Here is a 52,081-nt window from a genome sequence, read left to right as displayed (position 1 = left end):
ATTGACCTCCTTTCGCATTTGTATGTTATGGGAATCATTATACCGCGAATGGTGATTCAACAAAACCTTTTTGGTTCTGGCTTGTCCAGGTTAGGACTACAACGAACAATACGGGTTTTAAGAGCATTTAGCTCAAGCTCAAGCTTTTTAAGCCCTTTTTCCACACAAGCCATGGCAAAATCAGCGGCTTTTCTGGATGGAGTGAAAACCATGAAATCATCAGCAAAACGTACAAAAGGCAGGTTGTTGGATGTGAGGTAATTATCAAAAGCCGTAAGATAAATGTTGCATAATAATGGAGAAATCACACCCCCTTGGGGAATTCCTCTCCGTTTTGATAAAATACCGGTTCGGGGTGTTCCCACATCCAGCCATTTAGAAATAAGCTGTAGCAGCTCCTTATCCGGTATTACTTTTTTAAGACTTGTTTGTAATTTTTTATGGGGAATATTGTCAAAAAAAGATTTTATATCAGCATCCACAATCCAATAATAATCACATCGGATATGCTCTCTGACTCTGGACATGACCATGTCAATGGACCGGTTTGGCCGATAACCAAAACTGTCATGGTGGAACAGCGTTTCGGCAATGGGTGTAAGTACGGACAAAACCGCTCTTTGGGCAAGTTTGTCTCGAAGTGTCAGGGCGGAGATGATTCTTTTTTTGCCATTACCCTTTAATACTGGAAACATTCGTATGGGATCTGGGGTATAGATACCTTGGGACAGTTCCCGTGAGAGTTGCAAAATATGCTGGACAAGATTTTTTTCCATTTCCCGCCTGGATATCCCGTTGGCCCACACGGAATTGTCACTTCTTAATTTTTTCCATGCAAGATTTAATATTTCCGGGGATGCGGCAAGTTGTAATAAATCACCCATTTTAAGGTGTCCCTGTTTGCGGCCGGTTTAAGTTAAGAATCAATGATATTCAAATCATCAAGAGCCGGTTTTCCATGAAAAGAAGAAGTATTGCCCATAATTCTCATACAGGAATTGAATTTTTCTGTAAAGTAATCAATTTCATTTTTTATGTTTCATAAAGATATTTGTTTCTTTTAGTTTGAACCAAAAGCTTTGCTTGACATGGTAATTATGATATTGTATTTGACATTTATATGTAAAATATCATTGACTGAAAATACCAAATGGATAATAGATGGCAAGATCTCATCCCATCGTCGTTGCTTATGATATTTCTAAGAATAAAATCCGTGCCAGGGTTAGGAAAATATTGCGTGAATGGAATTTGGATAACCAGAAGTCCGTTTACGAGTGTCGTTTGACCCTTGAACAGGCTGAAGAACTGTTTTTACAATTGAGCGCTGAAATTGATACAGACACTGATAATCTGATTATGGCCTGGGTTGAAATGAGACGAAAAGTTTTAACAAAGGGCATGGGCAATAATACATCTGTGAATAAAAAAATGTTTTATTACGGTTGATTTCCTGGAGGAAAGATGGCAAGGCCTGGGTGGTATATGTTTTGTTATGATATTGCAGACCCAAAGAGATTGGTAAAAGTTCATCGCCTGATGAAGAAAAGCGGTCTTGCTGTCCAGAAATCTATATTTTTTATCCAGGGGACAGAATTACAAATGAAGGCATTGCTGGGTGATCTGGGGAAACTCATTAAACCCAAATACGATGATATCCGGGCTTATCCTGTGGAAAGTCCGGATAAGGTTTGGACAACCGGAGGTGTCCTGGAATCCTATCCCTTGATTGTTCTTGAGGATAAAAAGGAACATAACTCCCATGGAAAACCTTCCTCCTCCACAGCTTCGTCTGCCAAAGTATCGTTTTGGAGGCGTTTATGGAAAAAATGACGTTAATTGAGGATCGACGTGATACAACTGTGGTGCTGGATGGAAAAGCTTTGAAAATCAAGCATGCAGATGCCACCATGCAACGCATTCCTCTGGGAATGGTGGGGCAGGTTATTGTTTACGGAAGTCCCCAGGTTTCCTGTGATGTATGGAGGGTATTATCGGAACTTGGTGTGGCAGCCGTGCTCTTACCTTCCAGGGGGACAGGTGCTTCTGCCTGGCTTGGAGCGGGTATCTCAACATCCATTATGGTCCGCATAAAACAGTACCGGGCATGGAATGATTCTGATGTTAAACTCAGGGTGGTGTCCTGGCTGTTGCAGGGAAAGATCACAGGAGTGCGTACTTTATTGAACTCTTTGACCCATAACGGTTCAAATGGTTTTTTACGGCAGGCTATCCAAAGTGTCAAAATAACAAATAGAGTGACAAAAGCAGGGAAAAAATCCAATGGCGTATTAAAAGAGTGTCTGCACCAGTTAGGCGTTTCTAAAAGCATTGATTCGTCCCGGGGGGTAGAGGGGGCGGCAGCAAAGGAATGGTTTGGATTTCTGGCAGTTTTTCTCAGTAAAAAATGGAAGTTTAAAGGGAGAAACAGGCGCCCTCCAAAAGACCCGGTAAATGCCCTGTTGTCTCTTTCTTATACATTATTGATGTCAGAAATAAGAAAAGAGGTGAATATTCGTGGTCTTGACCCGGCCCTGGGGTTTCTTCATTCTCCTTATCCCGGTCGGGAATCTTTAATTCTTGACATTGCAGAACCATTGAGACCCGGTGTGGATGCTTTTGTTTTGAATATAATTGGAGAACTTAGCCCTGGCCATTTTACAACATCCGGAACAGATGGCTGCCGCATTTCAAAGGAAGGGCGGAAAATTTATTTTTTTGCATGGGAGGAATGGAAAAAAAAATGGCCAATATTGGATTTGACTTCTGAAGATGGGCTTGAAGTACAATCCTTAAAGTTTTATTGCACTAAGATGATTGAAGGTATGGTCGGATTGTGGTAATTCATTAGACATGATGATAATGAATTTGTTTTTATATAAAAGATACATAAAAAAACTAACTTTTTGCGAGTTTGAATGTCGTGAAAAATGTATTTTAACTTCTCAAAATAATACAATATATTTTGAGAGTGCACTCTGAATGGGGCACCGCTTATGAAGGTGATTAAGACGGAAATTACATTTAGTCTCAACTGCTGGTTGGTCTCTGAATGGGGCACCGCTTATGAAGGTGATTAAGACGGGATCAACTGCAACGCCGTACTTCTTGGCGTATCTCTGAATGGGGCACCGCTTATGAAGGTGATTAAGACTTGAAGCGGCTCGGCGATAATATACTTCACCGATCTCTGAATGGGGCACCGCTTATGAAGGTGATTAAGGAATGTTTAGAAGAAGCTAAATAATTGAAAATTTTATCTATGCTATAATAATGCGCCGGTCATTTATTCCACTTTGTTTTTGGGAGTTAAAAATGACAGATCAATTCAAGAAATTAGAAACGGTTTTGGATAATCCGGATTCGCTTACATCCATATCAATCAAGGAATTGAAACAATTAAGGCGGCTCTGCGCCAGTGCGGGTTTAATGGCTACGAATTCAGACCCGGGAATTTCCTCCACTTCCAAAAAAATATTTCCCTTTAACGGTATTGCCGTAGACCCTCAAAAAATTGAAATTCTTAAAGAGAGACTTAATCAACTGATCACAGATAAAATAAGTTTCTTACAATCAATGTGCTTCTCAGTTGCTCTTTTGCTGCATTTGTTTTTGCTTTTTTGGATTTTGACAGGTCATAAAATGGAAATATTGCCGTGGTATTTGATTGTTGGATCTTTGGGGATAATTCTGGCATTGAAAGTGCTGATCCCATCCAGCAAGGAGATACACGGAGTTCCTCTATATTATCGGTTGAGATCCAGGCATTTCATTTTTTTCTGTATTCCAATGTCGTCATTGGTTGTTGTGGGGCTATTGTTTGTTTCTCCAATGCATCTCAATTTGTTCAGTCATGAATTGGCAATTGTTACCCATGATCTGCCTTTATCAATTGGGTGTGGGAAAAATGTGTTTTTGAAAAAGACTTTGAAAAAAGGACAAACTGTTGTTGTGGAGGCAATCCATGGTGGCTGTGCCCGTGTTTTTTCAAATGAAGCAGGTATGGTTGGGTATCTTCCCTTGGAAAAAATAAAATTTACCCACAATAATACAATGGATCAGGCGAAGGGACAGGTAAAATATCTTTCCATGGCGGTATTATTAATCTGGCTCACAATTTTATTTTTTTTCAAGCTATATCACACAAAAATTGTTCCAGCACTGTTACGAAATTTGGCGCAAAAAAATAGACGATTGCTTAAAAATCAATTGGAGGCAACAAAACTGTTAAGTGATATTCATCAGGACAGTTTGGTATCAACGGCCCTTGATTTACAGGAAGCCAAAACTGATTTGATACTTAAAATTACCAAAAAATATCAAACCCATGCAGATGCTGTTCTTGATATGAAAAATATGTCGGAAGCCGATAAGAAAAAAGTTTTGGATAAGTTGTTTCGCTGGTATTCAAATTCGTTTGAATCTTAATCAGTTAAATTTGAAACTATAATAAAAGGAGTTGATATGGGGGATGAGCGTGGAAAACTTCCTGTTCGCGGTGGGCAGGAAAATAATAATGAAAAAGAGAGTGTTAATTGGGATGAATTTGATTTCAGTTTTTTAGACTCAGATGGGCAATCAGATAACACAAGTGGATATGGATCATCTAAGACCGATGGGAATTCGGAGGATGTCATGGGTATGTCATTTCCCCATTCCCCCGGAGATTTAAAAACGGTTATGCCGGAAAAACCCAGCATTATGGAAGCTCTCACCAATTTTCAGTCAGGAAAGATCAATAAATCACTTTATCTGGATCAATTGAAAATTTATGCTGATGGGCAGATTCAGATATTTGCGGACAGGGTGGAAAAAACAGTAGAGGCCCATCAAAACCTTTCCCAAGCTGCCTTGGACAATATTCGGGAGAAAATAAAATTGTGGGGAAAGGAGATTATGGCAGCCACGGATTTGAGCTTACAGAAGACGGTAAGCCAGGGGGTTCTTCGTGCCTCTGAAATTGCCAATAAAGCTCTGACGGAGTTGGCCGGAATGAATGCACCGGACATCATTGTAAAACCGGCAATGAAAGGAGTGATCGATCAGATGCAGAAAACCATTGCCAATGTTCAACATAGAGAAGTGGGCATTTCAGAAAACGGTAAAATGGAATGGGACAGACAATGAGCACCATGATGCGATTGAGGATAATTATTGCCGGGGCAGTCTGTATTGCAGCTCTGTTTTTTGGCGGGTGCGCCTCTCCTCATTTTAAAAAAGGGATGAGTGCATATCATCACAATCGCTGTGAAGTTGCTTACAACCATTTTAAGAGGGTTCCGGGAATAATAGAAACAGGATCAAAACTGGCGGACGCTTTGTCAAAAGTTGCGGTATGTATCGCCGATGGCAAGGTAAAGCAGGCTGTTGCATTAAAGACTGCCGCTGATCATTTGCAAATGCCCATGGCGGAAAAAGAATATTCACGATCATTGGAAGCCATCACAAATGCCATTTTCAAATATAAAGAAGCTGTGGAATATGCCAAGATATTTGCTCCATCATCCGGTGGGGCTTTACAAAACAAACTGGAATCCCTGGATCAGTTAAAGAAAGCCTATCTACAGCAACTGCAGAAACGAAAAATATTTTATCTTGTGTCCGTTGCAGCGAACCATGCGGAAGCCGGTGATTATGAGACAGCCGTATCTGATTTCCAAAAAGCCTTGTTAAAAGAAGGCGGAGTCCTTTCCGGCATGGAAAAAAACAAAATAAAAGAGCGATTGGTGGTTGCCGAATGTCAACATATTCGAAATCAGATAGCAATAAATGCGTGGGACAGGGTGCAGTATTCCCTGGCTTATCTGGATACCGGTGAATTTGAAGGTATTAAGCCGGATCTTGTGCAATGTGTTAAAACGGAATATGTTTCTGCATATTGTAGGGACATTTTGGAAAAGAGTGAAGGGTATTTTCGTTCAGGTAATTTGAAAAAGGCCCTTGGTGTATTGGAATCAATGGAGAATATAAATAATTTTTTGGTGCGAAAGAGGCGTTATCAGCTGCGATTTTACCAAAAAACCATTGAAAATGCCCTGGACAAAGCTGAGAAAATATATAAAAGAAAAAAACAGGAATATTTTCAATATTTAAGTCCGGAACAGGCCTGTGACATTGATGTTGTAGCCATTGAAAAAATTGATTTGATAATAAATGATGAGGTGTTGAAGAAATGTTTGGACCCAGAGGATATTGAAGACGCTTCTCTTTATTTTATTCTTAAAGATGGTTTAAAAAAAAGTTTTGTTGTCGGTGATAACTCAAAGGATACGGTTCGGACAAGATACCGCATCGCCTGCCCTGATGGAGAGCGTTGGCATGTTCAACTGGAAATATGGCTTGAAAAAGATGGTGTGACCATTTTAAAGAAAAACAATGAAGTAACCACAGACAGTTTTGAAATTTATCAAGGGTGGGGGCCATTTAAAAAGATCAGTCCCGGGCAGATAGCTGTGTTGAACTCAGTTTTGGAAACGCTTGTTCAACAAAATATTGTTTTTTTTATCCCTTTTGCCCATTGTAAAAAACAGGTTATTACTGCCGAGGCTAACGCATCCATTGAAAAGATAACATCCCCTGAAATCACAGCCGTGGATTTAGATGTTTTGAAAAAAATTATTGAAAAGAGTTCTATTTAGATGTTTGTTGGATCGTCGACATATGACAGAGTTGACAAGTGTGGAGGAATCTTTTAGGTTGCAGGACAGGAAGAATAGGATTTAACAATAAACCTCATCACTTGTGAAAGAAAGTAACATCCATGGACATCCCCCAGATCATAAGCCCGGACGGGCACATATTCAGTATTGAACCCCGGAAAGAGAAAGAAGAAAGCCGCAATGCCGTGTTTCATTTTCCCTCGGTGTCCGATTACATCCGAAGTGCCGTCAATGAAAAAAAGCCCTTTTGCTTCACCGGCAGGAGCGGTAATGCCCAGATTGGCCTTGACGCGGTACCCAAAAGCCCGGAAACCCTTCCCGTGGTGGACGGGCAAGATGTTTTTCTGGACGGCTGCATTCACAATCTCAACCCCCTGCTTGGCAATGTGCTGGATCAATTTCACAAGGGCGATGAAATCGGTCGGCTGGTGATCATGGACCCCGATTTGAGAATTCAGGATGTGCGCCACTATCTTCATAAGCGGCTTTTTGTGGGCCGGAAAATCCGTAAAGGGTATTATGACGGATTTGAAATTCATCAGGAGACAGATCCCCTCACCGGCAAGGCGTGTGATTATATCTCGGTGGCCCTGGAACCCTATCAATACCGATTTGAGCCCCATGCCATGAATCCCTCCAGCATCAATGCCGTCATTAAAAAAGGACGCATTGCCCTGAATCGCATTCGATCCAGAATTCCCTTGAACCTTAAGACAGCTCTGCTGCATCCGGGGGAGCTGTTTGTGGGGGCCATAAAAATTTCATTGGGGGATATCTATGCGGTGATTGATCCGGTGGTGGAGCTGGAAAAAGGGCAGATACGGCATTTATCAGCCATGGTGCTGGACCCTTTCAGAACCTTTCGGGATCGCCAGGTGGAGCTTTACAATTATGGTGACACCGACATGCATTTGAGCAGTGCCAGAATAAAAATCCGTTTTTTTCGCACCCGAAATCCCCTCACTGTTCCCCTGGAAAAAAACAAGGTAAAGGATGGATATCGCCTGTGCGATCTGCTCACCAATGCCGAGGTGAGTAATCTTTTACAGACCATCCAGCCTGATTCTCTGGGTATGATTTTAAACAAGGGAAATTTTGTACCCATTCCCATGGCCTTGAACCCCCATGGAGAGGCCCAGCTGGAGATGATCAAAAACTGTGTGGTACAAAGTACCCACCGCAAACCCCAACCGTTGTTTCCCGTTGATCAAAACGGAGAGTTCAAAAACACCCTGCAAAAATTGTCTGTGCTGGGGGGCATAAACAGCCGGGTGTTCATCGGCAGAAATTTTCCTGCCCCGGAGGTTCTGGATGCCCTGAAAAGAAGTGGTTTGAGAACATTTCTTATCAGTGCCGGCACCCCCGCCTTTGAGGATGATTATGTTAAAAAAATGATCAAGCTCACCCACACGGATCATTCGGATTGTGAATTTTTGCGTTATGACCCTGACATTGACAAGCTCTATACCTTTTACCATGGGTGCTTTATGGAGCCCGATGACAGGGAACGGTTTGATAGGGTTCGTTACTGGTTTGCCTTTTACGGCTCCCACAGCGAAGCCGCAGACAATCAGTTGACCATTGATCTGTTGAACCGCCTGGCAGCCCGGCTGGGGGACGAGATGGGCATTGTCCACGGCGGAGGCCCGGGATTGATGAAGGAGGCCAATGATCTGGCCCGGCAACACAATATTGTGAGTGTGGGGGTGGCCATTGATCTGGAAGGGGAAAACCAGGCATCCCTTACCACCTGTGATGGGTTAATGAAGTATAAAGAAGGATTGCGTCTGCCCCGGCAGGATCATATCCAGAAATTAAGTAATTTACCCATCATCAATACCGGTGGCTATGGCACTGCCGAGGAGTTGGCAATTTCCATTACTTCCATGAAACTCCATGAAAATCCCCTGGCCCCCATTGTTTTACTGGACCCGGATAATCTTTGGGAAAATGCCCGGAAACAGACCATTCAGATTGCAGAAAAAAAATACGGTCCTGCATTTGCCCCCCATTTAATTCATTCCTGCGCCACTGCTGTTGATGCCGTGCAGGTGCTGGTTCCATTTCTGGAAGATCCCGATACATGGTATAAGCAGAAAAAAATTCCCATGGAAGATGTTAACATGGCCCGTAAAAAATCCAGGAACATCAGAAAGCAGGACCTGGGGCTTGAGCCGGTTGAAGTGTTTGAAAAACCCAATTATCGGCTTAAATCGTAAATTTTATTTGTGGAAAATGGTATGATGCCGCCCCCGACGGGCAATGGGCCCGGGCCGGGACCGTAGACGGTCCAATTGTCCGGTTCCTATTGGCCCCCGGGGGGGCTTTGCTATGTCATCCTATGAGATTAAATCTTCCTTGACACCTTTATTGTGTCACGTTATTCTTAATACAGGTGTTTTTCTGAAAAAATCGCCGGACTTCTTTCTAATTTTCCTCTGATTTCGTTGTTGTAAACCTATCTTGGGCCACCATCACAAAAAGCACGTATCTTCTTTGTTGTTAAAATACCGGGCATCGAAAAATCTGCCTCCCTCCTGTGCGTTACGATTTCTGATTCTGTTTTGACGTTGAGACCTGGGATTCCAAGATGCCGGGTTTTGAGCCTTAAACGCTTAAATATATTTCAATATAACCGCCACGGGCGGACCGCATTCTGACCTCGCTCCGCCCACAACAAAGCTTGAAATACGCCTCTGATCTGCGAAGTATTTCCTATAAAAAAACGATCATCGGGTATTCACTTAAAAAAAGGAGGAATATTATGGTATCGCTTGAAATGATTGAGGATCTGAAAATTTTTGAAAATTTTGAAAAATCAGAGCTGGCAAAAATTCTTGAAATCTGTGTGGTGGAAAATTATCAACAGGGTGACAGGCTCTTTTGTGAAGGCGATGAAGCAAAAAACCTGTGGATAGTCAGAGACGGAGAGGTTCAACTGCGTTTTGAAATGCCTAATTCAAAACCCAGCACCGATGATACTGCCATCTCATCCCATGACAATGAAAACGCTGAATCCCAGGTCTTTGGATGGTCCTGTTTTATTCCTCCCTATCAAATGAGGTTGTCTGCTTATTGCGCCACACGAAGGTGTGAGGTTATTAAAATCAACGGTGTAAAAATTAAAACCCTGATGAGTTCAGATCCGGTGATTGGATATAAAGTCATGACTTATCTTGTTCAGGTGGTGGGGTTTAGATTTAAACAGATGCAGGAGGAAGTCGCTAAATTCATTGGCATTAATATGATGAACTCCTGGTGATCCCCAATGGCAGGTGTTGTTCATAATATGGAGCGTATATAGATGCTCAGGTGCTATAATTGATGCGTTTTTAACTCTGTTTCCCCAAAATTTACCTTAACAATAACCATCAAGAGAAAGGAGGGGAATATGAATATTCGTAAAATATTAAATCCGGTGGATGGATCAGCCCATGCCATTAATGCCACACGCTACGCAGCTGAACTTTCACATTTTTTTCATTCGGAAATGCTTCTCCTCCATTGCCATCGCAGTTTTCCCAAAATAACGGCTGAACCCTATTTTCAGAAAAGCATAGATCGAATCATCCAGGCTTCTGAAGAGTTGATCGCACCCTTTGTGGAAATTCTTGAAGAGAGTGGCGTTTTGTTTGAGACTCGGATTCTGGAGGGAGCAGCAGGGATGGTTATTCCCAATGTGGCAAAAATTAACAAGGTAGACATGATTGTCATGGGGTCCCGGGGATGTACGGATCTGGAAGGACTCATTGTGGGCAGCGTGGCTCATAAAGTGCTTCACTCTGCTGCATGCCCGGTGTTAATTGTAAAATGATCGTTTGGTGGTTTTCCATTGAAGAAAGGAGGACAAAATGACCATGAAAAAAATTCTCATCCCTTTGGGCTTGACCCTTAACGATAGAAAATCCATTAATTTTATCATTAATCGTTTTGCCCTGGATAGGACCGTGGATCTCACTCTTTTTTATATTTTTACTCCGGTACCGGAAATTGATGTGCGTAATAACCCCATCATGGAAAAAATGAACCAGAACCTGAGCTATCAAAGGAGTTTGTTAAATACCCGGGAGATGGCCCTTCACCAGGTAAAGCAGCGGCTTTTGAATAGAGGGTTCCGTGATGAACAGGTGCATTGTGTTTTTGCTCCGGTTAAAATTGATGTGCCCCGGGATATTATAAAGTTTGCCAGGTCAGAAGCGTTTGAAATGGTTATTTTCAGCAGAACCCCTGACCGGGTAATCCGTTTTTTTACCCGAAGTGTTTCAAAGAAAGTAGCAGCCGGTATTGGCAAGGGCATTGAAGTTATTATTTTGACCTGATTCAAAAGGAGGAACCCATGTCATCACATGATAAAATTGATTTGGATATCTATCGGTTTATTCTGGAAACCGTGACATCATCCAGCAGCCTGGATGTCATGAGTAACCAGGTCATACAGCTGCTAATCGGCAGTATGAAGATCAAAGGTGCCACATTTTTTGTGTTAAATGCTCTGGAAGGAGAATTGGAGATTGTGGCCACCCAAGGGCTCAGCGTTGATTATGTCAATAAAGGTCCCATACTGGTGGACAAGAGTATACAGCGGCCATCCAACCGGGAGACGGTGATCATCAGTGACACCCATGTTTCAGATCAGCTTCAGTACCCTGAAAAGGCAAAGCACGAAGGAATTCGGTCCATTGTTTCTTTGCCCATTAATGTAAAGGGTAAAACCATTGGGGCGTTGAGGTTATATCATTCCGAGGTATGGCAGATTACTCCGCTGGAAAAAAATCTATTGGAATCCCTGGCCTTAAACCTGGGTATGGCGTTGAAATATTTTCGTTTGCTCACCACCGTGGAAAGCATGAAAGATACCCTGGCAGAGGTACATCCGGTGTGGCTGTAATTTTTTATAACCGCCACGGGCAGACCTTATTTTGATCTGGATCTGCCCACAACGAAGCTTGAAATACGCCCCTGGTTTGCGGAGTATTTCATATAAACGGGCATTTTCTGTGGGACACAACAAATATAGGGTCATAGACGCGGAGCCACATGGTATTATACCGCCGCCCCCCCGACGGGCAATGGGCCGACCGGAACTGTAGACAGCTCAATTGTCCGGTTCCTATTGCCCGTCGGGGGGGGCTCTGCTGAGATTTCATGTTTCTTCCATGATTTTCATGATTCTTTTATCTTGACATGATCTCAGGAATTCATTCATCTGTTGTTGTTTGCCGTTGTCGTAAAATGCCAGCATTAACTGATTAAATTCCAGCTGTCTTTTTGCCGGAAGATTAATGGCCGGGTATCCATGGCTTAACAGATAGCCGTTCATGACAAAGCGTCCCATGCGTTTGTTGACATCATAAAAAAATTGACACCGGGCCATGGTCAGAAAAAAATGAATGGCTTTGTCCTGGATATCAGACAGTGCCTGGGCATCTTCAACCATTTTTTCAAACCGCATGGGTAACAGGGCCGGTGGGGGGGGCATATAGTCTGTCCCTGCAATGGTCACGTTGCCGCTTCTGAATTGCCCCCAATCCAGGGCCTCTTCCTTTGCCGCTATTTTGTGCAGGGCACATACTTTTTTCATGTTTACTTCAAATTGATTTTCTTCAACCCATTTGAAGAGCGTTTTCCAGGCATATGCCTGGTTTAATGTTATTTGCTGGTCTGTTATTCTGTGTCCACCAACGGTAACGCCGTCCAAAAGGGTTTGCACTTCCGGAAGGGTGTAGTTGATTCCCTCAAGATTGACGGCATCGCACACCAGTTCGGCCAGCTGACGCCTGGCAAGCATGATGGCTTTTTGCTTGTTGGGTTTGATTTGTTCCATTTTTGTCTGTTTTCCTTAAATAGATCATTGCCTCATTTGGGAAGACACTTCCGTGGATGCTCCGACAATTTCCATAAGCTTACCGTATTTGAAGCTGATGCTCTCATGGGCTACCCGTTGAAACAATTCAGCACAGCTTTAACCGCCTGTGTCTGCTACTCCTGTTTTTTAAACTTGAGCTTCACCGACGGTCTCCTTTTTTAACCGAGGTTTCTATCTGTTTCACCACCTTGTCAAAATCACTCAGCTTGTTTTTACTGTCCAAAAGACGTCCAGCATGAAATTTTTCATACTCTTTTTCTGCCAACTGTTTTGCCATTTCATGGGAAATTTTTCCGGCATGATTGAGGACATCCCTGTCATTTATGGACAAAAATGCATCCAGCTTTTTAATCCAGTCCTTCATATACATGGGCAGACGACGCATGGCCTGGCCCTGGGCAAAAACAAGATATTGTTCCACAAGGTTGTTCAGGGCCGCCAGTTCCTCTTCATAGAGATAATTCTTGGCAATGGCCACATCCTGCTTACGGACTTTGGCCCCCCGGTAACTGGTCAGCCCCATATTGGGTTTTGCCGCATCCACCCTGGAATGAATAATTTCTGCGGCGGTTTGTCCGGTAATGGCCCAGTGCATCTTGTTTTGAACGGTTTTGAAAAAATTGATGCTGATCTCCATGGTGGGATCATAATCAATGCTGGTGGCGTAAATGTCGGTGATTTTCTGATAAAAACGCCGTTCCGACGTTCGGATATCCTGTATACGGCGGGTCAGCTCTTCAAAGTAGTCAAAGGGCAGATCCGGGTTTTTAAGTCGATCATCATCCAGGGTAAACCCCTTGATAATATACTCTTTCAGTCGTTCTGTGGCCCAGATTCGGAACCGGGTGGCCACATGGCTTTTTACCCGGTAGCCCACGGAAATGATCATATCCAGATTATAATAATCAAGAAGGCGTTTTACCTGTCTTTTACCCTCTTTTCGAACTGACAAGTATTTCTTGTGAGTTGACTCGGGGGCTAACTCTTCTTCTTCATAAATGTTTAAAATATGCTGGCTGATATTTTGCTGGGATGTTTGAAACAGATTCGCCATCAAAGGCTGGGTCAGCCAAACGGTTTCATCCTCCAGCCGCACATCCAGTTTCAGGGTTCCGTCTTCTGCCCGATAAACCAGGAACTGGCCCTTTGCCTGCTCTATTTCGTATGTTTGATTTTTTTCTCGGTTGCTCATATCGTCTTCACCTCAGTGCCTGGACTCATGAGCTTGAATATCTGCTCCACGCGTCGGTTAAACTGTGTTTCTTTGTTTATTCGGATTTCCAGTCTACCTGCCTCCCGCTCTTTGGCTCGTACCTGATCCAGTCGTTGTACCAGATCATCCAGATGTTCATCTTTTCTTTTCGGGATGGGTATGAACGATTTGATCAAAAAATGATAAAGCGCCTCCATATCCAAAACAACCGGTAATTCCAATTTTTCCCCGGACTCATTCATCCACCGGGTTCCAAAATAACTGCTGACCATCCAACTGCTTTTATCAGCGTCATTTGGACGTTTATAAACGGCCACATAACGACATTTTCGGTTGTAAGTCAACATAAACAAGAGGGGGGACGGGATGGCCTTGTCCATGGTTTGCAAAACCTCAGGAGAAAGCTCGCCTGTTTTTAGGCCCACCGTAAAAACCTGAATTTCCTCTATTCCCCCATGGGCAGGTAAATTGACGGTTGCAGGCGAAAGCTTGTAAGCCCAGGTGATCTTCTGAACCTGGGAGACAAAAAGCTTTTTTACCTTTGCTGTTGGTGTGGCACGTTTATAAATTTTCTTTTTGGCAATCACATGACCAAACCTGGAAGCATCGGGAAATTTATAATTCACAATGGACTGTGAAGGCAATTTTGCCTGTAGCTGCATTATTGTTCCTCCTCCAGAATAACAAGAAAGGATATCAGTTCGAAATCATCCAGGCCTTTAATGGTGTCAACCAGTGCGGTGGTGTGGACCCCTGAAAACAGGCTGTCAATGTCCTTCTCTTCTTTTATCTCCACCATGGAGCGAATGGCCTGACCCAATAAATCGGAGTAAGGCTTCATATCCCGGCCATCATCTGTTTTGGCGTTGAACAACTGACAAACTGAGGGAATTGGACGGTTCACCCCTTTGCAGTTACCCCTGACCAGGTCCAGCAATGATTTTATCCGTGTATGATCAATGAGCACCTTTCCGTTGTTGCCCATATAAATCAGATAGTAGGGATGCAGCCGGTTATGCTGGTTGACATTAACATTTGAATTGCGGTTACGCAGGGAGAATATAACCCCGGGATGTAACCCAAGATTTACATTGGGCGGCACAACGGCATGAAGTCCATTGGGTAAATGGCCCAAGTCACCATGGGCTTTGATGTGGTTTAGAAGATCCATACGGAAATCATTTAAGCCAAGGTCCGTTATATTCACCCCGGTTTTTGGTAGCCCAGATCCACGGCTGTAAATCCGTGTAACGGCATATAAGCGGATTTTTCTTCAGCGGTATTCAGGCAGGCAAATTGCTGCATGGGGGCCTTTGTTGCGTTGGAACGGAAGACAGCTTTTCTGCGTATCCAGTCTGCGCATTCTTTGGCAATGGCTTTCTGGGTCAGCTTGTTTTTCAGCTCAATTTCAAATTCAGTGCCGTACAGATTTCGTTCCCGCTGCTGTTTGGGGATATAAAATTCCCTTCTTTTTTTGGGAACTTTGTCGGTAACCTCATTGGGTATAAAGGCCGGGGCAGTAAAAATAAATTCCAGGGAGTCTATTTTTTCCAGTTCTTTTTTTAGAGATTCATATGCATAAATGGAAAAACAGGAGGCCGCAATTTTCAACTTTGCACCGGGCTTGAGCGTTTTTTTAAGGTCATCCCCCCAGAGGGTGTTTATATTGTCCAGTATTTGCATATTTTTTTAGGCCTTTTTGTCTGTCACTTCAAGATGCTGATGGATTCCTTTTTGTTAAGTTTTACAGCGGGATATTCATCACACTTGCATTTTCACGCCATAACCTGTTAAAGTTTTTCTAAACGACCCATTAAACCGTTTAAGTACTCAACTTTCGGGCTTCATTTCAAAGCTGGCATTTTTAAATGTACCGATGGGCTCAGTGTGCCGACGGGGTCAGGCTTTTGTTATTGATGTTATCGACCAAGGCCTTTGCCAACGAAAAAAGCCTCGATAATGTTAATAACGAAAGCCTGACCCCACCACGAAATGCGAACACCGAAAGTTGAGTTAAGTATATGTTATTCAGATGAAAATAGCTGTGTTACATTCGGTTAATCAGGATTAAAGGTATATAGATGGACCGAAAAAATCAAGTGTTCTTTGCACGGGGACGGACCACTTGTGGATCAAGGGGACAAAATTGAAATGAGAAAAATATCTGCATGCACACTGGACTGCCAGGACACCTGCTCCACCCTTGTCACAGTTCACCCGGAGGACAACAGTGTCTCCATCACCGGTAACCCGGATCATCCCTTTACCAAAGGATTCATCTGTCCCAAGGGAAGAAGGGCCCACCGGCGCCTGTCAAGCCCCCGCCGCATCACCGCTCCCCTGATTCGCCGGGGGGAAAAATTCTTACCCATTGGCTGGGATGAAGCACTTAATTTGATTGCCGAAAAAATTACGGCCCTGCGGGACTGTCCTGCCACCATGCTCCATGTCCGTCATTACGGCTACAGGGGGGTACTGGCCGACGGTAGCAAATATCTTTTTAACTCATTGGGGGCATCCACCACCCGGGGGGCCCTGTGTGATGAGGCCGGGTGCGAGGCATATGCGGCGGATTTCGGTGCCCTTGAAATGAATGACCCCATGGATCTTATCAATGCCCGTCACATCATCAACTGGGGAAAAGACCTTTCAAGGTCATCCATCCATCTGACACACATGGTTCGCCAGGCAAGAAAAAAGGGTTGCCTTGTCACCACCATTTCGCCGGGTGGAGATTTAAATGACACCTTGAGCGATTTTTTTATCCGCATCCGACCGGGCCGAGACCGTTTTCTTGCCGCTGCTGTTATCAAGGGAATTTTGGATGGCAATCTTGTCCATGACTCGGTTCTGTCCCGGGTTGCCAATTTTGATGATTTCATAAAAGTGCTGGATGGCCACTCTATTTCATCCCTTCTCAATGCCTGTGACTGTTCCACAAAAGATCTGGCCCATCTGATGTCTGTGTTCACCGGCAGTTTGCACCATTTTGAAAAAAGGGTCTCTCCGGGAGAGTCGTCCACTGACAGAGTTTCCCTTGATTCCCGGGAAAAAGATTTTTACTTCAGCCGGAGACCGCCGGTGGCCCTTATCATGGGCTGGGGTATCCAGCGGTATAAGTTCGGGGGTGAAACCGTGCGGTTCTTAAATGCCCTTTCCTTTCTTTCCGGTCATGTGGGACGTTCCGGCGGGGGTACCTATTACAACATCTCCTCCGGCAGAAACATCAATACCCAATGGGTGGAACAGGCGGGAAAACCGGCCAGAACGCTTCTTTTGCCCCGTATTGGCAGGGAAATTATTGCCTCAGATCCTCCCATCCGATTCCTGCTGGCCGACGGCAGTAATTTTGTCAACCAGGCACCGGACGCAGACACCACCATGAATGCCATGGAAAAAATTGATTTTAAGGTGGTCATTGACGCTTTTATGACAGACACGGCAAGGCTTGCGGATGTGATCCTGCCCTGTGCCCTGGATTATGAAAGAGAAGAAATGGTGGGCTCGTGTCTGCACAACTGGGTGAACCACGCCCGGCCTGTGTTTCCGCCCCGGGGAAAGGCCCGGTGCGATTTTGACATCATGTCCGATCTTGCCGGTCGCCTTGGCATTGCCTTTCCCCACCGAAGTGTGATTTTTGAAAAAGCGCTTGATACCCCACCCATGGGGGACTTTGAAGACCCCCTGGCTGAAATAAGGGAAAAGGGATTTATAAGGGCTTCATATCCGGCCATTGCCTGGAAAAATCTTGTGTTTGCCCACAGAGACGGCAAATACCGCCTGCCCACCGATTTAAACCGGGAAACGGAACCGCCCCCGGGTTTTCCCATGCACCTGCTCACCCTGGTGAACAAAGATGCCATGCATTCCCAGCTTTCTGAAAAAGAACACACGGCCCTGGAAGAAACCCCACACCCCCTTGAGGTGTGGATCAATGGCAAATCCCCCCATTTGACCGGGATAGATGGTGCCGTCTCTGTACACTTGGTCACTCCCCTGGGCCGCATGCCCGTGACGGTGAAAACCATGGACTCCCTTCATCCCATGGCCCTTGTCATCCGCCGGGGCGGGTGGCTTAAACATGGTCGATGTGTCAACAGGATTATTGAACCAGCCATAACAGATATGGGGGAAACCGCAGCCTATTACAGCCAGTATGCAAGGCTGGAAAAGGTCTGAACTTTTTTGTTAATAGCCGGACCATTGGTAAGTATTCGGTTTGGTATTGTAACTGTTTGGCCAGTGGCCCATATTTACGACTGTTCATCGAAAATTTGGGGAAATGGCGGTCATTCTCGTGAGATTGCCGTTGATTTATCTGTTTCTAAACAGGTTCTAAGATAAAATCCGGTGTGACTTTTGGGAGAACGTGACACCTTTTCCGGTGTGCCCTGGGCCACAATCTTTCCCCCCTGGCTGCCCCCTTCCGGCCCCAGGTCAATGAGCCAATCCATGGTTTTGATCACATCCAGATTGTGCTCAATGACCAGCACTGTGTTGCCTGCATCCCGCAGTCGTTTCAACACGTTAAGCAACATGCGGATATCCCTGAAATGAAGTCCGGTGGTGGGCTCATCCAGTATGTAAAGGGTTTTGCCCGTGGCCCGTTTGGCAAGCTCCCGGGCAAGCTTGATGCGTTGGGCCTCCCCCCCGGACAGGGTGGTGGCTGCCTGGCCAAGTTTGATATAGGAAAGCCCCACATCCATGAGGGTCTGCAATATCCGGGTGATTTTTGGATGACTTTCAAATAATTCCATGGCCTCCACCACGGATAATTCCAGGATATCGGCAATGGAGTGGTCCCGGTATTTAATCTCCAGTGTGGCCTGGTTAAATCGTTTGCCCTTGCACACTTCACACGGAACAAACACATCTGCCAGAAAATGCATCTCCACCTTGATATACCCGTCTCCCTTGCACGATTCACATCGCCCGCCCTTGACATTAAAAGAGTATCGTCCCTTTTGGTAGCCCCGGGCCCGGGATTCGGGCAGCAGGGCAAACAGATCCCGGATGGGATCAAACACTTTGGTATAGGTGGCAGGATTACTCCGGGGGGTGCGACCAATGGGTTTCTGGTCAATGTTGATGATTTTATCCATCAAAGAGAGCCCGGTTATTTTTTGATGTTTTCCCATCTCCAGGGTGGCGTTGTGCAGCTTCCTTGCCAGGGCAGGGTAGAGGATCTGGTTGATGAGGGTGGATTTACCGGCACCTGAGACCCCGGTGATGCCCACCATGAGACCCAAAGGAATTTTTACATTAATGTTTTGAAGATTGTTGGCACCGGCCCTGTGTATGGTGATCCAGTTATTCCCCACCGCTTCAGGAGATTTTCGCGTCAAAGGAATCTCAATGTTTTCCCTGCCGTTTAAAAAGGCCCCGGTCACCGATGACGGGTTGTGCCGGATTTCTTCCGGGGTTCCCTGGGCAATGATTTGTCCCCCCAGACGGCCGGCTCCCGGGCCGATATCCAGAATCCAGTCTGCCTGCTGCATGGTCTCTTCATCGTGCTCCACCACAATGAGGGTGTTGCCGATGTCCCTTAAATGGCGAAGCGTTTTTAAAAGTTTTGCATTGTCCCTCTGGTGGAGTCCGATGGAAGGTTCATCCAGGATGTAAAGCACCCCGGTGAGTTCAGATCCCACCTGGGAGGCCAGGCGGATGCGCTGGGATTCCCCACCGGACAGGGTGGGGCCTTTGCGGTCCAGGGAGAGATAATCCAGACCCACGTTGACCAGAAACCCTAACCGGTTGGTGATCTCTTTTAGCAGTTCCCCGGCAATGAGCTTTTTATTGCCGGAAAGTTCCAGGGTGCGGATGAAATCATGGGCCTTTTGGATGGTCATCTCCGTGATGTCAATGATGGATTTTTCGGCAATGCGTACATGGAGGACCTCGGGTTTCAGTCGTTTTCCCTTACATGCCGTGCAGGTGCTTTCGCCCATGAATTTTGCATAATATTTTTTAGCGCCCTCGGACTGGGTCATGCGGTACCGTCTCATCAGGGTATGCATCACCCCTTCGTGGGTTCTTTCCACCTCTCCCTTGATTTTGGCTGAGTTCCAGGTGACAATTAATTTGCGGGACCCGGCCCCCCTGAGGATCAAGTCCTTGTGTTTTTTGGGCAGCTCTTTCCAGGGGATATCAAAATCAATGCCCCATTGTTCTTCCATGGCCAGCAGTTGCCCCAGTCCCCAGGCATTGTTATTATTCTTAAATTTACTTTTTTTTAAAAAATAATTTTTCCAGGGTTCCACAGCCCCTTCACGGATGGAAAGGGTGGGGTCGGGCACGATTTTATCCGGGTCCATGGAAAGTAAGGTGCCAATGCCGTTGCACGAGGGGCACATGCCAAGGGGAGAGTTAAAGGAGAAGAGGCTGGGCTCGGGCTCAGGATAGGCAATGCCGCAGCAGGAGCGGGCCTCGCTCATTTTTATATCTTCCCGGCCGGGGATGTGGACAATGAGTTCACTGTTGCCAAGTTTCAGGGCGGCTTCCACGGAATCTGTCAGGCGTTTTTTAAAAATTTCATCGTCCTTGATCACCAGGCGGTCCACCACCACTTCAATGTTATGTTTCTTGTGCCGGGCCAGGGCCTGAACATCTTCAATGTTCTGGACCACCCCATCAATGCGGATGCGGGCATACCCTTCTTTTTTCAGGGTTTCCAGCATCTCTTTATGTTCACCTTTACGGTTTTCCACAATGGGGGCAAGGAGGATGATTTTGGAAGAGCGGGGAAGGTCAAGAATCTGGTTCACCATGCTCTGGGCATTGCCCCGTCCCACCTTTTGTCCACATTTGATGCAATATTGTTCTCCTATGCGGGCAAAGAGCACCCTGAGATAATCGTATATTTCCGTGATGGTACCCACGGTGGAGCGGGGATTTTTACTGGCGGCTTTCTGTTCAATGGCAATGGTGGGGGAAAGTCCCCTGATGGTTTCGTAACGGGGTTTCACCATCTGTCCGATGAACTGCCGGGCATAGGCAGACAGGGATTCCACATACCGTCGCTGGCCTTCAGCAAATATGGTGTCAAAGGCCAGGCTCGATTTTCCTGATCCAGACACCCCTGTGAACACAATGAGCTTTTTTTTGGGAAGTTCCACATCTATGTTTTTCAGATTGTGTTCCCGGGCGCCTTTAACAATGATGGCATTGAGCTCCTTGGTGTCAGGCTTTTCATTGAAGGGGTCGGCTACAGGATCTGGATGCACAGTGGCAAGGTTTCCTTTCATTAATCTGGCTCCTGTTCTATGGGATACTGGCTGGTTTCAACATCGGTTTACTTTTTCTTATAACGGGCATGTCCTGTGGGACACAACAAATATAGAAAATGGTATTATACCACCGCCCCCCCGACGGGCAATGGTCCCGGACCGGAACTGTAGACAGCTCAATTGTCCGGTTCCTATTGCCCGTCGGGGGGGCGGCTCTGCTGAGGTTGCCTTGAAGGCTGCCTTTTCATATAAACTGCCACGGGCAGACCGTATTCGGATCTCGGTCGGCCCACAACAAGTCAATTTGGTGAAAAGACAGGTATGTTCTCATGCCTGAAAAACATGATAAGCACATCCCGGGAATTGTAAAGATGAGGTCAGACGGGCAAGGGGGAATGCAACATATGATTATCCGATTGTGAGATCTATCTTCTCTTGACAAATTTATGTGTGCCTGTACAATAAACTGTACAGGAGGTGTCAAAATGGAAGCAATTACCTATACATCCGCAAGACAAAACCTTGCAAAAACAATGGAAAAAGTTTGTAATGACCGTTCTCCAATTATTGTGACACGTAAGTCTTCGAATTCTGTAGTCATTATGTCACTTGAAGACTATGAGTCCCTTGAAGAAACAGCCTATTTATTGCGATCACCGAAAAATGCAAAACGTTTGTTAGAGTCAATAAACCAGCTTGAAAATGGCAAGGGGCATGAAAAGGAGCTTATAGAGTGAAGCTCATTTTTTCAGACAATGCCTGGGACGATTATCTTTTCTGGCAAAAAAATGACAAAAAAATAATACGTCGCATAAATACACTCATCAAAGATACCAGACGAAATCCATGTGAGGGTATTGGCAAACCTGAACCTTTAAAGCATGCTCTTGCTGGTTACTGGTCGAGACGAATAACCGATGAACATAGATTGATATACAAAGTTTCTGAAGATGCCATCGAAATTGCGCAACTCAGATATCATTATTGACACATCTTTTTCCGCATTGGATCAAAGTTTCAGCTAATCATTGCCAAAGCCTGGTCAAGATCGGCAATGATATCATCGGGGTGTTCAAGTCCCACGGACAGGCGAATGAGTCCCGGAGAAATACCTGCTTTTTTTAATTCTTCCGGAGCGTAGGTGGCATGGGTCATGGAAGCCGGGTGCTGGATCAGGGTTTCACAATCCCCGAGACTCACGGCAAGGGTGCACAGCTTCACGGCATTAAGAACCTTTTTTCCGTCTTCAATGCCTCCTTTGATATCAAAGGCCATGATACCGCTGAAATCTTTCATCTGTTTGGCGGCAATGGCATGGTTGGCATGGGAGGAAAGCCCGGGGTAATAGACCCGGCTGATCTTGGGATGGGTTTCAAGCCATTGGGCAATGGTCATGGCCGACCGGCAATGGCGTTCCATTCTTACCACAAGGGTTTTAAGCCCCCTGAGCACCAGCCATGCATTGAACGGGCTCATGCATGGGCCGAAGTGGTTGACGTAGGATTCTTTGATGGTGGTGATCATGCTGTTGTCCCCGGCAATGATTCCGCCGATGATATCCCCGTGTCCCCCCAGATATTTGGTGGCTGAATGGATCACAATTTCTGCCCCCAGTGCCACGGGTTTCTGGAGCCAGGGGGAGGCAAAGGTGTTGTCCACCACCAGGGGAATACCATGGGTGTCGGCAAGGGCTGCCCACAAAGCAATGTCGACGATATCAAGGGTGGGGTTGGCCGGGGTTTCCAGGTACAACAGACGGGTTTTCTTGTTAATTAAAGGGGAAATAGCATCCGCATTGTTATAATCCCGGGGATAAACAAAACGGGTTTCAATGTTAAATTGTGCCAGGTGATCATGATACAGGGCAAAGGTGCCGCCGTAAACCGTATTGCAGGATACGATGTTATCCCCCGGACGGGCCAGGGACATGACCACGGATGCCACGGCAGACATGCCCGAAGCTGTGGCAATGGCATCCTGTGTACCCTCAAGCAGAGCCATCTTTGTCTGGAGCTGATCAACGGTGGGATTGGAGATGCGAGAGTAGAGATAACCCGGTTGGCTGCCCTCAAAAACAGCTTGAGCATGGGGTTGATCAGTGAATTTAAAGGTGGATGTCATGTGAATGGGGGGCACCAGATCCATGCTGGTGGTGTGGCAGCTGCTGACACCGTGGACAATATGGGTTTCTTCTTTTGCGGTGGTATGATGTTTTGACATACATCCTCCTTGGTGCATCCGTTTTTATTGATTTACTGTTTTTGTTCATAATAACAATTTATCCGGTGGATGCGAAATAAAAAAGAATTTAATATCTTTTTCATCTCAGCACAATACCCTTGTTTATCGAGGATTTTTTCTTTGAAATATTTGCATGCTGCATGAAGAATACAGTGTTTTTCACATCATCATAAAATAAAAGTTGATTATATGCACAAGTGTTCATATAATGATTTAAAGCTTGTCCCGCATTGATCATTGGGGCTGAAGATTGATTCAAAGGAATAAAAATGACTGAGACTAAGAAAATACCAAGAGACATTTGCCAGATCCAATGTGTTCATCCAGAAGCCGTGGATCGGGTAAAAGATAAAATGCCTTCCCAGGATATTTTGATGAATCTTGCAGATTTTTTTAAGGTGTTTGGGGATCACACCCGCATTCGTATTTTAACTGCCCTGTACCGGGAAGAGTTGTGTGTATGTGATCTGGTGGAGGTGCTGGGCATGAATCAGTCTGCGGTATCCCACCAGCTTCGGGTGCTGCGGGGGGCAAAGGTGGTCAAGTTTCGCAAGCAAGGAAAGATGGTTTACTACAGCCTGGATGATGACCATGTACGTGAACTTTTACGTGATGGAATGGATCATATTCAAGAGGAACGTGGCTGACAGGCCGGTTGAAGTCTGTGGGTCTCGGTTGAATCAGGTTATTGTGGTTTTATGGGGTTTTTTTATATGAACTCAACTTTCGGGCTTCATCTCAAAGCCGGCATTTTTAAATGTACCGATGGGGTCAGGCTTTTGTTATTGATGTTATCGACCAAGGCCTTTGCCAACGAAAAAAGCCTCGATAATGTCAATAACGAAAGCCTGACCCCACCACGAAATGCGAACACCGAAAGTTGAGTTATATGAAATACTCCACAAATCAGGGGCGTATTTCAAGCTTTGTTGTGGGCAAAATTAAGATCTGCCGGGCAGTTCTATTTTAAAATATATGAATATATTATCATGTATTAATTAATTGGAGGCATCATGGTTAACACAATTTTAAATATTATAACAGCGTGCTGGGACATTCTTTTGGAATCTTCCCTGTTTATTTTGTTTGGTTTTTCCATTGCAGGGCTGCTAAAGGCATTTATCCCCAATGATTTTATACAGAAACATCTGGGAAAAGGGAAAATGTCAAGCGTGTTTAAAGCATCGTTGTTTGGTGTACCCATTCCCCTTTGCAGTTGCGGGGTGATTCCTGCAGCTGCAGGATTGCGGGAGCAGGGGGCCAGCAAGGGAGCCACTGCCTCTTTTTTGATCTCCACACCGGAGACAGGGGTGGATTCCATTGCTGTGACCTATGCTTTACTGGACCCTGTTATGACAGTCATTCGACCGGTGGCAGGTTTTTTTACGGCGTTTATCACCGGCATTGGAGTCAATTGGCTGGATAAAGCCCCTCCTGTTCCTGAATCGCCAAAACCGATGCCTTTTACCATGGCAGCTTCGCCTTCTTCCTGCGGCTGCGGGTGTGGTGCTGAGAAAAAGGAAAAGAAAAGCATTGGTATGAAGTTAAAAGAGGGCATGGGATTTGCTTTTGGAAATCTTTTGGAAGATATTGGCCCCTGGCTTCTGGTGGGAATTGGGCTTGCCGGAGTGATTACAGTGTATATTTCCCCCCATTTCATTGAATCATATCTGGGGGATGGCCTTTTTTCCATGCTTATAATGATTGCGCTGTCCACCCCCCTTTATGTGTGTGCCACTGCATCCACTCCCATTGCCGCAGCCCTTGCTTTAAAAGGGCTTTCCCCCGGGGCGGCCCTGGTCTTTCTCCTGGCAGGACCGGCCACCAACATGGCCACCATCACCGTGGTATCAAAATTGTTGGGAAAAAAAACCATGGTAATTTACCTGTCAGCCATTGTAATATGCTCCCTTATGATGGGGTTACTGGTTAATCAAATCTATGGATTTCTGGGATTTGATATCACGGCCTGGGTTCAGTCCCAGACCCATGAACACCATGGACCCGTGGCCATACTTGCAGCCGTGACACTGCTGTTGCTTATATTAAAACCTTTGGTGAAACGCCTTGTGGTGAAATCCACCCATAAGGGCTGCAGCCATTGTTAAGGACGTCAGCAATTTTTAATCTGCCGTTTATTCGGGGTCTCTTTCACGGAAAATAACAACCATCGAGTATTCAATGGTAAATCAATAAGGTCTGAGTCCCTGAGAACAGTTTTTTTACGTCAACTTTTCCCTTTGGGTGCAAATATCGAAAAGGGAATTTAAGGGGCAAAACATGCAAACAAATGGTTTGAGCGGAGTTTTTGCAAAATCAATGCAGGAGAGAATCATGAACATAGAATGGGCATATATTCGTAAAGGGTGAGTCTCGTGTAAAAAAGCCCAGGAGGCTCTTGGGAAAAAAGAAATTACTATGAAAACGGTGGTGGATGCAAGAAAGGAACGATTTGATGCTGATGCTGCCTGGGAAATGATTAAAAGCGTTGATACTGTTACAACGGCAAAGGGTAAGAAAGTTCAAACCTGGCATCCGGCCACGGATGATAAAGATAAAATGTTAAAACAGGTGATGGGACCCAGTGGAAACTTGAGGGCCCCAACCCTGCGTATGGGAAATCGTTTTATCATTGGATTTAATGATGATTTGTATGAGAATATTTTTTAACATATTGTAAATATTCGGGCAGCACCCCATCTTCACTCATTGGGGCCTGCCCAAATAGCGATAGTATGCTACGCAGTCCCAACTAAGCGAAGATGGGGCACCGGCCAAACATTTACAAAACCAACCCGAATATTTACTAACATTTATCATGGCTGTGGGGCGTACTTTTGCTGTAAATCGGCTGGATTTTATCCCAGCCGACTTTTTCAATGATTTTGGATATCATGAATGGTAACGCAATGTTGAGGTGTATTTCATGGTTTTCATTATGGTCCCATGAATCAAACATATTGTCCTGCACACCATCCCGACGACCAGGCCCATTGAAGATTATATCCCCCCAGCCAGCCGGTGACATCCAGTACTTCACCGGTGAAGAATAGTCCTTTGACCTGTCGTGCCTCCATGGTTTTGGAAGACACGGCATTGCAGTCCACCCCGCCCAGGGTGACCTCGGCCGTGCGATATCCTTCGGTGCCGCCGGGCTTTAAGTGCCATTGATGAATATTTTGGGCAATACTCCTGAATTTATTATGGGAAAGGGCGTGCAGGGCCTGGTCTGCCGGGAATTCACCCACCATGGCGGCCACCAGCCGTTTGGGCAGAAAATCTGACAGCAGGGATTTTACCTTCCGTTTAGGGGAAGTTGACTGGGCTTTTTTAAAGGTTTCTTCAAGGTTGATGTCCGGCAGCAGGTTTATGCACACTGCTTCTCCCGGGGGCCACATGGAGGAGATCTGAAGAATGGCAGGCCCGCTTAAGCCCCTGTGGGTAAAAAGAATGTTTTCCCGGAAACTGTGATGTCCCACTGTCACCGTGGCATCCACGCTGATGCCGGGCAGGCCGGATAATTTTTCTTTGTCCGGCGGATGCAGGGTAAAGGGCACCAGGCCCGGCCGGGTGGGCCACACCTTTATATTAAATTGTTCTGCAATGCGGTATCCCAGTGGCGAGGCCCCGGCCCCGGGAATGGAAAGCCCCCCGGTGGCCACCACCAGGGATTGTGACTTTAATATGCCCCGGCTTGTTGACACTGAAAATCCTCCATCTTCCATCTGGCTGATTTTATCAATGGTGGTTCCCACCCGGATGTCCACTTTGACCTTTTTGCATTCATTTAACAGCATTTCCAGAATGTCTGAACTGCTGTTGTTGCAGAAAAGCTGTCCATGGTCCCGTTCATGGTAGGGGATGTGGTGGGTACTTATCATTTCCAGAAAATCCCACTGGGAAAACCGGCTCAGGGCAGATTTGACAAAATGGGGGTTGTGGGAGATGAAATTTTCTGCTTCCACCCCGGTGTTGGTGAAGTTGCACCGTCCTCCCCCGGACATGATAATTTTTTGTCCCGGTTTTTTTGCATGGTCCAGTACCACCACCCTGCGGCGGTGCCGGCCTGCCGCCATGGCACACATCAGGCCCGATGCCCCGGCTCCGATGATAATTACGTCTTTGTTTGTCATAAATCTCTTTCCTGAATTTTGTTCAAAAATAGGGTGTTTGCTCAAATAATTTATTCCCTGATCCGACATATATAACATAGAACTTTATGTTGCAGAACTGGAATTATTCACTGGGAAACGTTATGATGACTGGATCAGGATCATGATTAACCCACAATAATTACCAAGGGAGAACTCAAATGGCTGAATTAAAACTCTACATGACCCCCACCTGTCCCTATTGCAGAAAAGTGCTTGATTTCATGAAGCAAAATGATATTACCATTCCCCTGGCTGATCGGGATTTTTCCCCTGAGAATCGACAGGCCTTGATTGATATCGGCGGTAAACCCCAGGTACCGTGTTTAATCATAGATGGAACAGCCCTGTATGAGTCAGATGATATCATTGGTTGGTTGAATGAGAATAAATAACCGGGATTGACACCTTGTTGTCCCCGTGATATTTCACAAAAACCAGTGCAAAAAGCAATGGCAGACTGGGGGAGCCGGTGAAAGTCGGCTGAGAGGAGGCTTAGTTTGTGCCTCGACTCCTGGAACCTGATCCAGTTAATTCTGGCGAAGGAAAGTCCTTTTTTTATTTTCCTCCCTTGTTCCCCCCCTTTTTTTAATAATTTGATTTTAATATAACGGGCATGTCCTGGCGGACATAACAAATATAGGGTCGTAGACGCGGAGCCAAATGGTATTATACCGCCGCCCCCCCGACGGGCAATGGTCCCGGACCGGAACTGTAGACAGCTCGATTGTCCGGTTCCTATTGCCCGTCGGGGGGGCGGCTCTGCTGAGGGTGGTTGGCGTTTTCCTTTTCATATAAAAATGCCATGGGCAGAGCACCTTTTAATCAGGTCCAATGGATGTATGCTTAAAATTTCAGGCGCAGCAAAAATATATGGGGGCCAGACAATTTTTTCCCGGTTTGACCTGACAGTGGCCCAGGGGCAGTTCAATGTTCTTGTGGGACCTTCAGGCTGTGGAAAAAGCACCTTGTTTGACGGGCTTACCAATGTGATTTCTTTGGATAAGATGGCCCTTTCCTGGAAAGGGGAAGCGTTGCCCCATTTGGGCTGCCATGCCGCTTACATGCAGCAGAAAGATTTGCTTTTGCCATGGTTTTCTCTTCTGGATAACGCTCTTTTGCCTGTCAAAATCGGGAATCAGTCCCTTGCTGCCATGACGACCATGGCAGAAAATCTTTTCTCTCGCATGGGACTTAAAGGATATGAATCCCACAGGCCTAACGAAGTATCCGGAGGTATGCGTCAGCGATGTGCACTGGTCAGAACCCTGATGTTCAACCGGGATTTGATTCTGTTGGATGAGCCCCTGTCAGCCCTGGATGCCATTACCCGGCGGCGGTTGCAGTCCCTTCTTCTTTTGCTCCAGACAGAATTTAACAAAACCATTCTCATGATCACCCATGACATTGAAGAGGCCCTGCTTTTGGCCGATGAAGTGTATATTCTGAGCCCTTTACCCATGGTCATCACAGACCGTTTTGTCCTGGATCAGGAAAAACCCCGGAAATTCACCGATCCTCGACTTCTTGAAATTAAAGAAAAGGTGTTGGCTCAACTTCAAGAAGGAGCACACCGGTGAGACCATCTAACTATCTTTCCCCGGCCCTGGTGGCGGTGATTCTGGTTTTGTGGGAGGGTGCCGTCCGGCTCATGGAGATACCGGTGTTTATATTGCCGCCCCCCTCCACCATAGTTGTCACAGCTGTGGGTCGGGCATCTTTGATCCTGCCCCATGCGGCAATTACCTTTGCTGAGATTATTCTGGGGATATTACTGGCCCTGGGTACAGCCATTCCCCTTGCCACTGTCATGTTTGCAAAACCGCCACTGGAAAAGGCGTTGTCTCCCTTTCTGGTGGCTTCCCAGGCGATTCCTGTTTTTGCCTTGGCGCCTCTTCTGGTGGTGTGGCTGGGATATGGCATTGCCTCCAAGGTGTTCATGGCCTGGATTATTATTTTTTTCCCCATCACAGTGAGCCTCTTGTCCGGGCTGAAAAACTGTGATCCGGAATACCGGGTGTTGTTCCGGCTCATGGGGGCCTCTTTTTATGACACCTTCATGTTGCTTTACTGGCCCTGGGCCCTGCCCCAGTTTTTTGCAGGCCTGCGGGTGGGAGTATCTGTGGCCACCATTGGCGCCGTTATTGGAGAATGGGTGGGGGCCCAGCAAGGTTTGGGATTTCTCATGATTCAATCCAATGCCCGTCTCCAGGTGGATCTGGTGTTTGCCGTTATTTTATGGCTCTCGGCCATGGGACTTGTCATGTGGAGTCTGGTGGGAATACTTGAGAAAAAAATGATAAAATGGAAGCCGATATAACTGCCACCGGCAGACTATATTGGTGGCAGTTATATACAATGCAGCCTCCAAGGCAAGCTAAGGCAGAGCCGCCCCCCCGATGGGCAATAGGAACCGGACAATTGAGCTGTCTACAGTTCCGGTCCGGGCCCATTGCCCATCGGGGGGGGCGGCGGTATAATACCATTTTTTATATTTGTTGTGTTCCACAGGACATGCCCGTTTATATGAAAAAGTGGGTACTGGGTATTAGGTTCTGGGTGCTCACAGCAACTACTTTTTCATTATTCGTTGTGGCTGGTACCTACAGGCATGTGGGTTTTATTTGAAATGAATGAATGATAACAAATCATAGGGACTAACATTATGAAAAAATTATTTTGCGCATTTATGCTTATGGCATCACTATTGTTTACCTCCTCCCCGGGGGCCACGGAAAAATTGACCCTCATGCTGGACTGGTTTCCCAATGTGGATCACCTGCCCATTTATGTGGCACAGGAAATGGGCTATTTCAGCGACAACGGCATTGAGGTTGAGATCATCACCCCGTCAGACACTGCCGATGCCCTGAAACTGGCAGCCTCGGGTAATGTGGATCTGGCCGTTTCCTACCAGCCCCAGACCATCATTGCCGCAAGCCAGGGACTTTCCATCAAGGCTGTGGCGCCCCTGGTGGTGCATCCTTTAACCACTCTTTTATTTCTGGAAAACAAGGGTATTAAAAATCCTTCCGACCTTTCCGGTAAAAAAATCGGTTACACTGTGCCCGGACTCATGGATGTATTGTTAAAGGCCTTTGCCGACATTAACCACATAAAAGACTACACCCCGGTGAATGTGGGATTCACCATTTTACCGGCTTTGGTTGCCAATAAAGTGGATGCCGTCATGGGACCCTTTAAAACCTATGAAACCGTGGGCATGGCCCAACAGGGATATACAGCCAGATTTTTTGAGCTGGAAAAGTGGGGCATTCCGGATTACGAAGAGTTGATTTTTGTATGTGGTCCCAAGGCCCTGGCAGACAAATCCCAGGCAATTCATGGATTTGTAAAGGCCCTTGATAAGGCCCAGGTCTACACAAGGGATCATTCAGAAAAAGCCCTGGCTCTGTATCTGTCAGCCGTGCCCCAGGCAGATAAAACCATGGAAACCCAGGCCTTTGAATTAACCCGACCCTACTTTGCTGCTGTTTCTTCCCATGATGTGGCAAAATGGAAAGCCTTTGCAGATTTTGCCCTGGCCCATGGACTCATCACCACCAGGGTGGATGTGAACAATCTGATTCATCTCTGGAAATAGAAGATATTGAAACAGGCCTGGGATGTTGTCGTGTTTTTTAATTTTTATTTTACAGCCAGGCCCGATTTTATTAAAGGAAAATAAAATGCAGATAAATCCATCCGGTATCTGGAATGATGTTGATATTATAAGAAAAAAAAGTCCTCTGGTTCATAACATCACCAACTATGTGGTGATGAACAACACTGCCAATGCTCTGCTGGCCCTGGGGGCCTCCCCGGTCATGGCCCATGCTGAGCCTGAAGTGGCAGACATGGTTGGTATTGCCGGTGCCCTGGTCATTAATATCGGCACATTAAGTGATGCCTGGATCAAGGCGATGTTCATAGCTGCTGCCCGGGCAAAGGAGTTGAATATCCCCATTGTGCTGGATCCGGTGGGGGTGGGAGCCACCTCCTACCGCACCCGGACGGCCCGGGAGTTGATCCACACCGCTCCTCCCACAATCATCCGGGGAAACGGTTCAGAGATCATGGCTCTGTGTGATCGGGATGTGGCCACCAAAGGTGTGGACAGCACCAGTACATCAGATCTTGCCATTGATTCTGCCATGATTTTGAGCCGGGAGCTTGGTGCCGTGGTGTGCGTCACTGGAGAAACAGATTACATCGTGTCCGGAGAATCCCAGGTTTCCGTTAAAAACGGACATCCCATGATGCCCAGGGTTACAGGTCTTGGCTGTACTGCCACGGCCCTTTGCGGGGCATTTGCTTCTGTAAATTCTGATCCTTTTCCGGCCACAGCCCATGCCATGGCCGTGATGGGGATTGCCGGAGAAATGGCTGCGGAAACTGCCAAGGGACCGGCCAGCCTTCAGGTTAATTTCATTGATGCCCTTTATCAATTGTGTGAAACCGATATCCAGGCTTTTTTCAAGGCATAGGAGGGCGTAAATTATGGAGGGAATGTATCTGGTGACAGATCAGGCCGCCTGTATTCATCATCCCCTGGAAACCGTGGTGGCAAAGGCCGTGGATGCCGGGGTTTCCTGTGTTCAGCTTCGGGAGAAAACAATAGATACCCGCAGCTTTCTGGATAGAGCGTTGGCTTTGAAGAATATTCTTGCGCCGGCCCGGGTGCCGTTGATCATTAATGATCGGCTGGACATTGCCCTGGCAGCCGGAGCCCATGGGGTGCACATCGGACAGAGCGACATGCCCTATGCCCATGCCAGAAAACTTCTGGGACCAAAGGCCATCATCGGGCTTTCCGTTGAAACCTGGGAAGATGTTGTTGAGGCCCAGGATCTGGATGTGGATTACATCGGGGTCAGTCCGGTATTTTCCACCCCCACCAAAACCGATACCAAAGAACCCTGGGAGCTGGAGGGCCTTGAACGTATCAAGGGATATTCCCGTCATCCGCTGGTGGCCATTGGGGGCTTGAATCAGGGTAATATCGCCCCGGTGATCCAGGCCGGTGCCCGCTCCATTGCCGTGGTGTCGGCCATCTGTTCTGCTCCGGATCCTTTTGCCGCAACCCGGGCTCTTTGTGCCTGTTTTCAATAACGGGCCTGTCCGGAATGAAAACGTTGGGCAAACATTAAAAAAAAACATAATATTGCAGGGAACAATATATTTATGAAATCTTATCACAGAGTATTAACCATTGCAGGTTCAGACAGCGGTGGCGGTGCTGGCATCCAGGCAGATCTTAAAACTTTTTCAGCCCTTGGCTGCTTTGGCATGTCCGTTATCACCGCCCTCACGGCCCAGAACACCCGGGTGGTCACCGATATTTTACCGGTATCCCCGGCATTTATTGCATCCCAGATGGATGCCGTACTGGAAGACATTGGCGTGGATGCCGTTAAGATCGGCATGCTCCACTCTCCGGAGGTCATTGAAACCGTGGCAGAAAAACTTGCCCAGTGGAAATGCCCCAATGTGGTGGTGGACCCGGTGATGGTTTCCAAAAGCGGGGATAAATTGCTTCGGGAGGATGCGGTAAAGGCCCTGAAACAGACCCTGGTGCCCCTGGCCACTCTGATCACCCCCAATCTGCCCGAAGCCTCGGTGATGCTGGACCGGCCCGTTGAAATAGCCGGAGAGATGAAGCAGGCAGCACTGGACCTTGCGGAACTGGGATGTGCCAATGTGCTGGTTAAGGGCGGACATTTAACCGGAAACAACAGTGGCGATCTTTTGTATGATAAAGAGAATCAGGCCATGGTTGATTTGCCCGGGGAGCGCATTGATACCAAAAATTCCCACGGCACCGGATGTACCCTGTCTTCTGCCATTGCTGCCAATCTTGCCCGGGGCATGGCCCTGGAACCGGCAGTGAAAATGGCCAAGGTTTACATCACCCATGCCCTCAGGGCCGGGGCTGATTATCAGACCGGCAAAGGCCATGGCCCGGTGCACCATTTTTATAAATTCTGGTCTTGATTTTTTGGAACAGATAAGTGGCGGGATATAAATTATTTTCCCTTGATGCATCAATCCTTGCCTTGATGGGGGGGGGATATGAAATACTCCACAGATCAGAGGCGTATTTCAAGCTTTGTTGTGGGCGGAACCGGATCAGAATACGGTCCGCCCGTGGCGGTTTATATGAAATAGTCCCCTGATGTGCGGAGTATTTCATATAACGGGCATGCCCTGATGGACACAACGAATATAGAAAATGGTATTATACCGCCCCCCCCGAGGGGTAATGGGCCCGGCCCGGAACTGTAGACAGCTCGATTGGCCGGTTCCTATTACCCCTCGGGGGGGCTCTGCTGAGGGTGCTTGAACATCACCTTTTCATATAAAAACCGCCACGGGCAGTTATTCAAAGGTAAGTTTGTTGGTGGGGTCGCCCTCATTCACCATTTGTTCCAGAATTGATTTTTCTTTTTCCAAAGGCAAGCGCCCTGTCATGCTTGCTTTTCCCACCATGGTTCCATGCTGATTGGTGAAAACGGCCTCGGCTTCTGCACGGCCGTTTTCCTGGATATCGGTGATGGTGACCCGGCACTCTACGGTGTCGTTAAAATACACCGGACCTATAAATTTAAAATTCATCCCCGTGGCCAGCCATCCCACCTGTCCACCGAATTCGCAGATCATGCCGCCAATGAGAAGTCCATGGCAGATGAGACCTTTAAACCTTTTGGTGTCGGTCCATCGGGTATCGTAGTGTACAGGATTATAGTCCCGGGTGAGGTCGCCAAAGGACATAGTTTCAGCTTCTGTGAATGTCCTTGTATAGGTGAATTCATCGTTTGGTTTAAGCCCGTTTATGGCCTTTTTTCGCATTGGATGTATCATTGTATGAAAATAACTTGTGTGAATTAAGAAATCAAGAGTGAAAAATTGCAAATGAGTAAATTGGGGCATGCATTCCGAAAAAGTTTTGACTATTTTTAAATTGATGTCAAAATATTTTGTATGAAAATATGGCTGACAATATTTGAATATATGTACACCTTAGGAGGGTTTTACAATGTGAATTAAGGCATAATAGTTGCTTAATTTAGGTATGACCTGCTGGATAACATCAATATGGGGGAAAATTATGCAAAAAATGTTTCTTGTTTTTTCAGTCCTGATGGTAATGGCGATTGGTCTTCTAAACCAAGTATCACATGGATATTGTTCTGACGATAATGTCCTTTTCATTTTGGATTGTTCAGGGTCCATGTGGGGGCGAGTGGAAGGAAAACCTAAAATTGTTATCGCAAAAACGCTTTTGAAAGAACTTGTATCAACCTTACCATCCCACATGAATATGGGTTTGATGGCTTATGGTCATAGTCGTAAAGGAGACTGTAGTGATATTGCCATGGTGTCTGATATGGATGGATCTTGTGAAAAATTAGATGCTGCACTTTCTCATCTTATTCCCAAGGGGAAAACCCCCATTGCCGAAGCCCTTGAAAAGGGTGTGGCGGTTTTATCCAGACTTGAAAATCCGGGAACGGTGGTACTGATCAGTGACGGAATGGAGACGTGTGGGGGGACCCCCTGTGAATTGGTCAATAGTTTCAGGGAAAAGGGTATTGCTCTTACCGTTCATGTCATTGGTTTCCAGGTGGGGGGAGAAACTGAAAATCAACTGCAATGCATAGCAAATGCAGGAAATGGAGGGTATTTTTCAGCGAAAAACACCACAGAATTAAGAGCGTCGCTTGAGCAGATAAAGGGCTCTGTGTTGGAACATTCACCACTTCCCAAACCGCCGGAACCGGCACAGATAACAATAAAAGAAGCTAAATCTAAACGTCTGAAACTACCAGGACCCGGAACGGTCATTTTAAAGCCAGCGGATTGGGTATCCATGCCTCCGAAATACTGGGCCTTGATTGATGCAGAAACAGGGCAAAACATTGCCAGGTCAAACAAAGAGAGCCTTCGGGTTAAACCTGGAGAATACCAGGTGATGTGGCGTCAGAGTGAACACGGACATAGTGATACGAATTTAACTTCCACTGTTACGGTCAATAGTCGACAAAAAGTATTTTTACCTTTGGATACCGGTATTCGACTTAATCTTCCAGAAGGCATTAAAACCCCGAAATGGTGGGCACTTTCCCAGGTAAACGGTGGGGCAGTGGTGGCCAGATTCTCTCAAACCCTTTCTCCCCAAGTGGTACCTGCCGGAGAATATGATTTGCTGTGGCGTCAGAGTGAGCATGGATCACAAACGGTGAACATGGGTGCAGTAAATCTGGAAGCTGGCAGGCTGAATGATGTTCTTCTGGATATGGGGGTTCATGTTGTCCGGGCAGAGTGGCTTGAATCGTCCTTCAAAAAAATGTCCGTGTTCAATGAAGCGAATCAACTGGTAGGACAGTGGCGTCATGAGGATGCTTCGCTTCTTCCCCAGGGAGATTATCGTCTGATCATCAGGCCCACGGAGCATCATCACAGTGACGTGATATGGGGAAAATTTAAAGTACTGGAACACGGTTTTACAACGGTTTCCATTGATTCGGGAATCAAATTTATTTATACACCGGATACACCTGCACCCTATGCTATTATATTTGTGAATTTAAAATCAAATGATGAAATCACAATGAAAGAGACATGGGCTCCTCAGCCCTTGCCCCCTGGGAAATATCGATTGGATTGGTGGGAAGATCAGCACAATGCCACAAGGCAGACTTTGATTGATTCTTTTGAAATCCCTCCCCATACGATGATAGAGATGGAAATTTAGTTTCGCAATGTAAAAAAAATATATGGAATACTCCGCAAACCAGGGGCATAATATCATTTTCAATATTCGTTGTGTCCGTCAGGACATGCCCGTTATATGAAATACTCCGCAAATCCGGGGAGTATTTCAAGTTTTGTTGTGGGCGGAACGGGATCAGAATACGGTCCGCCCGTGGCGGTTATATGAAGATAAATTATTTAACCAGGAATTGAACTCGATCTGTTATAATTTTATTTTTTCCAGGTAATTTTTCGTGTCCTGTGGAGCGGCGCATGGCAATTTCAAGGACATGTCTGCCCGGTTGAATCTGCCAGTTAAATTGAGATCCGGTTATGGTAAGTGGCCGGCCGTCCAGACACCAGGCAAGGGCATCATTTGGTCCTGTTCCTGCCACCTGGCATGCCAGCACCTCACGGTCATCCGGGATTCTGGGGTCCATGGCCAGGCACATGCCGTTTAACGGTTGAATAAACCTGAAGGGTTCTGATCCTGATGAACGGTCCTGTTCGGGCTTTTCACGTTTTATGGGGGGGGCCATGGCCAGTGGCATCTCCTTTACAGGCGCACTGCCCGGGATGAACCATTCTGTTCTTACAGACCTGTTCTCACTGGATTTTGATAAAACATTTTTTCCAGGACCAGGGGGCATGGGATCAATGGAAATCTCCTGTTGCACAAGCCGTGGACTCATGTAAAGGGGCCGGGTATCTTTCATCTGATTTAGCCTTGCAAAGATGCTTCTGAGTACAAAGGCAGGCCCCCGGGAGCCGGTCATCCCCCTGGTGGCACTGCCATTAAGGTTGCCCATCCACACCCCCACCGTGAAATTGCAGTTATATCCCATGGCCCAGGCATCTTTGTAATCGCTGGAAGTGCCTGTTTTCACCGCCGTCTGAACGGGAAAATTTAACAGACCTCCCCGGCCGAATTCCAATGTTCTGGCCCCGGCATCGGACAATATGTGTCCCATGAGGGAGGTTACTTCCTTTGAAAAAATTTGTTCATTGTGCTGCACGGGTCTGCCTGAAACTGTACGAAGGGCGATGAATCTGCCTTGGTTGGCCAGCACCGTGTATGCCTGGATCAGTTCATACAGTGAGACCTCGCCATTGCCCAGGGCCAGGCCGTCTCCGTAAAAATCCGGATGCTGATTCAAGGTGGTGAATCCCAGGGAGCGGAGCCGGATGAGATATTTTTTTACCCCCACAAACTGAATGGCACGCACCGCAGGGATGTTTAATGAGTTACCAAGGGCATTGCGCAATGTCACCGGTCCGTAGTGGTGCCCACTGTAATTATGGTAGGCATGAACCCCCATGCCCACCCTGGCGGCCAGGGGACTGTCCCGGATCAGGGTGGCAGCAGTCCATCCCTTTTCCAGGGCCATGGCATAGACAAAGGGCTTCATGGCAGAGCCGGGCTGTCGCAGGGCCGTGGCTGCATTGATGGCCTGTCCATGGGTTTTTATTTTTTGTGGCTTGGGATATTCAGCTGTTGCAGGCTGCTGCTGATTTTTATTTGAACGGGGCCGGGAGAAGTGGTCCGTCCGGTGATGCTTTCCTTTGTCCGCTCCCACGGCCCAGGCCAGGATTTCGCCGGTGGCGTGATCCACCACCAGGGCGGCCCCATTGTGAACCTTTTTGTCCCGGTGGGATGCCAGGTTTGTATCCAGAAGGGTCTGTACCTGTTTTTGGAGGCCGCCGTCCAGGGTGGTGTGTATTTTTTCAGGGTATATTCCGTTATTGGAATGGTGATGATTTAAAACAAACCGGACAAAATGCGGTGCGTTAATGGCCAATGCCGGGCGTTTCAGTTCAAAGGCTTGTGTTGCAATGGTCCGGCATTGGCTGGGGGTTAAAATTTTTTGCTTTTCCATTGCCGTGGCAAGGGTTTTTAACGGGGCCTTTATTCGTCCGGGATGGCGGTAAAGATCATAATAATCCGGGGCTCTCACCAAAACAGCCAGGGCCATGCTTTCTTTAAGGTTCAGGGAGTCCACATCCCGGTCAAAATAAAACCGGGCTGCCTGGGCAACCCCTCGCCGATGGGAAGCATAGGGTACCTGGTTGAGATAGAAGCACAAGATCTCCAGCTTGGTGTTGGTTTTTTCCAGTTGCCGGGCCTCAAATCCTTCAATCCAGCGGGACCAGACAGTTCTGGGCCTGGGATGAATCAAACGCACCACCTGTTCGGTGATGGTGCTGGCCCCCCGCACGGCCCTGCCGGCTGTTATGTTCTGGAACAGGGCATGGCAACGGGCCAGCCAGTCCACCCCACCATGATCATAAAACCGCCTGTCTTCGGAAAAGATAAACGCCTTTTGAAGAAAAGAGGGCATATCGTGCAATGGTTTTTGGTCATGGAAATTCCAGGTTCCGGTATAGGTGGTGGTCAAGGCAATGCCGTGGCGATCCACAAGCCGGGGCTTTTTTATTACCCCGGTCACATGGGACAAAGAGCGGGGCAGGGGTTTTATGTCCATGCAGGTCTTTACCCCCAACCCAATCATGGCAATCCCCGCGATTAACAGGAAGGCAAAGATAAATATATTTTTTCTGGATATGGAATTTATCATTTTTCCACAATAAGGGTTTTTTCCACACTCTTTCCAAATACATCCGGATCATACATCTCCAGAATATGGGCGGGCAGGGCCGCAAAATTGCCCCGGGCAATGGCCTGGGCTGTATAGGAGAGCACATAATTGCCCGGAGGCAGGCGATCTGCATAATATCGTACCCCGTCATGGTTCATTTCCCGGTGGTAAAAATACCACTGGGACACAGAATAACGATCCCGGAAGGCTTTGTCATGCCATCTGGAACCTTTGGGAGGCCATGGGGTATCTTCCGGGGAAGTGGCATTATCTCTGTGGATTACTCCTGTTTTTCCGGCATCCACCTTGGAAGCCGTGGCAAGATCCCGGTTCACCGCCTCCAACCCCCCGGGCAGGGGATCATCCACCACAACAAAATTTCCAGCCCCCGGCAGGGATATGAACAGATCCACACGCACCAGTTCGCCCTGGAGAATTTCAAGGGGATCTGTTAACAGCTGCCATTTCCCTTCCCGTTCCACACTGATTTCCTTGTGGATTTCCATACCTGCATTAATGGCATGGGGTGATTTTTCCCGGGATACATAGTTCACGGCAGCTTTGTAATAAAGGGTGCCGGGGCCGATTTTCCGGATGACAAGGTCATCACTTTGTCCAGGGTTCTGGTCGTTAACCGGGCGCTCAAGGGTGATGGCCGGGGCATTGATATCCTTGAAACGATTTTTTCCCATCAGGGTTTCATTCAGATGGGCCAGAATTTCCATGTCCGGGGTTTTATTTTCAAAGGCCCGGGCATAGTCAATGAGGCCGTTGGTGCAGAAAATATTATCCTGGGTGTTGTACCAGGTGCCTGAAGCTTGCCGGGTCTGGGTGATGGTGCGCACCAGCTTCAGGGGCAGATCTTTTATCTCCTTTTGCCGATGATATGTGTTGGCATAGGCAATCATGGCCGACAGCACCGCGCCCTGGGTCCGGGCCGATGATTCCAATAGCAGCGCATTGACCTTGTCCAGGGTTTCATTGAATCGGATTTTTCCGGCACTCTGCACAGACTGGGATAACATCATCTCCCAGGTGCGTTTGGCAATGGATTCTGTACCGTTTATCCGGGTGGCTGCCATGAGAAACTGGGCCTTGCCAAACAGGCTCATGCGTTTTACATGGGATTCATACCGCCGGATGTCCGCCGGGATGAGTTTTCCCTCCCGGGCCAGGGCAGACAGGGCAACGGCCCGCACCGTGGCGGCCATGCCCTTGGTGTAAAAATCAGGCAGCATACTTTGCCTTAAAAAGGTTAACAAATAGTCATGGAGCCGGGTTTCCACGGATTGGGGCGGTTGATATCCTTGGGCTTTAAGCCAGCCAAATGCCAGGGCTGTGTAAGCGGACAGATAGGGGCTGACCCGACTATCCTCGGGTTTAAAATAGGCCATGCCACCGTTGGGTGCCTGGAAGGAGGGGGCCTGGGCCAGCATTTTTTCCGGTACATTTGCGGCATCCTTCCATGTGATCCGTTGTTTCAGACGATTTTCCATGGCCTTATAATGACCGGCCATCACGGCCCGGGTGAGTTTTTGTTCCCAGCAGGTGTAAACATAATCCCGCATATAGGTAAATGCGCCATCCACATTGTCAAGCAGGGTGGGGGAGAGAACCAGCTGAGTGTTTCCGGTGCGGGGGGCCATGTTTTTTGGATATTGTATGGGGATGGTCACCGGGCTGTTGTCCATGACCATGCCGTGGGTGGCACTGGTGGTACTATTTTGTTTGGGGTTCACCTTGAGTTTGTGGATGATACCGTCTGCATCCACATCATCCCGGGCCGTTACCCTGAATTCCAGGGAACCCGGGGTAACCGTCTTCACCGGAAGGTAGACCATTTTACGCTTATAAGGGGGCAGGTGAATGGTCTTTTTTGTGGCGGTTTTGTATGTATTTGCCTTTTCATTACCATCATCCCCGGTGTTATTGTGGTTGATGTGCTCATTTCCGGAAAGATCTTTTTTAAAGCTGTTCTCACTGCTTACAGAAATGGACACCACAAGATTCCGATCCTCTGGGGTGCGGTTCATGACGCTGAACCCTGCCTGGAAGGTATCGCCGGAGGTGACCTGATTGGGCATCACAGGACGCACCTCTGTGGGACGGTTCACCTTGAACTGACCTTCTCCCAGGCCCATGATGTCATTCGGGGTGACAGCCATGGCAAAAATGCGCCAGCCGGTAAGATTGTCCGGTATGGTAAAGGTTGCCCGGGCATGGCCTTTGTCATCGGCGGTGAGGCTTGGGTTCCAATAGCTCACAAATTTAAAAAAGGATCTCATGCCAATACCGCTGCCACCGCCGTCCCCTCCGACATTGGCTCCCTTTGCCTCAAACATGCGGCGGCCCACAATGTTGGTTAAAAGACTGTAGTTATTCACATCCAGCCCATTCAGTGTGTAAAAACCTTTGCGGACATCAAAATGGGCGCTGCCGCCGGCAATAAGGTCAAATACAGCCTCATCCAGAACGGCAACGGCAAATTCCACCGGTGTATTTTCCCGGGTGTCCGGCAGTTGGGCATTGATATCAATGGTCACCGTATTGCCGGGCTTATAAACCTTTTGGTGGGTGGCCACGGTTACTTTCATGCCTTTGCCAGGATCAATGACCCGTGTTTCCACATACCCTGTGCGAAAGGCGGGTTTTCCAAGATCCACCTGGTTTTTTCCCAATGGTTTGGCCACCCGGGGGGAGAGAATGGTGGCAGAGAGAAAAAAGCCGGGCTGAAGTGCTTTTGACACCGGAACTTCAATCAGCTCTGTGGCGGTGTCCATGGTTTGCACCCATTGTTTCAGGATGCCGTATCGTTCCAGGGTGATCAGGGCCTGGGCCCCGGGAAATGGATTTTTAATGAAATATTGGGCCGTTTCTCCCAGTTTTACGGTCTCTTTTTCCGGGATAATCTGCAATCGATAATCGGTGGGTTCCTGCCATACCACATGGCCCCGGCCCGTTACCCAGGTGGTGATGCCGGAACTGTGCTGCCTTCCCTGGGTATCGGCCACCATGGCCGTTATGCGATAATCCCCCGGGGTCTGGGGGGTAAATGAGAAGGGTTGTGGTTTGCCGGTGGCTGTTAATTCCATGTTATGGGTGGTGATCCACCGGTGAAGATATTGGGTAAGATAGGCATTGCCTGCCCCTTTTACCCGGGTGGCTTTGGTTTCCAGGCGCTGGACCCGGATGTTTATTTTGGTTCCGCTCACAGGATGACCCCGGTCATTCACCACAAGGGTTTCCATGGTGGCCGGTTCATTGGCATCATACACCCATTTGGAGCTTTTAAGACCCACAAACCGGTCCCTGCCAAGATAAGGGGCCGTGGTGGCGGCTGCCACAAATTTTCCCCGGTCATCCTGCACCGCACTTTCCACGGTGAGGGTTCCGTATGCCACATTGGGCTGATCCAGTTGAATGGTATTTTCCAGGGTGCCCCGGTTGTTGAGAATATCGGTTTTTTCCAGAAGAGGCACCATGCCAAGGGAAGGAAATCCACCGCCGTTTTTTTCATCATCATCCTTAAACGGCTTGTAAAATGAAAATTTTTGGGCCACAGGGTGGGAAGAGCGAAATATTTTTTCCTTAAGTTGAATGACAACCCGGGCATTGGCATCAATGTAGGGACCACCGGCATGGAGGGTTGCCCGGGAGGTCACGGTGAGGCCATCCCTCATTTTAAAGGCATTGCCGTTGAGTTCTGTGGTGACCTTGAACGGGGATGGGGTAAAATCACTGACCAGCACCCGCAGGGGCGTCCAGCGTTGTTGGGTAAATTTTGCAGACAGTTCAAACCGGTACCATCCCACGCTGCCGTTTTGGGGCACGGTATATTCGCCATGGATGGCACCAAACCGGGACAGGGTGACATGTTCCCGGGTGAGCACGGTTTTACCGGAAGGATCAATAAGGGTCAGGGTATAGTCGCTTTTGGGCGGTGTAATCAACCGGGTATTGTCCTGGTCCCGGACATAAATTTTGTACTGCATGGTATCCCCGGCCCGGTAGATTCCCTGGGCTGTGGTGCCCCAGGTATTGATGTGACCGTGACGGATTGCCATGCGCGAATCAAAGGCCTCTCCTGACACCTGCCAGGTGTCAATGTTGAAACGATTGTTCAGGGGCAGCAGGGCCATGTCGTTGTTTTGTTCCACCCTTACAAAAAGCCGGTGATCATTTCCTTGTTCCCACCATCGGTTAAAGGTGGTTCGATCCGGGTCCAGGGTGACTATGCCGGGCAGCAGGGCAATGCCGCTGTCATTGGTTATTTCCCGGGCCAGGGGGCCGGTGTTGCGGGTGAGGTTTTTTATGTCATCTTTATGGATACTCACCCTTGCCCCGGGCACGGGCAAACCTGTGGCAAGGTTGGTGACCCACACCAATGAGTTAAAATGACCGATTTTGGCATGGACCTGCCAGGGGGTCACCTGGGCAAAAAAATGTTGTTCAGACTTATGTTTTTTTACGGCAGGGATTGTATCTTTTATCCTTCCATACACAGCTCCGGTGCGGCCATCCAGCATTTCCCGGACCCCCATGGGGGTGTGATAGGTGATATCCCGGGCCATGAGATGATTTTTGGTAAGGGTACCGGATGGGTTATCAGTGGATGATGCTTTGGGGTGGGTGCCTTTTTCAACATTTGTCTGATGGGAAGGTGAATCTTCATGGTCTGTTTGGGCTGTGATGGTCTGGAAAGAAAATTTAATGCTTTCCATGTTGGTCACTGCCATGGGCAACCGGGAATCGAGATCTTTTTCCAGAACGCCGGTGGGGTGCAGCAGCTGATAATTGGGTTTGCGGTGGTCGGTGAAAAAGGTAAAGTTGATGGATTTTGATAAGGATCTGCCAAAGGCATCTCTTATGCCGTTTTTTGTCTCTTTTAAGTGATAGCGATGCCATGGGGTGAGATCATCGGGTAGTGAAATTGAATATTGGGCATTTTTATGGTGCCGGGTTCTCAGAAGTGATCCTGTGTAGTTGTTGGCCCAGGGATCATAATCTTCACGATTTCCGGCCAGGTCCGGGGTGATAATTACTTGATCCCTGATCTCCTGAAAAGCCACAGGAGCGGTAAAGACAAGCTCTGTGTAAGTGTCGGGATTTGCAAGGGGATGTATGCCAGGTGGAGGGGTATCCCCCGGCGGGGTTGAATTTGAAATGTCTTTAAACTGATCCGGGGTGATAAGAATGGGTTTTTCCCCCCGTAGCGTGTAGCAGCGCAATCCCAGAAATTGAAATTCCGGAAAGGTATGAAATTTCACCACCACTCTTTTTTCTGTGCCCGGTTCCGATCCCCGGGTGGAGACAATACCGGGAGATACCCACACCACCATGGGCGTATCCATGGGCAGCTCCGTTGCCGGGCTGATCCACCAGATACGACCGGATCTGTTTTTGGGGTGGGGTTCTACCCGCACAGGTGACATCTCTTTACCATCGGTTTTCCGGATCAATTTTATGCATGCTTTTACAGAGTCCGGGGTGACAGGCAGATTAAAATGCAGGCCCATCACCGGGGTTCCAGGGGAGCGCCAGGTCTGGAAGTTCACCCAGGAGATCCGGGGGCGTTGGGTGGTAAAGGTATGGGTGACAGAATCTGTCAATGTTGAACCGTCCAGGGCCGTGATGCCGGGATTTATGACAAGGGTGTACCGGGTGGCAGGCTCCAGGGTCTGGGATTCATCCAGCTGCAGGGCCAGGGCCGACGTGTCCAGCCATCGCCATTGACCTTTCACATCAGGGGTGATGGTGACGGGTATCTCATCTTTGGAGCGTTCCATGGCTCCCAGGGGCACCATATCCCGGTCAAACTGGATTACAATCTGGCGCTGGGACGGGACATTGTCTCCCCCCGGGGTGATATTGGATATTTGTAAAGGGCCGGCCTTGCCCGTGGCAGGCATGAGGAGTGTTATCAACATAATAATTGACAGCATGGTTAAGGCATATTTTTTTTGCATGGAACCTCCAGCAGATATTGAAAAAATTTTGACCTTGACATGTATGAATTGCTTGACTAAAAAGTATCAATAGAAATGAGAATTAGCCCATAAATAACAATCATAAACGCATGGTAACGGGTTGGAAATTATTTGGTTCAAGGAAAATTAATTCTCTTATTTTGGCATTTCCTGCATGTTTAAATACCAGAGATTTGTGGCCGGTTACAATCAAAAAGGAATTAGATGATGCAAAATTTTTTGTTTGTTCTCAGTAAAGATGACAACGAAGCTGCCACAAGATGTTTTCAGTTTGCCAAAATTGCCCATTCAAAGGGACACCATGTGGATATGTTTTTCATTGATGAGGGGGTTATGTGGGCCAATAACGATAGAGACTTGAGCATCAAAACGGTTACAGGGGACTGTCCGGCAGATTATCTTCCCTATCTGGTGGAAAACGAAGTAACCACGGGTATCTGTACCCCTTGTGCCAAAAATCGTAAACTTGATGAAGCTTCTTTTTTCAGTAATATGCAGCTGGATGGCGGCCCCCATCTCATTGATATGGCAGCCGAGGCAAAGGTGTTTAACTTTTAATTAATACCTGAGTTTTTCGGGGCTTGGTCATAAGCTGGGCCACGTTATGACCAAGCCCTTTTTTTTATTTCAGCGGTCCATGTTCAGCAGGGGAAAAATGACTTTCAGAGAGAATTATCCCAAACCCTGTGACCCGTCTTTTAAAAAATGACCTTGAACTTCTTTCTTCCCTGGATTCGGTAAATTGAGAAATTTCGATCTATGGTGAAGAGGAACAGGTTATTCTTGTTTTGTCCTTCCCCCTCGGATAAACCCATATCCAGCTCCGATAAACCCGCCAGCCAGATGGCTGAATTGGGAAATCTGGTCCACTTTTAGTATGGAAAGCACTTCGCTGCCAATGTAAAGTATGGAAATAAGGATGAATGTCAAAGGGATTTCCCCTGATCGGATATTGGAAAATGAACTCAAGAGGATCAGCATAAAGGCAATGCCGCTGCCGCCAATAAGGGAGGTGGAAAATAAAACTGCATTTAATAGAGCTGTGGCAATGGCAGTGATGAAAATCATTTCCAATAGTGTGATAGAACCGTATTTTTCTTCAAGCAAAGGACCCACAAGAAGGATAATCATGAAATTTCCCATGAGATGGGACCAACTGCCATGGGCTGCGATATAAGAGAGTAATCTGAAATAAAAATAGGGGTTGAAAAGGGATAAGTGTGCAGGGGATGAAAAATATCCAGCCAGCAGTCCGTTACCGGAAAAGGCCAGAATAGATATGGACAAAATAGAATAAGTCAAAATAACCGGGGCATTGTATTTTATTTTCATTGGGGATCTCTTGATCTCTTGATCTCTTGATGGTGAGAGTTTGCCCATTCATCACGGACAGGGCCATTGTATTCAATGTCTACAAAAAGAGCTATCAATTTTTTTATAGAAAACCGGCAAGAAAACCCCTGAGTCTTTAGCTCAGGGGATGAATTGCCGGACTCGCTAACCCTGAGATTCAATATATTTCCTTACGGCATCAATGGAAGCATTTCCGATTGAGCAACAAAAATAATGTGATAAATAATCAAAAACTTTGAATGATTTTTTCGTTGATAATCCATAAGTCTTTTGTTGTATTTTAAAATTCCATTCTTACATTTAGCCATAACAACTTGAAATTACTAATAAAAATTCTCATTTTTGCGAAACATAAAACTTGTCGTATTTTGAATAAATTCAACGAGATACATACATTAATGTTTTTTGATGAAAAATGGTTTTAACGTGCTTAATATTTTTCACAACCGTCTTAACACCATTTGTGATTTTCAAATAAGTACCTTTGTTTTGGACACCCACTGCCTTATAAATAGAACCATCAAACTCAACGATGTCATGGGGCCGGATACTGTATCTCTGCCTTCGGACTTGACGTCTTCCCTTGGACTTTTTCAAGCCACGGTACTTCCGTAAATTTTCACCATTCAAGTTCTTGTTTCGAGTTCTTCGCCCATTATTAAGATCATTGCCGGAAACTATTTTGTTTGTTCGGATATCAAGGACCTTTGCATCATAGAATTTTTCAAGGCATCTATTGTTCTTACGTTTTTGTTGAAAGAACACAGGGATTGCCCTTGTTTGATGTTGGCCATTTGCTATACAAAAAGCATCATTAAAATGGGTCTTGGGAAGATCCAGTCTTATCCGATTATGTTTTGTAATATGTCCATATGTATGATCGCATTGTAAAGCATTAACAAGTTTCCAGCGTATCATGGACATAAAGGTTGCAGGTTTGAATGTTTTAACTTTGGGTTCCCATCCATACAAAGAGCCATTCTTTTTGTGCCTTGGAGCTGTATGGCATTTAGTGCATAGCGTTATGAGATTCCCGGGCCTGTTTGTTCGATCCTTTTTCCAGAATCCGATATGATGAACTTCCAGGATCGGACTTTTTGCTTTGTTTTTACAGTCCAGATGCTGACATTTATGATTATCCCGATGCAAAATATATTCACGCAAATTCCAAAATCCGAGTTGTTCACCTTCTTGATACTCTTTACCTTCAATCTCGCCATTGGCTTTAATTTTTTGAATATCAAAAGCTGCTACTTCAATTATGGTTTCAGTTATTGGCATTATTGACTGTAATCGGTGAATAAATTTGATATGGGTATCAAGCTTATGCTGAATACTGGGAGCCAACCACCCTTCCGGCTTGTTTTGTTTCTCAAACCTGGCTTTACGGTATCTAAGTCTGGATCTTCTTTGTCTGCGGTAAATGCGCCTTTTGTTATTTCTTTCAACCTGACCTTTCAGCAACTCGATTTCACAGGCGAACAACTCCTTTGTGCTATCAATCACTGAAAAGCCAATGGTGGCATACCCTGCATCCACCCCCAATGTTAAATCTTGTCTGGATTCTCCGGTGGCAATACATAATTGAATAGTGAAAGGTCGATAGCTGTCAATTTTAGCTTTCCCATGAGCTATCAATACCCTTGCTTTCCGTGGGGAAGTTGGCATTAAAGCCTCCCCTCTCATGTTTTTAACAAATACGTGCAAATTAAATCCTTGTGTTAGAATTTGGCAGAGACTCTCAAGTCCTGCCCTCACATACGTGAGTGATCCACTTCGCCAATGTTACAACGGGTTTACAATATCAGCATCACTTCTCCTACCCTCAGAGATGTTTAAACACTGATCTCAGAGCCTTCGGCGTGTGGAGTGCCTTGGGATGACTATATATTCCAATGTAACGTAGCCACCAAGTTTTCTGGGGCTTAGGCTAATCAACCGGGCTTACAAGTTGCCTTGCAAGCCCCTGAGTCTTTAGCTCAGGGGTTGTTGACGTCGTTTTTGTCATTGATTTTACATGATCAAGCTAACGGCAATACTGCACATGATAAGACCAATGATGGTATCCAGAATTCTCCAGGCCGTGGGGTTCTTAAAAACAGGTGCCAGCATCTGCCCGCAAAAACTCAAAGAAAAAAACCACAGAAAAGATGCCGATGCCGCACCCACCCCGAAAAAAAGACGACCCTGACCATTGAACTGTCCACCGATACTGCCGATCAAAAGCAAGGTGTCAATATAACAATGGGGATTGAGCCAGGTCACTGCCATGGTGGTGGCAATGGCAGTGCGAAGGCTGCACTTTTTTTGTTCTGCACTTAGCACATTGCCTTGTTTGGCTGACTGAAAAGACTTGAAACCATACCAGAACAGAAATGCCGCGCCCCCCCAGGCCCCTGCTGCTGCCAGCTTGGGAGAGGATGCAATCACGGTGCCCACACCGGAAATCCCAATGGTGATGAGCAGGGCATCGCAGATGCTGCACATGAGTGCAATGAGCAGATGATGATTTTTTCTGACCCCTTGAGAAAGCACAAAGGCATTTTGTGCCCCAATGGCCACAATCAATCCACCACTGACACCCATTCCCTGGAAAAACGGACCCCACATAATTTATCTCCTTATTGTTTTATTAATGTTGGAAATTGTCAATATTTCTGAGTTACACGTATGAACATGCAGACAAACACATAACGCGATATAGCACACGGTTTTAAATAAATAAAATTAATTGATTTAATTATGGATTAATTGTGCTAATAATTAGGGATGTTTGATTATAAACTTTTACAAGCATTTGAAGCTGTCATCAGGGAGGGCGGGTTTGACAAAGCCGCCAAAAGTATCCATTTAACCCAATCTGCTGTATCCCAGCGGGTAAAACTTCTTGAGGCGCACATGGGCCAGGTACTGCTCATGCGGACAACACCCCCCATGCCCACCCCGGCGGGGCAGCGCATATTAAAACATTTTCTCCAGGTAAAACAGCTGGAAAGTGATGTCACCCGGGAAATGAGCCCCGGTTCCAAGGAAAATCTTGTCTCCCTTGCCATTGCATTGAACGAAGATTCCCTTGCCACCTGGTTTTTGCCGTGTATTGCCCCGTTTTTGTCCCAACATTCTGTGGTCCTGGATTTACGGGTGGATGATCAGGACCAGACCCATCAATTTTTAGGCGACGGCCAGGTGCTCGGCTGCATCAGTTCCCGGTCGGAAGCGGTACAGGGTTGTAAAATTTCTTTCCTTGGAATCATGGACTACCGCCTGGTGGCCACTCCGGCATTTGCCAAAAAATGGTTTCCCCATGGTCTGGATCGGGAGCGCATGGACAAGGTCCCGGCGGTGATTTTCAACAGCAGGGATAAATTGCATACCACCATGTTATCTAAAATTTTTAAGGAAGATCATTTTCATATTTCAAGTCATTTTGTACCGTCCTCGGAACAATTTGCCTGGGCCATTGCATCGGGGTTTGGGTATGGGATGTTACCGGATCAACAAAGTTCTGAAATGCTGGATAAAGGGACCCTTGTGAACCTGTGCCCCCATGAACATGTTCGGGTGAGGCTTTACTGGCATCGCTGGAATATCTCTTCTCCCATGATTGAAGCCTTGACCCGGTGCCTGGAAAAAGGGCTTTCCACCAATAACTTTATTTTGGATAAATTATAATGAACAATACCATACAGACAATTTCTCTGACCCATCTCATGATCGCTTTTATTCCCGTTGCCGTGATTCTTGTCATTCTTTTCAAATGGTCTTTAAATACAAAGTCTGCATTTTATGCAGTGTCCCGGATGTTGGGCCAATTGTTGCTGGTGGGCTATTTTTTGACCTATATTTTTGACTCTGACAATGCCATGATTATTCTGATTATTTTAATGGTGATGCTGGTTTCATCCAGTTGGATAGCTCTAAGAATGGTCAAGACCCGGCGCCGGACCTTGTTTTATAATGCCTTTTTTGCCATTGCCCTGGGGGGTGGAACTGTTTTGTTTATTATTTCTCAATGGGTGTTAAACCTTGACCCCTGGTATTTTCCCCGCTATATGGTGCCCCTGGCAGGCATGATCTTTTCCAATTCCATGAACAGTGTCAGCCTTGCCGCAGAACGATTGTATGCAGAACTTAATCGTTCCGTCCCCCTTGCGGAGGCACGCAAAATAGCGCTTCAGGCAGCCTTGATCCCCATTGTGAATTCTTTGTTTGCCGTGGGTCTTGTGTCCATTCCCGGTATGATGACAGGGCAGATTTTGTCCGGGGTATCCCCCCTGATTGCAGCCCGGTATCAGATCATGGTGATGTGCATGATTTTTGGGGCTGCGGGTATTTCTGCGGCCTGTTTTCTTGGATTGGCAGGGGCGGGAGTTGTGGCGTCAAAGAAATGATTTTCCCTGAAGGCAACCGAGCCTCCTGAAACAGAGAGGCAGAAGGGCGGTACGAGAATTGAAATTGTGTGGAGAATTTGATGAATAAGCAAATAATATATGTTGGAGATCCGGTTTGTTCCTGGTGTTATGCCTTTACTGAAACCTTTGAGATGATCAAAAAAGAGTTCTGGGGGAAGGTTGGCTTTTCCTATTATATGGGCGGCCTTGTTATCAACAGGGATGTAAAAATAAATGCAGCCATGAAACGCCTGTTAAAGAAAAACTGGAAAGAGGTGGAATCAAAAACAGGTAAATATATAAAAGCCTTTGAAAAGATAGATGATGCCCGTGAAATGCCCTATATCTCAGATCCTGCATGCCGTGCCTTTATGTGTGTAAAGTCCATTGATGAAGAGCTGGCTTACTCCTTTTATAAGCGTGTGCATAAAGCTTTTTATGAAGAGTTAAAAGATATTGCCCATGAAACAACGCTTTGTGATATTGCTTGTGAAGTTGGCATTGAAGCATCCTTTTTCATTGAAAAATTCAGGCACAAAGACACCGAAGACCAGGTTTATAAAGGAATGGACAAGGTTGCAGATCTCGGGGTAAGGGCATTTCCTGCGCTTGTGGCCATGGATGAATCCGGTGCAAAGGTGTTGAACCAGGGAACAAGAGCCTGTGCGCCTTTAATGGCGCAGATACAGTCCTGGGTAAGAGGCGATATGTCCGCAGGGGAAATGCTGCCTGTACTGTGAAAAGAAAACCATGCCCGGAGTTTGAAAAAAACGGGGATGTTTGATTTACCGCTTAAGGAATGCAGAGCAGAGAGAATATGGATGTCTGGATTTCAAAAGCGGTAAATCAATAAGATCTTATTTCCTTATTGTTCTTGCTATTAATATGTAAATATTCGGGTTGGTTCTGTAAATGTTTTATTGGTTCAAAAATCGTGGGCCAAATTTTTACAGGTTAGCTCAGGTAAGGCTGCTGTAGAAATCATTGCCCTTGTCATCCACGATGATAAAGGCGGGAAAATCCTCCACAGTCATCATGAAAACCGCTTCCATGCCCAATTCTTCGTATTCCACCAATTCAACTTTTTTGATGAAATCCTTACCAAGACGGGCCGCAGGACCACCTGGAGAGCCCAGATAAAATCCACCATATTCCTTACACGCATCGGTGACCTGCCGGGACCGGTTGCCCTTGGCCAGCATGATCATGGACCCACCCTCTTTCTGAAAAATGGGCACATAGGGATCCATGCGACCGGCGGTGGTGGGACCAAAGGAGCCGGAGGCTTGGCCTTCCGGTGTTTTGGCTGGCCCGGCATAGTAGATGATATGATTTTTGATGTAATCGGGTAATCCCTTGCCGCTGTCCAGTCTCTCTTTGAACTTGGAATGGGCAATGTCCCGCCCCACAATGATCTTGCCGGTGAGTAACAGGCGTGTGGACACAGGATACTGACTCAGCTGGGCCCGGATCTCATCCATGGGCCGGTTAAGATCCACCCGCACAGCCTCGGCCATCTCAGGCTCTCCCTTGGGAAGATATTTTGCCGGATTTTCTTCCATCTGCTCCAGAAAAATCCCATCCCGGGTGATCTTGCCCTTGATTTGACGATCGGCACTGCAACTGACACCAATGCCCACAGG

At 46.8% G+C, this 52,081-nt stretch carries 44 protein-coding genes, 1 pseudogene and 1 riboswitch; of the genes and pseudogenes, 29 read left to right on the top strand and 16 right to left on the bottom strand.

Features of this window, described 5'->3' with window-relative positions; translation table 11 throughout:
* Positions 1-56 precede the first annotated feature (56 nt).
* The gene (locus tag B9A32_RS18120; protein ID WP_084071374.1) at positions 57-884 is read right to left on the bottom strand and encodes a reverse transcriptase domain-containing protein; all 828 of its coding nucleotides are present in this window, start codon (positions 882-884) and stop codon (positions 57-59) included.
* A gap of 277 nt (positions 885-1,161) precedes the next feature.
* Here B9A32_RS18120 and cas2 (B9A32_RS18115) point away from each other — a divergent pair, with 277 nt between their 5' ends.
* The 11 genes from cas2 (B9A32_RS18115) to B9A32_RS18065 all read left to right on the top strand — a co-directional run bounded on the left by cas2 (B9A32_RS18115) (position 1,162) and on the right by B9A32_RS18065 (position 11,547).
* A complete protein-coding gene (cas2, locus tag B9A32_RS18115; protein ID WP_084071373.1) occupies positions 1,162-1,449 on the top strand; it encodes a CRISPR-associated endonuclease Cas2 in 288 nt (95 codons plus the stop codon).
* Between the two features lie 36 nt (positions 1,450-1,485).
* Positions 1,486-1,833 carry a CRISPR-associated endonuclease Cas2 gene (gene cas2 / locus B9A32_RS18110; RefSeq protein ID WP_170923896.1) on the top strand — a complete coding sequence of 116 codons (348 nt, stop codon included), beginning with the start codon at positions 1,486-1,488 and terminating at the stop codon, positions 1,831-1,833.
* Positions 1,821-2,843 (top strand): CRISPR-associated endonuclease Cas1, encoded by a 1,023-nt coding sequence (gene cas1, locus B9A32_RS18105; RefSeq protein WP_084071371.1) that lies wholly within the window; start codon positions 1,821-1,823, stop codon positions 2,841-2,843. The genes cas2 (B9A32_RS18110) and cas1 overlap by 13 nt, the downstream gene beginning before the upstream one ends.
* A 472-nt stretch (positions 2,844-3,315) precedes the next feature.
* The gene (locus B9A32_RS18100; protein WP_084071370.1) at positions 3,316-4,428 is read left to right on the top strand and encodes a hypothetical protein; all 1,113 of its coding nucleotides are present in this window, start codon (positions 3,316-3,318) and stop codon (positions 4,426-4,428) included.
* Between the two features lie 36 nt (positions 4,429-4,464).
* Positions 4,465-5,127 carry a hypothetical protein gene (locus B9A32_RS18095; RefSeq protein ID WP_084071369.1) on the top strand — a complete coding sequence of 221 codons (663 nt, stop codon included), beginning with the start codon at positions 4,465-4,467 and terminating at the stop codon, positions 5,125-5,127.
* A complete protein-coding gene (locus tag B9A32_RS18090) occupies positions 5,112-6,638 on the top strand; it encodes a hypothetical protein (protein WP_139795884.1) in 1,527 nt (508 codons plus the stop codon). Before B9A32_RS18095 ends, B9A32_RS18090 begins: the two co-directional genes overlap by 16 nt.
* A gap of 122 nt (positions 6,639-6,760) precedes the next feature.
* Positions 6,761-8,878 (top strand): LOG family protein, encoded by a 2,118-nt coding sequence (locus B9A32_RS18085; RefSeq protein ID WP_084071367.1) that lies wholly within the window; start codon positions 6,761-6,763, stop codon positions 8,876-8,878.
* Positions 8,879-9,423: 545 nt separating this feature from the next.
* Positions 9,424-9,921 (top strand): Crp/Fnr family transcriptional regulator, encoded by a 498-nt coding sequence (locus B9A32_RS18080; protein WP_084071366.1) that lies wholly within the window; start codon positions 9,424-9,426, stop codon positions 9,919-9,921.
* Between the two features lie 129 nt (positions 9,922-10,050).
* The gene (locus tag B9A32_RS18075; protein ID WP_084071365.1) at positions 10,051-10,473 is read left to right on the top strand and encodes a universal stress protein; all 423 of its coding nucleotides are present in this window, start codon (positions 10,051-10,053) and stop codon (positions 10,471-10,473) included.
* Positions 10,474-10,510: 37 nt separating this feature from the next.
* Complete coding sequence (locus B9A32_RS18070) at positions 10,511-10,978, top strand: hypothetical protein (RefSeq protein WP_084071364.1); 468 nt, start codon at positions 10,511-10,513, stop codon at positions 10,976-10,978.
* 17 nt (positions 10,979-10,995) lie between these two features.
* The gene (locus B9A32_RS18065; RefSeq protein WP_084071363.1) at positions 10,996-11,547 is read left to right on the top strand and encodes a GAF domain-containing protein; all 552 of its coding nucleotides are present in this window, start codon (positions 10,996-10,998) and stop codon (positions 11,545-11,547) included.
* Between the two features lie 255 nt (positions 11,548-11,802).
* On the opposite strand, the gene B9A32_RS18060 is transcribed toward B9A32_RS18065, so the two are convergent.
* The 5 genes from B9A32_RS18060 to B9A32_RS18040 all read right to left on the bottom strand — a co-directional run bounded on the left by B9A32_RS18060 (position 11,803) and on the right by B9A32_RS18040 (position 15,421).
* Positions 11,803-12,483: a Fic family protein gene (locus tag B9A32_RS18060; RefSeq protein WP_084071362.1), complete on the bottom strand. Its 681-nt coding sequence runs from the start codon at positions 12,481-12,483 to the stop codon at positions 11,803-11,805.
* A 181-nt stretch (positions 12,484-12,664) separates the two neighbouring features.
* A complete protein-coding gene (locus tag B9A32_RS18055) occupies positions 12,665-13,717 on the bottom strand; it encodes a virulence RhuM family protein (RefSeq protein ID WP_084071361.1) in 1,053 nt (350 codons plus the stop codon).
* Positions 13,714-14,400, bottom strand: a complete 687-nt coding sequence (locus B9A32_RS18050) for a DUF4391 domain-containing protein (protein ID WP_084071360.1) — start codon at positions 14,398-14,400, stop codon at positions 13,714-13,716. Before B9A32_RS18050 ends, B9A32_RS18055 begins: the two co-directional genes overlap by 4 nt.
* Positions 14,400-14,909, bottom strand: a complete 510-nt coding sequence (locus B9A32_RS18045; RefSeq protein WP_212638007.1) for a hypothetical protein — start codon at positions 14,907-14,909, stop codon at positions 14,400-14,402. Before B9A32_RS18045 ends, B9A32_RS18050 begins: the two co-directional genes overlap by 1 nt.
* A gap of 32 nt (positions 14,910-14,941) precedes the next feature.
* Positions 14,942-15,421 carry a phospholipase D-like domain-containing protein gene (locus B9A32_RS18040; RefSeq protein WP_212638006.1) on the bottom strand — a complete coding sequence of 160 codons (480 nt, stop codon included), beginning with the start codon at positions 15,419-15,421 and terminating at the stop codon, positions 14,942-14,944.
* A 468-nt stretch (positions 15,422-15,889) separates the two neighbouring features.
* Between B9A32_RS18040 and B9A32_RS18035 the strand changes: the two genes are divergently transcribed.
* Positions 15,890-17,917 carry a molybdopterin-dependent oxidoreductase gene (locus B9A32_RS18035; protein WP_084071359.1) on the top strand — a complete coding sequence of 676 codons (2,028 nt, stop codon included), beginning with the start codon at positions 15,890-15,892 and terminating at the stop codon, positions 17,915-17,917.
* 110 nt (positions 17,918-18,027) lie between these two features.
* Here the strand turns inward: B9A32_RS18035 and uvrA are convergent, their stop codons facing one another.
* Positions 18,028-20,982, bottom strand: a complete 2,955-nt coding sequence (uvrA, locus tag B9A32_RS18030; RefSeq protein WP_084071358.1) for an excinuclease ABC subunit UvrA — start codon at positions 20,980-20,982, stop codon at positions 18,028-18,030.
* A 467-nt stretch (positions 20,983-21,449) separates the two neighbouring features.
* On the opposite strand from uvrA, the gene yefM reads away from it, so the two are divergent.
* Positions 21,450-21,701 carry a YoeB-YefM toxin-antitoxin system antitoxin YefM gene (yefM, locus tag B9A32_RS18025; RefSeq protein WP_084071357.1) on the top strand — a complete coding sequence of 84 codons (252 nt, stop codon included), beginning with the start codon at positions 21,450-21,452 and terminating at the stop codon, positions 21,699-21,701.
* The gene (locus B9A32_RS18020) at positions 21,698-21,952 is read left to right on the top strand and encodes a Txe/YoeB family addiction module toxin (protein WP_084071356.1); all 255 of its coding nucleotides are present in this window, start codon (positions 21,698-21,700) and stop codon (positions 21,950-21,952) included. The genes yefM and B9A32_RS18020 overlap by 4 nt, the downstream gene beginning before the upstream one ends.
* Before the next feature lie 29 nt (positions 21,953-21,981).
* On the opposite strand, the gene B9A32_RS18015 is transcribed toward B9A32_RS18020, so the two are convergent.
* Positions 21,982-23,184, bottom strand: a complete 1,203-nt coding sequence (locus B9A32_RS18015) for a trans-sulfuration enzyme family protein (protein ID WP_084071355.1) — start codon at positions 23,182-23,184, stop codon at positions 21,982-21,984.
* Positions 23,185-23,474: 290 nt separating this feature from the next.
* Here B9A32_RS18015 and B9A32_RS18010 point away from each other — a divergent pair, with 290 nt between their 5' ends.
* The 3 genes and pseudogenes from B9A32_RS18010 to B9A32_RS18000 all read left to right on the top strand — a co-directional run.
* Positions 23,475-23,852, top strand: coding sequence for an ArsR/SmtB family transcription factor (locus B9A32_RS18010; protein WP_084071354.1), 378 nt, complete (start codon positions 23,475-23,477; stop codon positions 23,850-23,852).
* Between the two features lie 366 nt (positions 23,853-24,218).
* Entirely contained in the window at positions 24,219-25,313 is a 1,095-nt protein-coding gene (locus B9A32_RS18005; protein ID WP_084071353.1) for an SO_0444 family Cu/Zn efflux transporter, read from the top strand.
* 277 nt (positions 25,314-25,590) lie between these two features.
* Positions 25,591-25,875: pseudogene (locus tag B9A32_RS18000) on the top strand (ArsC family (seleno)protein); the annotation flags it as partial.
* Positions 25,876-26,156: 281 nt separating this feature from the next.
* On the opposite strand, the gene B9A32_RS17995 reads toward B9A32_RS18000, so the two are convergent.
* Complete coding sequence (locus tag B9A32_RS17995) at positions 26,157-27,338, bottom strand: BaiN/RdsA family NAD(P)/FAD-dependent oxidoreductase (protein WP_084071351.1); 1,182 nt, start codon at positions 27,336-27,338, stop codon at positions 26,157-26,159.
* Between the two features lie 179 nt (positions 27,339-27,517).
* Between B9A32_RS17995 and B9A32_RS17990 the strand changes: the two genes are divergently transcribed.
* The 7 genes from B9A32_RS17990 to thiD all read left to right on the top strand — a co-directional run bounded on the left by B9A32_RS17990 (position 27,518) and on the right by thiD (position 33,350).
* Complete coding sequence (locus B9A32_RS17990) at positions 27,518-27,751, top strand: glutaredoxin family protein (RefSeq protein WP_084071350.1); 234 nt, start codon at positions 27,518-27,520, stop codon at positions 27,749-27,751.
* A 57-nt stretch (positions 27,752-27,808) separates the two neighbouring features.
* Positions 27,809-27,921: riboswitch (TPP riboswitch) on the top strand.
* 277 nt (positions 27,922-28,198) lie between these two features.
* Positions 28,199-28,936, top strand: coding sequence for an ABC transporter ATP-binding protein (locus B9A32_RS17985; protein ID WP_084071349.1), 738 nt, complete (start codon positions 28,199-28,201; stop codon positions 28,934-28,936).
* Complete coding sequence (locus B9A32_RS17980) at positions 28,933-29,676, top strand: ABC transporter permease (protein WP_232367227.1); 744 nt, start codon at positions 28,933-28,935, stop codon at positions 29,674-29,676. The genes B9A32_RS17985 and B9A32_RS17980 overlap by 4 nt, the downstream gene beginning before the upstream one ends.
* Before the next feature lie 375 nt (positions 29,677-30,051).
* Positions 30,052-30,960, top strand: a complete 909-nt coding sequence (locus B9A32_RS17970) for an ABC transporter substrate-binding protein (RefSeq protein ID WP_232367226.1) — start codon at positions 30,052-30,054, stop codon at positions 30,958-30,960.
* Positions 30,961-31,045: 85 nt separating this feature from the next.
* Positions 31,046-31,843 (top strand): hydroxyethylthiazole kinase, encoded by a 798-nt coding sequence (thiM, locus tag B9A32_RS17965; RefSeq protein ID WP_084071346.1) that lies wholly within the window; start codon positions 31,046-31,048, stop codon positions 31,841-31,843.
* 13 nt (positions 31,844-31,856) lie between these two features.
* Entirely contained in the window at positions 31,857-32,468 is a 612-nt protein-coding gene (gene thiE / locus B9A32_RS17960; protein ID WP_084071345.1) for a thiamine phosphate synthase, read from the top strand.
* Between the two features lie 72 nt (positions 32,469-32,540).
* Positions 32,541-33,350, top strand: a complete 810-nt coding sequence (gene thiD, locus B9A32_RS17955; RefSeq protein ID WP_084071344.1) for a bifunctional hydroxymethylpyrimidine kinase/phosphomethylpyrimidine kinase — start codon at positions 32,541-32,543, stop codon at positions 33,348-33,350.
* Between the two features lie 384 nt (positions 33,351-33,734).
* On the opposite strand, the gene B9A32_RS17950 is transcribed toward thiD, so the two are convergent.
* On the bottom strand, positions 33,735-34,217 hold the full coding sequence (locus B9A32_RS17950; protein WP_084071375.1) for a MaoC family dehydratase: 483 nt from the start codon (positions 34,215-34,217) through the stop codon (positions 33,735-33,737).
* A gap of 211 nt (positions 34,218-34,428) precedes the next feature.
* On the opposite strand from B9A32_RS17950, the gene B9A32_RS17945 reads away from it, so the two are divergent.
* Positions 34,429-36,111: a vWA domain-containing protein gene (locus B9A32_RS17945; RefSeq protein ID WP_084071343.1), complete on the top strand. Its 1,683-nt coding sequence runs from the start codon at positions 34,429-34,431 to the stop codon at positions 36,109-36,111.
* Positions 36,112-36,304: 193 nt separating this feature from the next.
* On the opposite strand, the gene B9A32_RS17940 is transcribed toward B9A32_RS17945, so the two are convergent.
* Together B9A32_RS17940 and B9A32_RS17935 are read right to left on the bottom strand one after the other, a co-directional pair.
* Positions 36,305-38,686 (bottom strand): transglycosylase domain-containing protein, encoded by a 2,382-nt coding sequence (locus B9A32_RS17940; RefSeq protein ID WP_084071342.1) that lies wholly within the window; start codon positions 38,684-38,686, stop codon positions 36,305-36,307.
* A complete protein-coding gene (locus B9A32_RS17935; protein WP_212638004.1) occupies positions 38,683-44,634 on the bottom strand; it encodes an Ig-like domain-containing alpha-2-macroglobulin family protein in 5,952 nt (1,983 codons plus the stop codon). The genes B9A32_RS17940 and B9A32_RS17935 overlap by 4 nt, the downstream gene beginning before the upstream one ends.
* 264 nt (positions 44,635-44,898) lie before the next feature.
* On the opposite strand from B9A32_RS17935, the gene B9A32_RS17930 reads away from it, so the two are divergent.
* The gene (locus B9A32_RS17930; RefSeq protein ID WP_232367225.1) at positions 44,899-45,252 is read left to right on the top strand and encodes a DsrE family protein; all 354 of its coding nucleotides are present in this window, start codon (positions 44,899-44,901) and stop codon (positions 45,250-45,252) included.
* A 219-nt stretch (positions 45,253-45,471) separates the two neighbouring features.
* Here the strand turns inward: B9A32_RS17930 and B9A32_RS17925 are convergent, their stop codons facing one another.
* The 3 genes from B9A32_RS17925 to B9A32_RS17910 form a co-directional block, all read right to left on the bottom strand.
* Positions 45,472-46,026: a rhomboid family intramembrane serine protease gene (locus B9A32_RS17925; protein WP_084071339.1), complete on the bottom strand. Its 555-nt coding sequence runs from the start codon at positions 46,024-46,026 to the stop codon at positions 45,472-45,474.
* Positions 46,027-46,425: 399 nt separating this feature from the next.
* A complete protein-coding gene (gene iscB, locus B9A32_RS17915) occupies positions 46,426-47,805 on the bottom strand; it encodes an RNA-guided endonuclease IscB (RefSeq protein ID WP_269749040.1) in 1,380 nt (459 codons plus the stop codon).
* 255 nt (positions 47,806-48,060) lie between these two features.
* Complete coding sequence (locus B9A32_RS17910; RefSeq protein WP_084071336.1) at positions 48,061-48,657, bottom strand: LysE/ArgO family amino acid transporter; 597 nt, start codon at positions 48,655-48,657, stop codon at positions 48,061-48,063.
* A gap of 159 nt (positions 48,658-48,816) precedes the next feature.
* On the opposite strand from B9A32_RS17910, the gene B9A32_RS17905 reads away from it, so the two are divergent.
* The 3 genes from B9A32_RS17905 (at position 48,817) to B9A32_RS17895 (ending at position 51,178) form a co-directional block, all read left to right on the top strand.
* Positions 48,817-49,719, top strand: coding sequence for a LysR family transcriptional regulator ArgP (locus B9A32_RS17905; protein WP_084071335.1), 903 nt, complete (start codon positions 48,817-48,819; stop codon positions 49,717-49,719).
* Entirely contained in the window at positions 49,719-50,438 is a 720-nt protein-coding gene (locus B9A32_RS17900; protein ID WP_084071334.1) for an ABC transporter permease, read from the top strand. The genes B9A32_RS17905 and B9A32_RS17900 overlap by 1 nt, the downstream gene beginning before the upstream one ends.
* 80 nt (positions 50,439-50,518) lie before the next feature.
* On the top strand, positions 50,519-51,178 hold the full coding sequence (locus tag B9A32_RS17895) for a DsbA family protein (RefSeq protein ID WP_084071333.1): 660 nt from the start codon (positions 50,519-50,521) through the stop codon (positions 51,176-51,178).
* A gap of 219 nt (positions 51,179-51,397) precedes the next feature.
* Here the strand turns inward: B9A32_RS17895 and B9A32_RS17890 are convergent.
* The coding region (locus tag B9A32_RS17890; RefSeq protein WP_170923893.1) for a FumA C-terminus/TtdB family hydratase beta subunit at positions 51,398-52,081 on the bottom strand (684 nt) is incomplete at its 5' end.

The organism is Desulfocicer vacuolatum DSM 3385 (assembly GCF_900176365.1).
GTDB lineage: Bacteria > Desulfobacterota > Desulfobacteria > Desulfobacterales > Desulfobacteraceae > Desulfocicer > Desulfocicer vacuolatum.
Note: the sequence above shows the minus strand (reverse complement) of the source record. Positions and strands in the feature narration are given on the sequence as shown.

Coding starts and splice junctions, on each gene's coding strand:
- B9A32_RS18040 (WP_212638006.1), bottom strand. CDS start 15,421: ATGCAAATACTGGACAATATAAACACCCTCTGGGGGGATGACCTTAAA.
- B9A32_RS18060 (WP_084071362.1), bottom strand. CDS start 12,483: ATGGAACAAATCAAACCCAACAAGCAAAAAGCCATCATGCTTGCCAGG.
- B9A32_RS18035 (WP_084071359.1), top strand. CDS start 15,890: ATGAGAAAAATATCTGCATGCACACTGGACTGCCAGGACACCTGCTCC.
- cas2 (WP_170923896.1), top strand. CDS start 1,486: ATGTTTTGTTATGATATTGCAGACCCAAAGAGATTGGTAAAAGTTCAT.
- thiM (WP_084071346.1), top strand. CDS start 31,046: ATGCAGATAAATCCATCCGGTATCTGGAATGATGTTGATATTATAAGA.
- B9A32_RS18080 (WP_084071366.1), top strand. CDS start 9,424: ATGGTATCGCTTGAAATGATTGAGGATCTGAAAATTTTTGAAAATTTT.
- B9A32_RS17950 (WP_084071375.1), bottom strand. CDS start 34,217: ATGATACATCCAATGCGAAAAAAGGCCATAAACGGGCTTAAACCAAAC.
- B9A32_RS18010 (WP_084071354.1), top strand. CDS start 23,475: ATGACTGAGACTAAGAAAATACCAAGAGACATTTGCCAGATCCAATGT.
- B9A32_RS17925 (WP_084071339.1), bottom strand. CDS start 46,026: ATGAAAATAAAATACAATGCCCCGGTTATTTTGACTTATTCTATTTTG.
- B9A32_RS18090 (WP_139795884.1), top strand. CDS start 5,112: ATGGGACAGACAATGAGCACCATGATGCGATTGAGGATAATTATTGCC.
- B9A32_RS17940 (WP_084071342.1), bottom strand. CDS start 38,686: ATGATAAATTCCATATCCAGAAAAAATATATTTATCTTTGCCTTCCTG.
- B9A32_RS18085 (WP_084071367.1), top strand. CDS start 6,761: ATGGACATCCCCCAGATCATAAGCCCGGACGGGCACATATTCAGTATT.
- cas2 (WP_084071373.1), top strand. CDS start 1,162: ATGGCAAGATCTCATCCCATCGTCGTTGCTTATGATATTTCTAAGAAT.
- thiE (WP_084071345.1), top strand. CDS start 31,857: ATGGAGGGAATGTATCTGGTGACAGATCAGGCCGCCTGTATTCATCAT.
- B9A32_RS17995 (WP_084071351.1), bottom strand. CDS start 27,338: ATGACAAACAAAGACGTAATTATCATCGGAGCCGGGGCATCGGGCCTG.
- B9A32_RS17900 (WP_084071334.1), top strand. CDS start 49,719: ATGAACAATACCATACAGACAATTTCTCTGACCCATCTCATGATCGCT.
- B9A32_RS18120 (WP_084071374.1), bottom strand. CDS start 884: ATGGGTGATTTATTACAACTTGCCGCATCCCCGGAAATATTAAATCTT.
- cas1 (WP_084071371.1), top strand. CDS start 1,821: ATGGAAAAAATGACGTTAATTGAGGATCGACGTGATACAACTGTGGTG.
- B9A32_RS17985 (WP_084071349.1), top strand. CDS start 28,199: ATGCTTAAAATTTCAGGCGCAGCAAAAATATATGGGGGCCAGACAATT.
- B9A32_RS18095 (WP_084071369.1), top strand. CDS start 4,465: ATGGGGGATGAGCGTGGAAAACTTCCTGTTCGCGGTGGGCAGGAAAAT.
- B9A32_RS17990 (WP_084071350.1), top strand. CDS start 27,518: ATGGCTGAATTAAAACTCTACATGACCCCCACCTGTCCCTATTGCAGA.
- B9A32_RS18100 (WP_084071370.1), top strand. CDS start 3,316: ATGACAGATCAATTCAAGAAATTAGAAACGGTTTTGGATAATCCGGAT.
- B9A32_RS17935 (WP_212638004.1), bottom strand. CDS start 44,634: ATGTTGATAACACTCCTCATGCCTGCCACGGGCAAGGCCGGCCCTTTA.
- B9A32_RS18005 (WP_084071353.1), top strand. CDS start 24,219: ATGGTTAACACAATTTTAAATATTATAACAGCGTGCTGGGACATTCTT.
- B9A32_RS18075 (WP_084071365.1), top strand. CDS start 10,051: ATGAATATTCGTAAAATATTAAATCCGGTGGATGGATCAGCCCATGCC.
- B9A32_RS18050 (WP_084071360.1), bottom strand. CDS start 14,400: ATGCAGCTACAGGCAAAATTGCCTTCACAGTCCATTGTGAATTATAAA.
- thiD (WP_084071344.1), top strand. CDS start 32,541: ATGAAATCTTATCACAGAGTATTAACCATTGCAGGTTCAGACAGCGGT.
- B9A32_RS18045 (WP_212638007.1), bottom strand. CDS start 14,909: ATGGATCTTCTAAACCACATCAAAGCCCATGGTGACTTGGGCCATTTA.
- B9A32_RS17895 (WP_084071333.1), top strand. CDS start 50,519: ATGAATAAGCAAATAATATATGTTGGAGATCCGGTTTGTTCCTGGTGT.
- B9A32_RS17970 (WP_232367226.1), top strand. CDS start 30,052: ATGGCATCACTATTGTTTACCTCCTCCCCGGGGGCCACGGAAAAATTG.
- B9A32_RS18015 (WP_084071355.1), bottom strand. CDS start 23,184: ATGTCAAAACATCATACCACCGCAAAAGAAGAAACCCATATTGTCCAC.
- B9A32_RS17930 (WP_232367225.1), top strand. CDS start 44,899: ATGATGCAAAATTTTTTGTTTGTTCTCAGTAAAGATGACAACGAAGCT.
- B9A32_RS18055 (WP_084071361.1), bottom strand. CDS start 13,717: ATGAGCAACCGAGAAAAAAATCAAACATACGAAATAGAGCAGGCAAAG.
- B9A32_RS17945 (WP_084071343.1), top strand. CDS start 34,429: ATGACCTGCTGGATAACATCAATATGGGGGAAAATTATGCAAAAAATG.
- B9A32_RS17910 (WP_084071336.1), bottom strand. CDS start 48,657: ATGTGGGGTCCGTTTTTCCAGGGAATGGGTGTCAGTGGTGGATTGATT.
- uvrA (WP_084071358.1), bottom strand. CDS start 20,982: ATGAAAGGAAACCTTGCCACTGTGCATCCAGATCCTGTAGCCGACCCC.
- B9A32_RS17905 (WP_084071335.1), top strand. CDS start 48,817: ATGTTTGATTATAAACTTTTACAAGCATTTGAAGCTGTCATCAGGGAG.
- yefM (WP_084071357.1), top strand. CDS start 21,450: ATGGAAGCAATTACCTATACATCCGCAAGACAAAACCTTGCAAAAACA.
- B9A32_RS18070 (WP_084071364.1), top strand. CDS start 10,511: ATGACCATGAAAAAAATTCTCATCCCTTTGGGCTTGACCCTTAACGAT.
- B9A32_RS18065 (WP_084071363.1), top strand. CDS start 10,996: ATGTCATCACATGATAAAATTGATTTGGATATCTATCGGTTTATTCTG.